The organism is Mycobacterium sp. E2327 (genome assembly GCF_001672675.1).
Taxonomy (GTDB): domain Bacteria; phylum Actinomycetota; class Actinomycetes; order Mycobacteriales; family Mycobacteriaceae; genus Mycobacterium.
Map to the genome: position 1 here is coordinate 1 of NZ_LZKE01000149.1, position 43,622 is coordinate 43,622.

The 43,622-nt window shown below is 67.4% G+C and carries 49 protein-coding genes, 1 tRNA gene and 1 pseudogene; 26 read left to right on the forward strand and 25 right to left on the reverse strand.

Annotated elements, in window-relative coordinates; translation table 11 throughout:
* From A5712_RS18160 to A5712_RS30895, 3 genes are all read right to left on the reverse strand, one after another.
* The coding region (locus tag A5712_RS18160; RefSeq protein ID WP_156766621.1) for a PE family protein at positions 1-637 on the reverse strand (637 nt) is incomplete at its 3' end.
* A 936-nt stretch (positions 638-1,573) separates the two neighbouring features.
* Positions 1,574-3,034 carry a trehalose-6-phosphate synthase gene (locus A5712_RS18165; protein WP_068107770.1) on the reverse strand — a complete coding sequence of 487 codons (1,461 nt, stop codon included), beginning with the start codon at positions 3,032-3,034 and terminating at the stop codon, positions 1,574-1,576.
* Positions 3,035-3,199 (reverse strand): hypothetical protein, encoded by a 165-nt coding sequence (locus A5712_RS30895; protein WP_142281923.1) that lies wholly within the window; start codon positions 3,197-3,199, stop codon positions 3,035-3,037. It abuts the gene before it with no gap.
* Positions 3,200-3,452: 253 nt separating this feature from the next.
* On the opposite strand from A5712_RS30895, the gene A5712_RS18170 reads away from it, so the two are divergent.
* Together A5712_RS18170 and A5712_RS18175 are read left to right on the forward strand one after the other, a co-directional pair.
* On the forward strand, positions 3,453-4,370 hold the full coding sequence (locus A5712_RS18170; RefSeq protein ID WP_068107772.1) for an enoyl-CoA hydratase: 918 nt from the start codon (positions 3,453-3,455) through the stop codon (positions 4,368-4,370).
* Between the two features lie 73 nt (positions 4,371-4,443).
* Positions 4,444-5,274, forward strand: coding sequence for an SDR family oxidoreductase (locus tag A5712_RS18175; RefSeq protein ID WP_068107774.1), 831 nt, complete (start codon positions 4,444-4,446; stop codon positions 5,272-5,274).
* On the opposite strand, the gene A5712_RS18180 is transcribed toward A5712_RS18175, so the two are convergent.
* Positions 5,257-6,147 carry an NAD(P)-dependent oxidoreductase gene (locus A5712_RS18180; RefSeq protein ID WP_068107777.1) on the reverse strand — a complete coding sequence of 297 codons (891 nt, stop codon included), beginning with the start codon at positions 6,145-6,147 and terminating at the stop codon, positions 5,257-5,259. The two genes, A5712_RS18175 and A5712_RS18180, sit on opposite strands and share 18 nt — an antisense overlap.
* A gap of 65 nt (positions 6,148-6,212) precedes the next feature.
* Here A5712_RS18180 and A5712_RS18185 point away from each other — a divergent pair, with 65 nt between their 5' ends.
* Positions 6,213-7,004, forward strand: a complete 792-nt coding sequence (locus A5712_RS18185) for an SDR family NAD(P)-dependent oxidoreductase (protein ID WP_068107778.1) — start codon at positions 6,213-6,215, stop codon at positions 7,002-7,004.
* An 18-nt stretch (positions 7,005-7,022) separates the two neighbouring features.
* Here the strand turns inward: A5712_RS18185 and A5712_RS18190 are convergent, their stop codons facing one another.
* From A5712_RS18190 to A5712_RS18200, 3 genes are all read right to left on the reverse strand, one after another.
* On the reverse strand, positions 7,023-8,582 hold the full coding sequence (locus A5712_RS18190) for an LCP family protein (protein WP_082973509.1): 1,560 nt from the start codon (positions 8,580-8,582) through the stop codon (positions 7,023-7,025).
* Positions 8,583-8,869: 287 nt separating this feature from the next.
* Positions 8,870-9,175: an integrase gene (locus A5712_RS18195; RefSeq protein ID WP_231982155.1), complete on the reverse strand. Its 306-nt coding sequence runs from the start codon at positions 9,173-9,175 to the stop codon at positions 8,870-8,872.
* A gap of 86 nt (positions 9,176-9,261) precedes the next feature.
* Positions 9,262-9,480, reverse strand: a complete 219-nt coding sequence (locus A5712_RS18200; RefSeq protein ID WP_369830406.1) for a hypothetical protein — start codon at positions 9,478-9,480, stop codon at positions 9,262-9,264.
* Between the two features lie 123 nt (positions 9,481-9,603).
* On the opposite strand from A5712_RS18200, the gene A5712_RS18205 reads away from it, so the two are divergent.
* From A5712_RS18205 to A5712_RS18210, 4 genes are all read left to right on the forward strand, one after another.
* Entirely contained in the window at positions 9,604-10,350 is a 747-nt protein-coding gene (locus A5712_RS18205; protein WP_068107786.1) for an alpha/beta fold hydrolase, read from the forward strand.
* A gap of 182 nt (positions 10,351-10,532) precedes the next feature.
* Positions 10,533-10,673, forward strand: a complete 141-nt coding sequence (locus A5712_RS31400) for a hypothetical protein (RefSeq protein ID WP_197519429.1) — start codon at positions 10,533-10,535, stop codon at positions 10,671-10,673.
* 28 nt (positions 10,674-10,701) lie between these two features.
* Entirely contained in the window at positions 10,702-10,878 is a 177-nt protein-coding gene (locus A5712_RS30900) for a hypothetical protein (protein WP_156766622.1), read from the forward strand.
* A gap of 61 nt (positions 10,879-10,939) precedes the next feature.
* On the forward strand, positions 10,940-11,812 hold the full coding sequence (locus A5712_RS18210; RefSeq protein WP_197519430.1) for an alpha/beta fold hydrolase: 873 nt from the start codon (positions 10,940-10,942) through the stop codon (positions 11,810-11,812).
* On the opposite strand, the gene A5712_RS18215 is transcribed toward A5712_RS18210, so the two are convergent.
* The 4 genes from A5712_RS18215 to A5712_RS18230 all read right to left on the reverse strand — a co-directional run bounded on the left by A5712_RS18215 (position 11,790) and on the right by A5712_RS18230 (position 16,853).
* Entirely contained in the window at positions 11,790-13,316 is a 1,527-nt protein-coding gene (locus A5712_RS18215) for a bifunctional phosphatase PAP2/diacylglycerol kinase family protein (RefSeq protein WP_068107788.1), read from the reverse strand. The two genes, A5712_RS18210 and A5712_RS18215, sit on opposite strands and share 23 nt — an antisense overlap.
* Positions 13,317-13,384: 68 nt before the next feature.
* Entirely contained in the window at positions 13,385-14,398 is a 1,014-nt protein-coding gene (locus tag A5712_RS18220; protein ID WP_068107790.1) for a VOC family protein, read from the reverse strand.
* A 27-nt stretch (positions 14,399-14,425) separates the two neighbouring features.
* The gene (locus A5712_RS18225) at positions 14,426-15,271 is read right to left on the reverse strand and encodes an alpha/beta fold hydrolase (protein WP_068107792.1); all 846 of its coding nucleotides are present in this window, start codon (positions 15,269-15,271) and stop codon (positions 14,426-14,428) included.
* A gap of 34 nt (positions 15,272-15,305) precedes the next feature.
* Complete coding sequence (locus tag A5712_RS18230; RefSeq protein ID WP_068107794.1) at positions 15,306-16,853, reverse strand: bifunctional 3-(3-hydroxy-phenyl)propionate/3-hydroxycinnamic acid hydroxylase; 1,548 nt, start codon at positions 16,851-16,853, stop codon at positions 15,306-15,308.
* Positions 16,854-16,941: 88 nt separating this feature from the next.
* Here A5712_RS18230 and A5712_RS18235 point away from each other — a divergent pair, with 88 nt between their 5' ends.
* From A5712_RS18235 to dmpG, 4 genes are read left to right on the forward strand one after another with little or no spacing between them, the layout of a single operon-like run.
* Positions 16,942-17,598: a TetR/AcrR family transcriptional regulator gene (locus A5712_RS18235; RefSeq protein WP_068107797.1), complete on the forward strand. Its 657-nt coding sequence runs from the start codon at positions 16,942-16,944 to the stop codon at positions 17,596-17,598.
* Positions 17,599-17,603: 5 nt separating this feature from the next.
* A complete protein-coding gene (locus tag A5712_RS18240) occupies positions 17,604-18,392 on the forward strand; it encodes a 2-keto-4-pentenoate hydratase (RefSeq protein WP_369830407.1) in 789 nt (262 codons plus the stop codon).
* Between the two features lie 11 nt (positions 18,393-18,403).
* Positions 18,404-19,351 (forward strand): acetaldehyde dehydrogenase (acetylating), encoded by a 948-nt coding sequence (locus tag A5712_RS18245; RefSeq protein WP_197519431.1) that lies wholly within the window; start codon positions 18,404-18,406, stop codon positions 19,349-19,351.
* Positions 19,352-19,353: 2 nt separating this feature from the next.
* The gene (gene dmpG / locus A5712_RS18250; RefSeq protein ID WP_068107800.1) at positions 19,354-20,370 is read left to right on the forward strand and encodes a 4-hydroxy-2-oxovalerate aldolase; all 1,017 of its coding nucleotides are present in this window, start codon (positions 19,354-19,356) and stop codon (positions 20,368-20,370) included.
* 27 nt (positions 20,371-20,397) lie between these two features.
* On the opposite strand, the gene A5712_RS18255 is transcribed toward dmpG, so the two are convergent.
* Positions 20,398-21,522, reverse strand: coding sequence for an AI-2E family transporter (locus A5712_RS18255; protein ID WP_068107801.1), 1,125 nt, complete (start codon positions 21,520-21,522; stop codon positions 20,398-20,400).
* A 325-nt stretch (positions 21,523-21,847) separates the two neighbouring features.
* Here A5712_RS18255 and A5712_RS18265 point away from each other — a divergent pair, with 325 nt between their 5' ends.
* The 7 genes from A5712_RS18265 to A5712_RS18295 all read left to right on the forward strand — a co-directional run bounded on the left by A5712_RS18265 (position 21,848) and on the right by A5712_RS18295 (position 27,287).
* Positions 21,848-22,444 (forward strand): HdeD family acid-resistance protein, encoded by a 597-nt coding sequence (locus A5712_RS18265; protein WP_068107806.1) that lies wholly within the window; start codon positions 21,848-21,850, stop codon positions 22,442-22,444.
* Positions 22,445-22,451: 7 nt separating this feature from the next.
* Positions 22,452-22,703: a hypothetical protein gene (locus A5712_RS18270; protein ID WP_068107808.1), complete on the forward strand. Its 252-nt coding sequence runs from the start codon at positions 22,452-22,454 to the stop codon at positions 22,701-22,703.
* Positions 22,704-22,836: 133 nt separating this feature from the next.
* Positions 22,837-23,484: a S1 family peptidase gene (locus A5712_RS18275; protein ID WP_068107810.1), complete on the forward strand. Its 648-nt coding sequence runs from the start codon at positions 22,837-22,839 to the stop codon at positions 23,482-23,484.
* Between the two features lie 130 nt (positions 23,485-23,614).
* Entirely contained in the window at positions 23,615-24,082 is a 468-nt protein-coding gene (locus A5712_RS18280; protein WP_068107812.1) for a lipoprotein LpqH, read from the forward strand.
* Positions 24,083-24,126: 44 nt separating this feature from the next.
* Positions 24,127-24,990 (forward strand): MAP_0585 family protein, encoded by an 864-nt coding sequence (locus A5712_RS31405; RefSeq protein ID WP_068107814.1) that lies wholly within the window; start codon positions 24,127-24,129, stop codon positions 24,988-24,990.
* Between the two features lie 101 nt (positions 24,991-25,091).
* A complete protein-coding gene (locus tag A5712_RS18290; RefSeq protein ID WP_068107816.1) occupies positions 25,092-25,871 on the forward strand; it encodes an enoyl-CoA hydratase in 780 nt (259 codons plus the stop codon).
* A gap of 99 nt (positions 25,872-25,970) precedes the next feature.
* Positions 25,971-27,287, forward strand: a complete 1,317-nt coding sequence (locus A5712_RS18295) for a PE domain-containing protein (RefSeq protein ID WP_068107818.1) — start codon at positions 25,971-25,973, stop codon at positions 27,285-27,287.
* On the opposite strand, the gene A5712_RS18300 is transcribed toward A5712_RS18295, so the two are convergent.
* Complete coding sequence (locus A5712_RS18300; protein WP_082973510.1) at positions 27,284-28,060, reverse strand: DUF4383 domain-containing protein; 777 nt, start codon at positions 28,058-28,060, stop codon at positions 27,284-27,286. The genes A5712_RS18295 and A5712_RS18300 overlap by 4 nt on opposite strands.
* 161 nt (positions 28,061-28,221) lie before the next feature.
* Between A5712_RS18300 and A5712_RS18305 the strand changes: the two genes are divergently transcribed.
* Positions 28,222-28,452: a deoxyribodipyrimidine photolyase gene (locus A5712_RS18305; RefSeq protein WP_068107822.1), complete on the forward strand. Its 231-nt coding sequence runs from the start codon at positions 28,222-28,224 to the stop codon at positions 28,450-28,452.
* Here the strand turns inward: A5712_RS18305 and A5712_RS31410 are convergent, their stop codons facing one another.
* A complete protein-coding gene (locus tag A5712_RS31410) occupies positions 28,453-28,596 on the reverse strand; it encodes a hypothetical protein (RefSeq protein WP_173817342.1) in 144 nt (47 codons plus the stop codon). It abuts the gene before it with no gap.
* Positions 28,597-28,875: 279 nt separating this feature from the next.
* On the opposite strand from A5712_RS31410, the gene A5712_RS18315 reads away from it, so the two are divergent.
* On the forward strand, positions 28,876-29,658 hold the full coding sequence (locus A5712_RS18315) for a cutinase family protein (protein ID WP_082973511.1): 783 nt from the start codon (positions 28,876-28,878) through the stop codon (positions 29,656-29,658).
* A 38-nt stretch (positions 29,659-29,696) separates the two neighbouring features.
* Here A5712_RS18315 and A5712_RS18320 read toward each other — a convergent pair whose 3' ends face one another.
* Positions 29,697-30,038 carry a hemophore-related protein gene (locus tag A5712_RS18320; RefSeq protein ID WP_068107827.1) on the reverse strand — a complete coding sequence of 114 codons (342 nt, stop codon included), beginning with the start codon at positions 30,036-30,038 and terminating at the stop codon, positions 29,697-29,699.
* Between the two features lie 300 nt (positions 30,039-30,338).
* Between A5712_RS18320 and A5712_RS18325 the strand changes: the two genes are divergently transcribed.
* Both A5712_RS18325 and A5712_RS18330 read left to right on the forward strand, forming a co-directional pair.
* A tRNA-Thr gene (locus A5712_RS18325) sits at positions 30,339-30,414 on the forward strand.
* A gap of 44 nt (positions 30,415-30,458) precedes the next feature.
* Positions 30,459-30,866 carry an HNH endonuclease gene (locus tag A5712_RS18330; protein ID WP_068107829.1) on the forward strand — a complete coding sequence of 136 codons (408 nt, stop codon included), beginning with the start codon at positions 30,459-30,461 and terminating at the stop codon, positions 30,864-30,866.
* A gap of 52 nt (positions 30,867-30,918) precedes the next feature.
* On the opposite strand, the gene A5712_RS18335 is transcribed toward A5712_RS18330, so the two are convergent.
* Positions 30,919-31,635, reverse strand: coding sequence for a hypothetical protein (locus tag A5712_RS18335; RefSeq protein WP_068107831.1), 717 nt, complete (start codon positions 31,633-31,635; stop codon positions 30,919-30,921).
* Positions 31,636-31,805: 170 nt separating this feature from the next.
* Here A5712_RS18335 and phoP point away from each other — a divergent pair, with 170 nt between their 5' ends.
* Both phoP and A5712_RS18345 read left to right on the forward strand, forming a co-directional pair.
* Positions 31,806-32,525 carry a two-component system response regulator PhoP gene (gene phoP / locus A5712_RS18340; RefSeq protein ID WP_067155676.1) on the forward strand — a complete coding sequence of 240 codons (720 nt, stop codon included), beginning with the start codon at positions 31,806-31,808 and terminating at the stop codon, positions 32,523-32,525.
* Between the two features lie 17 nt (positions 32,526-32,542).
* Complete coding sequence (locus A5712_RS18345; protein WP_068107832.1) at positions 32,543-33,985, forward strand: cell wall metabolism sensor histidine kinase WalK; 1,443 nt, start codon at positions 32,543-32,545, stop codon at positions 33,983-33,985.
* On the opposite strand, the gene A5712_RS18350 is transcribed toward A5712_RS18345, so the two are convergent.
* Positions 33,973-34,377, reverse strand: a complete 405-nt coding sequence (locus tag A5712_RS18350) for an HIT family protein (RefSeq protein ID WP_068107860.1) — start codon at positions 34,375-34,377, stop codon at positions 33,973-33,975. The genes A5712_RS18345 and A5712_RS18350 overlap by 13 nt on opposite strands.
* 92 nt (positions 34,378-34,469) lie before the next feature.
* On the opposite strand from A5712_RS18350, the gene A5712_RS18355 reads away from it, so the two are divergent.
* Together A5712_RS18355 and A5712_RS18360 are read left to right on the forward strand one after the other, a co-directional pair.
* A complete protein-coding gene (locus tag A5712_RS18355) occupies positions 34,470-35,117 on the forward strand; it encodes a dihydrofolate reductase family protein (protein WP_068107834.1) in 648 nt (215 codons plus the stop codon).
* A gap of 152 nt (positions 35,118-35,269) precedes the next feature.
* Positions 35,270-36,664 (forward strand): hypothetical protein, encoded by a 1,395-nt coding sequence (locus A5712_RS18360; protein WP_156766623.1) that lies wholly within the window; start codon positions 35,270-35,272, stop codon positions 36,662-36,664.
* 89 nt (positions 36,665-36,753) lie between these two features.
* Here the strand turns inward: A5712_RS18360 and A5712_RS18365 are convergent, their stop codons facing one another.
* The 8 genes and pseudogenes from A5712_RS18365 to A5712_RS30905 all read right to left on the reverse strand — a co-directional run.
* Complete coding sequence (locus A5712_RS18365; protein WP_068107838.1) at positions 36,754-37,176, reverse strand: ketosteroid isomerase family protein; 423 nt, start codon at positions 37,174-37,176, stop codon at positions 36,754-36,756.
* A 15-nt stretch (positions 37,177-37,191) separates the two neighbouring features.
* Positions 37,192-39,204, reverse strand: a complete 2,013-nt coding sequence (locus A5712_RS18370; protein WP_068107840.1) for an FAD-dependent oxidoreductase — start codon at positions 39,202-39,204, stop codon at positions 37,192-37,194.
* Positions 39,205-39,219: 15 nt separating this feature from the next.
* Positions 39,220-40,347 carry an NDMA-dependent alcohol dehydrogenase gene (locus tag A5712_RS18375; RefSeq protein ID WP_068107842.1) on the reverse strand — a complete coding sequence of 376 codons (1,128 nt, stop codon included), beginning with the start codon at positions 40,345-40,347 and terminating at the stop codon, positions 39,220-39,222.
* Positions 40,348-40,499: 152 nt separating this feature from the next.
* Positions 40,500-41,054: a hypothetical protein gene (locus A5712_RS18380; protein WP_068107845.1), complete on the reverse strand. Its 555-nt coding sequence runs from the start codon at positions 41,052-41,054 to the stop codon at positions 40,500-40,502.
* Between the two features lie 2 nt (positions 41,055-41,056).
* The gene (locus A5712_RS18385; RefSeq protein ID WP_068107848.1) at positions 41,057-41,266 is read right to left on the reverse strand and encodes a ferredoxin; all 210 of its coding nucleotides are present in this window, start codon (positions 41,264-41,266) and stop codon (positions 41,057-41,059) included.
* A 12-nt stretch (positions 41,267-41,278) separates the two neighbouring features.
* Entirely contained in the window at positions 41,279-42,634 is a 1,356-nt protein-coding gene (locus A5712_RS18390) for a cytochrome P450 (protein WP_068107851.1), read from the reverse strand.
* Positions 42,631-43,455: an SDR family oxidoreductase gene (locus A5712_RS18395; protein WP_068107853.1), complete on the reverse strand. Its 825-nt coding sequence runs from the start codon at positions 43,453-43,455 to the stop codon at positions 42,631-42,633. Before A5712_RS18395 ends, A5712_RS18390 begins: the two co-directional genes overlap by 4 nt.
* A pseudogene (locus A5712_RS30905) lies at positions 43,456-43,622 on the reverse strand (cytochrome P450); the annotation flags it as partial.

The window sequence follows — 43,622 nt, forward strand, 5'->3', positions numbered from 1 at the left end:
TGCCGCCCAAACGCTGTGATACTCGATGCAGCGTAGAGGGAGGAACGTCATGAAGCTCCGTCGTGGCCTGGCCGCCGACGCCGCCCGTCGCGCCCGTCCCGCCCTGCCCGCCTCGGCCGCCGTTGCCGATGAGGCCGGCGTGCCCGCCCGCGCCGCCGGGCGCGCCGGGATTGGTGCCGTTGCCGCCGGCACCGCCATTGCCAAACAGGATTCCGCCGGGCCCGCCGGGCTGCCCCACCCCGTTGATCGTTTGCCCATTGGCGCCGTTGCCGATCAATGGGCGTTTGAACAGCGCTTCGGTGGGTGCGTTGATCACGCCCAGCACGTCCTGCTGGAGGATCTGCAGCGGTGAGACATTGGCAGCCTCGGCCGCCCCGTACGCTCCCGCGGCGGAAGTGAGCGCGTTGACGAACTGGTCGTGAAAGGCCGTCGCCTGGGCGCTGATTGACTGGAATGCCTGGGCGTGTTCGCCGAACACCACCGCGATGCCCGCCGACACCTCGTCCGCGCCCGCAGCCAAAACCTTGGTGGTGGGCGACGCCGCGGCCGCGTTGGCCGCGCTGATCGCGGACCCGATGCCCGCCAGATCTGTCGCCGCCGTTGTCACCATCTGCGGCACCGCGATCACAAACGACATTCCGTACCTCCCGACAGTTCGGCTTTCGCCCGTTTGGTCACCGAGGAAAATCAGAAACGACAGCAGCGTATCGCTGTCATTACAGCAAATTCCACTGATTTAATAAAGATCTTGGCTCGAGGCTGGCTTTACCGAGGTCGCGGGCGCTATGAGTCTCCGTCGGAAGTGCGCACCGTCCTCCCCGATATTCGTGGGACATCCATAACCGGCCGACCATTTTTGCCGGCATGCTGGTGCCGGCTCGAACCCGAACTCGCCGCCTTGGACAACTGTCTTCGCGCAGGCCGAACCAAACAGATGACTGCGGGCGGTGACGGTGACCAATAATTCTCTACCCCGCACCGGGTTATTACCGCTAGGGAATCAATGACTTCCTACTGCCGGACGGTCTGTCGCGGCCATGCCGCTTTCCCGCCTGGCGGTCCGCAATTTCGAAGTACGTAAATCGCCTGATCAGCGGACTAATCGAATGGTCCGCGGTCCCAGCGGAGACTTGCGTACGGCGGTATTAATGCGTCACGCATCGCGCCAGCGCTTCATGTGCAGATTCGCACGACTTCCGGGGCGTGCGAATGGAGAAAAGTCGGCCCTGAGAGTGAACTGCGTACCCGGAGTGGTTATGGGGCCGCGCTCACTTATGACTCGTAATTGATTTCGATTCGAACGCTCCCATCGATAGGCAGGTTCGCATCGTACGACCGGTTTGGTCAGCCAATCAAGACATCTTCGGCGATTTGGCGGGCAGCGGGCGGCGCCGCGGCCGCTTTCGCCGGTCGACAAATAGGGGAGCACCAGAGAGTTTTGTCAGCAAACAAGACCAGTTTTCACTAGCGGTTTTCGTTGAAACTGCCACGCGTTTTACCGGGCGGGCAACCAGCCGCGGCAGCGGCTGGATATGGGGTGAGCTCGGCCGCGTTCAGCCCAGCGCGTCTAGTTTCAGGCGCGGGGATGCGACTCGGCGAGCGCATCGAGGAACGAGCGCGCCCAGCGGTCCACGTCGTGCGCGAGCACCTGCCGTCGCAGCGCGCGCATGCGGCGACGTCCCTCCTCGGGGGACTGGTTGAGCGCCGCTTCGATCACGTCCTTGACGCCGTCGGTGTCGTGCGGGTTCACCAGGTACGCCTGCCTGAGTTCGGCTGCGGCACCGGTGAATTCGGACAGGACCAGCGCGCCGCCGAGATCGCTGCGGCAGGCCACGTACTCCTTGGCCACCAGGTTCATCCCGTCGCGCAGCGGGGTCACCAGCATGACGTCGCTTGCCACGAAGAACGCGATGAGCTCGTCACGGGGGACCGGCCGATGCAGATAGTGCACCACCGGATGACCCACCTCGGCGTATTCGCCGTTGATGTGGCCGACCTCGCGCTCGATGTCGTTGCGCAGGATCTGGTAGCTCTCCACGCGTTCGCGGCTGGGTGTCGCGAGCTGAACCAGCACGGTGTCGTCGCGTTTCGCGCGGCCCTCGGCGAGCAGCTCCGAAAAGGCCTTCAGCCGAACGTCGATGCCCTTGGTGTAGTCGAGCCGGTCGACGCCGAGCAGGATCTTGCGCGGGTTGCCGAGCTCGGCGCGGATCTCTCGCGCTCGGCGGCGCACGTCGCGGTCGCGGGCCGCATGGTCGAGCGCGGTGGAGTCGATCGAGATCGGAAAGGCGCCCACCCGCACGGTGCGCGACGGCAGCTCCACCTCGCCGAATCGCGACCGCACTCCGACGGCGCCGCGGGAGGTGTTGACCCCGATCAGCTGCCGGGACAGGAACAGGAAATTCTGCGCGCCGCCGGGCAGGTGGAAGCCCACCAGGTCGGCCCCGAGCAGACCCTCGACGATCTCGGTGCGCCACGGCAGCTGCATGAACAGCTCCACCGGCGGAAACGGGATGTGCAGGAAGAAACCGATGGTCAGGTCGGGCCGCAGTTCGCGCAGCATCTTGGGAACCAGCTGCAGCTGGTAGTCCTGCACCCACACGGTCGCCCCGCGGGCCGCGGCGCGTGACGTGGCCTCGGCGAAGCGGCGGTTGACGTCGACGTAGCGGTCCCACCATTCGCGGTGGTAGATGGGCTTGACGATGACGTCGTGGTACAGCGGCCACAGCGTGGCGTTGGAGAATCCCTCGTAGTATTCGGCGACGTCGTCGGAGGTCAGCCGCACGGGGTGCAGATGTAGGTCGTCCTGGACGACGGGCTCGTAGTCCAGCTCGTCGTCGTCATCGGCGACTCCCGGCCACCCGACCCACGCGCCGCGCCGGCGCCGCAGCAGCGGCTCGAGGGCCGTGACCAAGCCGCCGGGGCTGCGTTTCCAGGCGGTGGTGCCGTCGGGAAGGCGCTCGAGGTCGACCGGCAGCCGATTGGCCACCACCACGAAATCGGAATTGCCGAATTGCTGGCCCCCGCTGGGAGTCATTTAGGTGTCGTGTTTTGCCGGTCCGATACCCAGCATGGACAGGAAGACGCGGCACTCGTCGGCGTCGTTCGCGTACGCGGCGACCACCCGCCTGGCCTGGCTCGCGGTGCTGTCGGCCAGGGGCTCCACATCGCCGAGTTCGCCAGGATCAGATTTCGTAGGCATAAGACAACTGTAGGCGACGTCGATATTCGCCCGCAGGCGTCTCACGCCGGCGACCGGCCCCCACCCGCTGTCGTTGCTGGTCAGGCCGGATCCCGTCGCGCTGCCGGAAGTGCGTCCGGCGGCGCCGCGCCCCCTGGGGATCCGCATCGCGGGCGGTGGCCGTAATGTGCAGAGAGTCGGCCCGGCAGTTACGGATCGACCCCAACTTGTAACGGAGCCCCATGACCCCGATGACTAAAGGTAGGTGGGCGGAATGACACTCTCCGACCAAGCCGGCACTCAAGCGACCGACGCCGAACAGCTGGTGGCCTATGAAACCCTCGACGACGGGCGCATCGCCCGGATCTGGCTCAACCGGCCCGAGGCCCACAACGCGCAGAGCCGCGGCCTGCTCGTGCAGCTCGACGAGGCGTTCCTGCGCGCCGAGGCCGACGACACCGTGCGGGTGGTGATCCTGGCGGCGCGCGGCAAGAACTTCTCCGCCGGCCACGACCTGGGCTCGGAGTTGGCGATCGCCGAGCGCAGCCAGCTGCCGAGCTTCCGCATCAACGGCGGCACCCGCGATCCCATCGCGGAGAAGATCTATCTGCAGGAGTGGCACTACTTCTTCCAGAACACCTGCCGCTGGCGCGATTTGCGCAAGATCACCATCGCCCAGGTGCAGGGCAACGCGATTTCGGCCGGGCTGATGCTGATCTGGGCCTGCGACTTGATCGTCGCGGCCGACAACGCGAAGTTCAGCGACGTCGTGGCGGTGCGGTTGGGGATGCCGGGTGTCGAGTATTACGCCCACCCTTGGGAATTCGGTCCGCGCAAGGCCAAGGAGCTGCTGTTGACCGGCGACGCGCTGGACGCCGACGAGGCCTACCGGTTGGGCATGGTGTCGAAAGTGTTCCCGGTCGACGAGCTGGCGGAGAAGACGCTGGAGTTCGCCCGGCGCATCGCCGACCGGCCCACGATGGCGGCGCTGCTCGTCAAGGACTCGGTGAACGCGGCCTCCGACGCGATGGGATTCACCGAGGCGCTGCGGCACGCGTTCCACATTCACGAGCTGGGCCACGCGCACTGGGCCGCCCACAACGAGAACAGGTACGCGGTCGGCCTGCCGCCCGACGTCGAGGATTGGCGCGACGCGAAGCCCACGCAGATCGCCCGCCGCGATACGCCCTAGCGTGACCCGTGTGGCGGCTGTGACCGCTCGCCTATGCTAGAACCCGTTTCAGTTTCGGCATGAGAGGCGCGGCGTGCAGCTTTCTTTCGTAAACCGGACGTACCTGGTGACCGGCGGTGGCAGCGGGATCGGCAAGGGGGTCGCCGCCGGGCTGGTGGCGGCCGGTGCCTCCGTCATGATCGTCGGGCGTAACGCCGACCGGCTGGCGGCCGCGGTCCAAGAGATCGAAGTGCTCAAGGCGAGCGGCGCGATCCGTTACGAGCCGGCCGACATCACCAACGAGGAGGAGGCGGCCCGCGCGGTGGACGCCGCGACGGCGTGGCATGGCCGGCTGCACGGGGCGGTGCATTGCGCGGGCGGGTCGGAGACCATCGGGCCGATCACCCAGATCGACTCGGAGGCGTGGCGGCGCACGGTCGATCTCAACGTGAACGGCACCATGTACGTGCTCAAGCACGCCGCACGCGAATTGGTGCGCGGCGGCGGCGGTTCCTTCGTCGGGATCTCTTCGATCGCGGCCAGCAACACCCATCGGTGGTTCGGCGCATACGGCGTCACCAAGTCGGCCGTCGACCACATGATGCAGCTGGCCGCCGACGAACTCGGCCCGTCGTGGGTGCGGGTCAACAGCGTCCGCCCCGGCCTGATCCGCACGGATCTCGTTGTGCCCATTACGGAATCACCGGAACTGAGCGCGGACTACCGGCAGTGCACGCCACTGCCACGGGTGGGTGAGGTCGAGGACGTCGCCAACCTGGTGATGTTCTTGCTCAGCGATGCCGCCAGCTGGATCACCGGGCAGTGCATCAACGTCGACGGCGGCCACATCCTGCGGCGCGGCCCCGACTTCTCCGCGATGCTGGAACCCGCCTTCGGCGCCGAGGGGCTACGCGGGGTGGTCTGAGCTGCCCGCGTCGCGGGCGGCCAGCGCGGCGAGCGCCGACCAGTCCAGGTGCCCGCCGCCCGTCGCGACCAGGGTGAGGAAGCGGTCCCGCAGCAGGCTGGCCACCGGCAGCGGCACCTCCAGGTTCTCGCCGGCGGCGAGCACCAGCCGGACGTCTTTGAGACCGAGGCGGGCCGCGAATCCGGCCGGCTCGAACTCCTGCCGCGCGATCAGCCCGCCGTAGGTCTGATACGCCGGCGCGGCGAACAGCGTCGAGGTGAGGATGTCGACGTACTGCTGGCGGTCGACGCCGGCCTTGGCGACCAGCGCCACGGCCTCGCTGATGCTCTCGATCGCCGACGCGATCAGGAAGTTGCCGCTCAGCTTGACCAGGTTGGCGGTGTGCGGCTGCTCGGACACCACGAACGTCCGCTGCCCGATCGCGTCGAACAGCTCCGACAACGGTTGCAACACCTCCGGGGCGCCCGCAGCGATGACGAAAAGCTTTGCCGCGGAAGCGGCTTCGGGCCGGCCGAACACCGGCGCGGCGGCGTACCGCTGACCGGCCTCGGCGTGCGCGGCCGCCAGTCGCTCCGAGAGGGCGACGCTGATCGTGCTCGACGACACGTGTGTGGCGCCCGGTGCCAGCGACGCGACGATGCCGTCGGGGCCGAGCGCGACGCCCTCGACGGCCGGGTCGTCGGGCAGCATGGTGAACACCACGTCGCCACGGCTGGCTTCGGCGACACTGCGCGCCGCGGTCGCGCCCTGCCGGACGAGGCCTTCCGCCTTCTCGGGGGAGCGGTTGTACACGGTGAGGCGGTGGCCGGCCTTCATCAAATTCGCGGCCATGCCCTGACCCATGTTGCCCAGCCCGATGAATCCAATGTCCATGCATCTAGCCTGCCTGTGACGGCCGCTCTTTACCATGATGGCCGGGCCAACCGACGGGAGAAGCAATGAAGCGACTCGAGGGCAAGAGGATCCTGGTTACCGGCGCCGCGTCCGGGATCGGCCAGGCCACCGCGCTGCGATTGCTCGACGAGGGCGCTGCCGTGGTGGCCTCCGACGTCGCGGAGGACGGCCTGGCCGCCACCCGGGCCAGTGCGGAGCAGGCCGGAACCGCCGGACGGCTCACCACCATGCCGATGGACGTCGGCGACGAGGGCTCGGTGATCGACGGCGTCCGCCTGGCCGCGCAGACGCTCGACGGCCTGGATTCGCTCGTCAACGCGGCCGGCATCCTGCGCGCCGCGCACACCCACGAGACCAGCCTCGAACTGTGGAACCGGATCGTCGGGATCAACCTCACCGGAACGTTTCTGGTGGTCCGCGAGGCGCTTCCGACGCTGCTGGGCAATCCGCGCAGCGCCATCGTGAATTTCAGCTCCACGTCGGCGTCGTTCGCCCATCCCTACATGGCGGCCTACGCCGCGAGCAAGGGCGGCATCCAGGCCTTCACCCATTCGCTGGCGCTCGAATACGCCAAGGACGGCCTGCGCGCGGCGTGCGTGGCGCCCGGAAGCATCAAGTCCGGAATCACCGACGCGACAGGGGGATACATCCCCAAAGACGCGGACTGGTCGCTGTTTCCGCGGCTCATGCCGATCCTGCCGACGACCGTCGAATCCAGCGGCGCCGGCATGGCCGAGCCCAGCGCGATCGCCGGTGTCATCGCCATGCTGGTGTCCGACGACGGCGCCTGGATCACCGGCACCGAGATCCGCATCGATGGCGGAACCCACGCATGATTGGCCGCCTGATGGCCGCTAGTTAACGCACGGCACGCCGCCGGCGGCCATCGGCTTTCCTTGATCGGGCGTCGGATACGTGGTCGTCGTCCCGTTGTAGTAGTACGTGTTCGACTTGCTGGTCGTCGTCGTGGTGGTGGTACTGTCGTCCATCGTGGTCTCGTCCTGAGCCGGCATCGAGAAGTTGGTGTCCACGGTCACCCTGATGTGCCCGGGCTCGACGGCGGCGTTCGGCTGCTTGGGCGCGTCGAGCCCGAGCAGCGTCGCCACGTTGTGCGCGTCGGTTTCCGCGCCAGCGCCGTACTCGATGGTGGTGGCGGTCGGTTCGCCCGAATTGCGGTCGCGCACTTGGCCCGCGGTGTACCCGCGCTTCTTGAGCGCGCGGGACACCTCGCTGGCCATCCCGCTCATGGCGCCCGCGTTGATCACGTCGACGACGGTGGACGGGCTGGGTTTGGCGGCGGTGGTGGCGGGCGTGGTCGTCGGCGGCGGCGCGCCGATCGCCTCGGCCACCTCGGCCTTGATCGCCGCAGGGTCGATGATGTTGACGTCCTGTCCGTCGATGTTGTCGTAGCGCACCACCGGCAGCGTCCGGAATTCGAGGTTGCCGCTGGACGCGAGCGACCCCAGCCGCTGGATCAGTTCCTCGTCCCAACCCCCCGACAGCACAACGTCTTTGCGCGCGACCGCCATCAGGCTCTTGAGCTTGTCGATGTCGGTGAACGTGCCCGACGCCTGCAGTTCCTGCATGACCGACGACAGGAACGCCTGCTGCCGGTGCGTGCGATCCAGGTCTCCATTTTCCAGGCCGTGGCGCTGCCGGACGAACGACAGCGCCTGGGACGCGTCCAGTCGCTGCCGGCCCGCCGGGAAGTCCGCACCCGAATACGAGTCGTCGACAGCGTGATTCAGACACACCTCCACGCCGCCCAGGGTTTGCGCCAAGTCGTAGAAGCCGGCCAAATTGACCTCGGCGAAGTAGTCGATCGGGACGCCGGTCAGGCTGCGCACCGCGCGCAGCGTCGCCGCCCGGCCCGCCTCACGGCCCCGAGTCTCGAGTTCCTTCTGGGTGATGCTCCCCTGGCTGGCGAGCTTGTTGGCGACGTACTGCTTCGTAAGCCCGTATGCCTCTTTGATTTTGATGTGGTTGTATCCCGGCACGCCGTTGAACGGCACCCAGTCGTCGCGCGGGATGGAAAAGGCGACGGCTTTGTTGTCGGCCCCGACATGGATGAGTATGAGGGTGTTGGTGTTGTAGCCGCCGTTATCGGAATCGCCTGCGTGCAAATGCTTTAGGATCGACCAGGGCAGGTCGTTGCCATCCTGGTCTTTGCGCGAGTCCAGCCCGATGAGCAAGATGTTCATGTTGTCGCCGCTGGACCGTGGGTCCTCCGGCGACAGGGCGTCCGAGACGGTGATGCCGCCGAGCGCGCCGTGAGCCACGTAATATCCCGTGCCCGTCATCAGCACGGCCGCCACCGACACCAGCGTCATCAAGCTGCGCGTCAGCGCCTTGCGAAGGCGCGACGGTTGCCGAACGGCGCGGTGGCGACGATGTGCGCCACCAGACTGTGCCATCAAAAACCTCGCCCCGTGACCAGCGCACCACCCGCCACCGCAGTCGTGGTTTGCGGTGATGTCGCTTGCAGCATGCTGTCAAGTATGCGTTAGCTTGCTATGAACCCTCCAATTAAGCGGGTCGATGTAAGCTGGCTCACCCGCCGGGGATACCCGGATTTTAAGCCGTCAATCGGGCTCTGACCTGCGCCTTTCCCACCGTCGCCGAGCCTGCCCAATGCGATCGTGCCGAGATCGAGCCCGACTTGTTACACCGCCGGCATCAAATGTTGGCCGGCCAAGACCATTCAGCAATAGGGGTATTCGATGTGCCATCTGCCGTTCACGTAATCGGCGCGATATTGGCCGCCGAGTTGCGGATTGGCGTCCCGAATGACACCGGAGCCGCCGACGTTCGGCGCGAAGCCGGGCGGATCCCAGGTGATCGACTGGGGGTTGGGCGGCAGGCTTGGCGTGCAATTGATTTGCTTCTGGATGTAGCCGTCTTTGATCTTCTGCTCGGCCGTGGCCTGGTCACCGGCGTCGGGTGCAGGATCCGCCGGGCAGAAGACGCTTGTGCCGCAAATGCTTTGGCGTGCGCCGACGAGCGTCACCGCACCGGCGGGTGCGCTCCACATCAGCAGTGCCGTTATCAGCATTCCCGTTGCCGCGGTGCTGCCACGTCGCCACATCTGGCCCCCTAGCCCGCCTTGACCAAATCTTCGCCCGAGCTGTAAAAGAGGCGAACATTTGAGCCCGCGATGATTTCGGCGAGGTATACGCCGACCGGTTCGACTTCGTAGTAATAGTGAATATTGCCCTGCGGATCCACCGCCGTCGCGCAAAACAGGCCCGGCGCACCGCACCTTTGCTTGACCGGTATCGCCAGGATGCCGATCACCAGCGCGACGAGCAGCACGACCGCGACCGGCCCTCTGTTGGCTGCGTGCCTGGTCGGCACAGGATGCATCAAAGGAGTGTAAGCGTCTTCCCGGCGGCCGGCCCTCCCGCCGGACGGTCGTGTCGTGCCACGATATGCGCCATGACCGTGGTTCTGGTGCATGGCAATCCCGAGACCGCCGCCATCTGGGGCCCGCTGGTCGAGGCCCTCGGGCGCCAGGATGTGGTGCTGCTGTCGCCACCGGGCTTCGGGGCGCCCTTGCCCGACGATTTCCCTGCCACCTACCTGGCCTACCGCGACTGGCTCGAGGCCGAGCTCGAGCGCATCGAGGGACCGATCGACCTCGTCGGGCACGACTGGGGCGGCGGCCACGTGGTGAACGCCGTGATGCACCGGCCCGAACTCGTGCGCAGCTGGGTCAGCGACGTCGTCGGGCTCTTCGACGCCGACTACGTGTGGCACGACTTCGCGCAGACGTGGCAGACGCCAGGTGAGGGCGAAGAGCTGGTGGACACGCTGCTCGGCGGCACGGTCGAGGACCGCGCGGAGCGGATGGCCGCCTTTGGCATCCCCTTGGACATCGCGATCTCGATCGCCCCGGAGCAGGGGCCGGAGATGGGTCGGGCCATCCTGGCGCTGTACCGCTCGGCGCGCCAGCCCGCGATGGCCGAGGCCGGTCGGGAGCTGGAGAAGGCGGCGGCCCGCCCCGGGCTTTCGCTGCTGGCCACCGAGGACCCCTTCATCGGGGCGGCCGACAACCGGCGCCGCGCCGCCGACCGGGCGGGGGCGCGCACCGAGGTGCTCGACGGGCTCGGGCACTGGTGGATGGTGGAGGACCCGGCGGCGGGCGCGGCGGCTCTGACGCGCTTCTGGAAAACGCTCGGCTAGGCCACTTTTCGGGGCGCGTCGAGTGTGAAAGACGGGCTTTCGGTGTGAGGTGAGGGCGGGTTTTTCGACGATTCTCAGCCTTCACTACACACCCAAAGCCCTCAGCACACACTCAGCGCGGGAGCCGGACCTTCGGCTTGCGGGCCGTTTTGGTATCCGCGCCCGGCGGGTACGCACCGATGATGATCGACACCGAACCCGGTACCCCGGACGAGACGCCCGAGCGGCTGACGCCGGTGGAACCGCCCGAACGCCTCACTCCGGCAGACCCGCCGGAGCGCCTGACGCCGGCGGACCCGCCCGAGCGCCAGGTGCCGGCGTGACAGACCCGACCACGGATGGAGATGACGCATGCGCGCCGAAGAAGGCGACGAAACGGTCAAGGACTACGCCGCCGAGGGCGAGCAAACCCTCGGGCGGATCAAGGATTCGCAACGGGCGGGTAGTCGTCTCGGTCGACTTTTCCTGCGGATAACCAAGTTCGTCGGGGTCAACCGGGCTTCCTCCGGCGGCCGGCGCGCCGGCTGACTCAGCAACTCTTGGGCGACGGAGACGCCCGGAGATCTCGAGAGGGTCTTACTATCTCCTGATGACCACCGCGCCCGAGACGTTCTCGACCCAGGGCCCCGGCGGCGTCCGCATCGTCGCCGACCGCCTGGGCGACCCCCAGGCGCGTGCCGTGGTGTTCTTGCACGGCGGCGGGCAGACGCGTCGTTCCTGGGCCAAGGCGGCCTCGGCCGTCGCCCAGCGCGGCTTTCAGGCCGTCACCATCGACCTGCGCGGCCACGGCGAATCCGACTGGTCGAGCGAGGGCGACTACCGCGTGGTCAGCTTCGCCGCCGACGTCCAAGAGGTGTTGCGTACCCTGCCGCCGCAGCCTGTGCTGGTGGGCGCGTCGCTGGGCGGCTTCACCACGATGCTGCTGGAGGGGGAGCTCGCGCCGGGCACCGCCAGCGCCGTCGTCCTCGTCGACATCGTGCCCAACATGGAGCAATCTGGCGCGAACCGCATCCACAACTTCATGGCCGAGCGCGTGGAATCGGGATTCGCCTCGCTCGACGAGGTCGCGGACGCGATCGCCGAATACAACCCGCACCGTCCCAGGCCCACCGATCTGGACGGCCTGACCACCAACCTGCGCCGGCGCGGTGATCGTTGGTATTGGCATTGGGACCCGCAATTCATCAGCGGCACGGCCCCGTATCCTCCGTTCGAAGTCACCGACGCCGACCGCATGCACACGGCGGTCGAGGCGATCGTGCGCAACGGCGTACCCATGCTGTTGGTGCGGGGTCAGGTCAGCGACCTGGTCAGCCAGGAGCGCGCCGACGAGTTCCTCGCGCGCTTCCCCCAAGTCGAGTTCACCGATGTGCGCGGCGCGGGGCACATGGTCGCCGGCGACCGCAACGACATCTTCGCCGAGGCGGTCCTCGATTTCCTCACCCGCCACGTGGGCGGCTGACACCGAAACCGCGAAGCGATGGCGGTGGGCTGAACACCTGAAGAACGCGGTAGCGGGCGCGGAACCTGGCGTCGTCGAAGTACCCGACCAGTTCCCCGTCCAGCGCGACGGCGGTCGGCCCGTCGACGGCGGTGAAGCTGAACTCCGGGACGTGCTGCTCGTGATAGAGCCGGCTGCGTTGCAGCCGCCCGAGCGCGAGCGCCGTCATTATCCGCAACCTGCCGAACCGGCGGCCGGCCTCCAGGATCCGCACGTCGATCAGGCCGGTGTCCATCCGGTTGCGTTGCGCCGGCGCGAAGCCGGACGGCACGTACGTCGAGTTGCCCAGAAAGAACAGCGAAGCCTGAATGTCCTTGTTGTCGTGGCTGATTCGCACCGGGGCATCGTGGCGCAGGCTGTGAAACATCGCGTAGGCCGCCGCGAGAGGCTTGCCGACCTTGCGTTCGTAGCGTTCTCGCGTCCGCACGAATCTCGGGTAGGCGCCGATGCTCGCGGTGTTGATGACCGGGCGGGAGTCGTTGAAGGACACCAGGTCGACCCGGGTGGTGCTGCCCTGCCGGATCGCCCGAATCGTCTTGGCTTCGTGATCACAACCGATGTCCTTGGCGAAATGGTTGAACGTGCCGGCCGGGAACACCGCGAGCGGACGGCCGAGATCGGCCGCTACTCCCGCGGCGCACGCTACCGTGCCGTCGCCACCCCCGATTCCAAGCACCTCGGCTCGCTCGGCCGCCCCGCGAAGCAGCTCCACCAAGTCGTCGTCGCGTGTCAATTCGATGATTTCGGCTTTGGGCAGTTCGCTGCGGACCTCGCCGATGACGCGCCGCCCGGTACCGCTACCCGACGACGGGTTGACGACCAGCACCAGGCCGGCGCCGTCGGGCCGCGACGGCACATCGATGTGCAGCGGGTCGGCGGGCGGGAGGTTGTGCTCGACGATCGGGGGGACGAGGCGGCCACCGATCACGGCTATCGACGCGCCGATGCCGAAGCCCGCCATGACGTCGCTGGGATAGTGCGCGCCGGTCGCGACGCGCGACAAGCCGACGAGCCCGGCAAGTGGCGCCAGGGCCAGCCCGAGCATGGGGCTTTGCAGGCCGGCGCCGACCGCGAAGGCGGCCGCGCTGGCGGCGTGACCGGAGGGCATGGAATGCGACTTCGGGTATCTCCGTAGGCGTCGCACCGCGGGAACCAGCCCGCGATAAGGGCGCTGTCGCCGCCAGACGCGCTTCGCCAGCTGATTGGTCACCAGGCTCGTCACCGCAAGGCTTGCCACGCCTCGGCCGGCGGCGTGCCGGGCCGACCGATCGCCCGACATCCCCATGGCCGCCGCGATGACCATCCACAGCTTGGAGTGGTCTGCGGCGCGACTCAGCGCCGGCATCGCCTTGTCCAACAGGGGATTTCGCGTGTTTGCGATGGCCGCGAATATCTCACCGTCCAGCGTATCGAGGCCTCGCGTGATCTCGCGGACTCCGCGCGATGTGTGCGGCCGCCCGGTCATAACGCGTCATCGTCTCGGTCAGCGAACCCGCTGCGTAGGGTCCAAAGTCATCGATGTGGCCGCGGCCGCTAGTCGTCGCCGATCCCGGGTTCGCTCAGCGCCGCGACGGTGTCTTCGCGGTACCGCAGCGAGCGTGCGGCCACCGCGAACTGGTTGAGCTTGTCGATGACGGTTTGCCCTTCCGGCTTGTGGCCCCAGATGCTGATGCCCTGGTGGGTGGTGGGTTTCCAGGTCGATTCGTCGACGACGATCGGGTTCCACCCGACCTCCCATTCGAATCCCGACGGGGTCATCGCGTAGTAGGACAGCTCCTTGTCGTTGGTGTGCTGTCCGACCGACATGGGAATGGCGAAGCCCAGCTCCTTGACCCGCTGATAGGAGGCGACCATATCGTCGAGCGTGGCGACCTGTACGTTGACGTGCTGGACCCGGGAGCGAATCGGGTTGACCGGCAACTGCTTAGCCGAGGCGATCGCCACGGTGTGGTGGCGTTCGTTGACCCGCAGGAACCGGACCTTCAGCTTGAGGCCGTTGATCGTCTCGTCGATGTAGTCCGACAGGCGCGCGTCGAACACGTGGTTGTAGTAGCCGCGGACCAGCTGCGGCTTCTTGCTCGTCAGGGCGACGTGGCCCATTCCGCCTGCGCCGGTGACGAACCCGCTGCCCGGTATGTCCAGCGGCAGCGGCGCGGTGCGCGCGGTGGTGTAGATCTCCTGGGCCAGCCCGTTCGGGCCACGGAACCGGAGGAAACGCTCGACGCCGCGCAGCTTCGCCTCTTCGTCGGTGCCCTCGATTGCCGGCACGCCGTGGTCGACGACGCGGCGGTTGATCTCGTCGAACGTCGCGTGGTCGTCGAGTTGCCAGCCGAGCGCGACGACGTCCTCGGCGGGGCCGCGCCGCACCAGCGCGCGGCATTCGTTGTCGTCGAGGCGGAATCGGACGGTGTCGGGCGCCATATCGTCGAGGTGCATGCCGATCGCGTCGCGGCCGAACCGTTTCCAGTCGTCGATCTTGTCGCTTTCGACGACGACGTAACCCAAGTGCACACTGCCGAACACCGAGGGCTTAACTGTGGTTGTCATGTTGATCCTTGAATTCTCGTGCGGTGATTAGTTTTTCAGGAATTCGGCGGTGGCCGCGTTGAACAGGTCGGCCCGTTCCCACTGGACCCAGTGACCGGTGTTGGCGGTCATCAGCACGTCGGCGTTGGGCATCCGCTCGGCCAGCATCGCTGCGCCGCTCGGCTTGTTCACCTTGTCGTCTCGTCCCCAGACGACCAGGGTCGGCGTTGCCAGGCCCTGGAGCCTGCGGTCGCGGGTGAAGTCCATCCGCCACAGCGTGGCCAGACCCGCCGGCCGCTGCAGGGGCGGATTCGCGACGACCTCGGGATCGATCGAAGCCCGGTACCGGGATTCGATGAGCGATTCCGGCACGCTGTCGCCGTCGTACACCAGGTACGAGCGGATGAACGTGCGCAGCTTTTCCAGGCTCGGGCCTTCGCCGCCGTAGTAGGAGAGCAGGCTCCGCAGCCCGGGGCTGGGCAGCCCCCGGCTGATTCCCACGCCACCGGGACCCATCAGCACCAGCTTGTCGACGCGATTGGGGGCGTCCAGGGCGAGCCGCAGCGCGCACGCCCCGCCGTAGGAGTTGCCGACCAGGTGCGCCCGGTCGATGCCGAGCGCGTCGAGCATGCCCTTGATGTGAACGGCGAGGTACCCGAACGGGTCTCGCCGGTCGACCCCCTTGGCGGACCGGCCGTAGCCGGGCATGTCCGGGACGATGACCCGGAAGTGCTCGGCGAGCGGCTCGATGTTGCGGGAGTAGTTCGACACGCCCGAGGCGCCCGGCCCCCCGCCGTGCAGCAGGACCACTGGGGTCCCGCTGCCGGCTTCGGCCAGGAAGATCTCCTTTCCGTCGACGAGGACGGTGCGTTCGGTGATGGTTTCGGTTGCCATTTCGGTTGTCCTTTCGGTTGCCATAGTCAAGCCCTTACGATTTGAAGCCGGTGGGCGGCGGGGGCAGGGGTTGCCCCTCGGCGGCGCCTGCGTAGACGAAGCCGTCGGGCCGCACGGCCACCACGGAAGTGCCCTTTTTGTGTAGCCAGCTGGTCAGGGTGCCGTCGCTGTCGACGATGGTGTCGGCGCGCGGAACGCTTCCCGGCGGGGTGACCTGCAGGACCGGCACGCCCGCTGCTCGCCAGTCCGGCCATTCGGCCGCGCGCCCGGTCTGGAGCACGGTCCAGCGGCCGCCGATCACGTCATCGAGGCGCACGCTGTCACCCTTTTCGTCGCGCACGTGCGGCTGGGGGACCAGCCAGCCGACGGCCCGGTTGCCGTTGCGGGCCAGCAGGCCTTCCCGGTAGTGCGCGTCGGGAATCCAGCGGTGGTTGCGCAGCCAGGTGAGGAAGCCCGGCACCTTGCTGGCGGTGCGGAAGATGTGATTGCGGGCCGCCGCACGCAACCGGTTGCGCTGGATGATCAGCTTGCCGGTCTTGACCGCGCGGTTGGTCACCTCTTTGACGTGAGGCATCCGCTCGGCCTGGTAGGTGTCCAGCACGGATTCCGGCAGCGACCCGTTCAGCACGGCGCCGAGCTTCCAGCACAGGTTCGCCACGTCGCGCACGCCGGCGCACATGCCCTGGCCGATCCATGGGGGCATCGCGTGGGCGGCGTCGCCGGCCAGGAAGACCCGTCCCACGCGCCAGCGGTCGGCGAAGCGGACGTGGTGGCTGTAGCAGGCGAAGCCGAGGATCTGCACGTTCTCCGGCGATATCCCCTGGCCCCGCAGCACGTTCCAGATGGCCTCCTCATGCAGGAGGTCCTTCTCGTCCTCCTCGTCGCGCACCGGGAACTCCCAGCGGTGGTGTCCCAGCGGGGTGGGGCAGTCGACGGTCGGCCGTTCGGGGTTGCAGTGGAACCGCAGCCGGTCGTGGCCCGGCCATTCCGTGAGCACCTTGGTGTCGATGACGATCCAGCGCTCGCCGTAGGTGCGGCCGCCGAACCCGACACCCAGCTGCGCGCGCGTCGCGCTGGATCCGCCGTCGGCGGCGATCACGTAGGAGGCCCGGATCCGGCGGAACTCGTCGGCGTCGAGGTCGGCGAGCATCAGCTCGACGTGGTCGTCCTTCTGGACCAGCCGCAGGCATTCGTGCTTGAGCAGGATGGACACGTTGGGGAAGCGATCGACGCCTTCGCGGAGCACCTTTTCCAGCGCCGGCTGGTAGATGAACTGCTGCGGCGGGTGGCCGTTGCCGCGCGAGACCGGTAGCAGCTTGACGAACGGCACGCCGTTGGCGTCGACGAAGTTGGCCCCACGGCCGGGCTGCATGTCCGCGTTGAGCCGGTCGGCCAGCCCGATCTGCTGCCAGATCCGAACGACCTCCTCGTCGGTCGAGATGGCGCGCGCTCGCGCATAGATGTCGGGGTCGCGTTCCACGACGACGACGTTGAGGCCCAATTGGCCCAACAGGTTGGCCGCGGTGCAGCCGACCGGGCCGTAGCCGACGATCGCCACGTCATAGGTTTTCTGATCTGTCATTTCCGGCCCCTTCGCCAGGCTTGTTAATGTAGCGATCCATACAGTAAGCTCTTGTAGCGTGAGCGTCAACACCCAAAAAGGAGGGAACGTGACGGCAGAACCCGAAAAGACGGGCGCAACCGGACCTCGCGGCCGCAGGCGCACCCGGGCCAACGGGGAACAGTCGCGCGAGCGGATTCTGGATGCGGCGACCGAGGTCGCCACCGAACGCGGCTACGAAGGAACCACCATCTCCCTGGTCAGCAAGAAGAGCGGCCTGCCGCCGACGTCCATTTACTGGCACTTCGCCGACAAGGACGACCTGATCGCCGCCGTCATCGAGCGAAGTTTCGCCCGCTGGCTGGCCGCGGCGGACCTGCCGGGCGGCGAAATGGCCGCGGAGCGGGTGAACGAGCTCGGGATGCAGGTGGCCAAGGCGCTGCTGGATGCCCCTGACTTCCTCCGGCTGGGCCTGATGCTGGCGCTGGAGCGCCGCCCGGTCGAGCCGCGCGCCAGGGCGATGTTCCTCGAGGTCCGCGACCGCGCGTTTCACCGGTTCGAGGCGGTCGTGCGCGACCTTGCACCCGAGCTCGACGACGAAGGCGTGCGCCTGCTCACCACCTATGCGATCGCCGGCGCCGACGGCCTGTTCATCGCCAAGGAGGTCGGCGGCGACTCGGTCGACTTGCTCAAGCTGTTCGACCTGCATGTGCGCCTGGTCTTCCAGGCGGCGACGAAACTAATGGGAGTCGGAGAACCGACATGATCGATGTGACCGCACGTGACCCGCAGCTCGACGACGCCGCGCGGCGGCTGTATGCGGCACAGGTGGGCAGCAGTCCCATTCCGCCGCTGACCGAGACCTATCCGACTCTTGGTGTGGCGCAAGCCTATTCGGTACAGCGACGTAACTTGGCTCGCCACCTGGCTGATGGCGCGCTGCTGCGCGGCCACAAGATCGGGCTGACCTCCGCGCCGATGCAAAGCCTGCTGGGTGTCAGCGAGCCCGACTTCGGTTACGTCCTCGACAGCATGGTGCTCGCCGACGGGACCTCGGTGCCGAGGGCTGCGTTCTGTGCGCCGCGGGTGGAACCCGAAGTGGCGTTTCTCCTGCGGGCGCCGCTGCGCGGTCCGGGGGTGACCGTCGCCGAGGTGATGGCGGCAACCGAAGCGGTGGCCGCGGCGCTGGAGATCGTAGACAGCCGCATCGCCGACTGGCGGATCACGCTGGCGGACACCATTGCCGACAACGCCAGCTCGGGTGCGGTGGTGCTCGGCGAGTGGGTACCGATCTCCGACGCGCCGCCGCTGTCCGGCACCACCGCGGCGCTCTACCTGAACGACGTGCTGGTCGAAAAGGGGCAGGGCACCGCCGTCATGGGCGATCCGGCCGCCGCCGTCGCGTGGCTGGCGAACGCCCTGGCTGAATACGGAACGGCCATCGAGGCCGGGCAATTCGTGATGTCCGGCTCCTACACCGGGGCCGCGTTCGTCGGGGCGGGCGACCGCGCCGCGGCCACGATCACCGCCCTGGGCGCCGTCAGCGTCACGTTTGAGTAGAGGAGAAATCCATGGCCAGTCAACAATTTCCGGTGGCGATCATCGGGTCCGGCAACATCGGCACCGATCTGATGCTCAAGATCCTGCGCAGTGGCGGACCGCTGACGATGGCGGCGTTGATCGGAATCGACCCGACCTCCGACGGGCTGGCGCGGGCGAAGCGGGCCGGCGTGCCGACGTCCGCGCAGGGCGTCGACGGGCTGCTGGCGATGCCGGGCTTCGACCAGATCCGGTTGGTGTTCGACGCCACGTCCGCCGAGGCCCACGTCAAGCACTGGGAGGCCCTGCGCCACACCGGTGTACGTGTGCTCGACCTGACTCCCGCCGCCATCGGTCCGTTCTGTGTGCCGGTGGTCAACCTGGAGGACCACATCGACGAGCCCAACCTGAACATGGTGACATGTGGCGGGCAGGCCACAGTTCCGATTGTGGCCGCGGTCAACCAGGTGGCGCCGGTGTCCTACGCCGAGATCGTGTCGGCGATCTCGTCGAAGTCCGCCGGCCCGGGCACCCGGGCCAACATCGACGAGTTCACCGAGACCACGGCCACCGCGCTGAAAGTCGTCGGCGGCGCGCAGCGCGGCAAAGCGGTGATCGTTCTCAACCCGGCCGATCCGCCGGTGATCATGCGCAACACGGTGTACTGCCTGGTGGAAGGCGACTGCGACCAAACCGCCGTCGAGGCGTCCATCACGGCGATGATCGAGCGGGTCCAGGACTACGTTCCCGGTTATCGGCTCAAGCAGCCGGTGCAGTTCGAGACCTTCGGTCCCGACAACCCGCTACATATTCCCGAGACCGGGAAGTTCATCGGGACGAGGGTCACCACGCTGCTTCAGGTGACGGGCGCCGCGGATTACCTTCCCGCGTACGCCGGCAACCTCGACATCATGACCTCCGCGGCGCTGGCGACCGCCAAAAGCATTGCCGCACACGAGATGACGAACGTAGGAGTGTAACCATGGCCGAGCAGCTCTATATCAGCGACGTCACGCTGCGGGACGGGATGCACGCGGTTCGCCACCAATACACGCTGCGGCAGGTCGCCGACATCGCCGCGGCGTTGGACGCGGCGGGCGTCAATTCGATCGAGGTCGCCCATGGCGACGGGCTGGGCGGCTCAAGCTGCGTTTACGGCTTCGGCGGCCACACCGACCTGGAGTGGATCGAGGCGGTCGCCGGCGTTGTCCGCCGGGCAAAGATCGCGACCCTGATCCTGCCGGGTATCGGCACGATCCGGGACCTGGCCGCGGCGCATCGGGCCGGGGCCGGCGTGGTGCGGGTCGCCACCCACTGCACCGAGGCCGACATCTCCGCTCACCACATCGCGGCGGCCCGCGAGATGGGCATGGACACCGTCGGATTCCTGATGATGAGCCACCTGACCACTCCCCAGAGGCTGGCCGAGCAGGCCAAGTTGATGGAGGGCTTCGGGGCCGGCTGCGTCTACGTCGTCGACTCCGGCGGCGCCATGACCATGCGCGACGTCGCCGAGCGGGTCGACGCGGTGCGCCAAAACCTTTGTTCGGAAACCGAAATAGGCATCCACGCCCACCACAACCTGTCGTTGGGCGTGGCCAACTCGATGGTCGCCGTCGAGCACGGGTGTCGTCGCGTCGACGCGTCCCTGGCCGGCATGGGTGCCGGCGCGGGCAACGCCCCACTGGAGGTTTTCATCGCGGCCGCCACCCGCATGGGCTGGGAGCACGGCTGCGACCTCAATGCCCTGGAGGATGCCGCCGACGACCTCGTCCGCCCTCTGCAGGAACGTCCGGTGCGCGTCGATCGCGAGACGCTGACGCTCGGCTACGCCGGGGTGTACTCCAGCTTCCTGCGCCATGCGGAGGCGGCGGCGGAGCGGTTCGGTGTCGACGCGCGGACGCTGCTCGTCGAGGCCGGGCGTCGCGGGATGGTCGGCGGCCAGGAAGACATGCTCGTCGACATCGCCCTGGACCTGTCGGGCGCGGCGCCGCGCTGACCGTTTCCCGAGGGCATTCGGCGCGGCTCACGCCTCGTCGAGCACGGGGAACAGCAGTTGTTGCATGAGTAGTTGCACGGCCGCCGCGAGCGGGATCGCCACCAGCGCCCCGACCACGCCCAGCCACGCCGCGCCGAGGAGCACGGCGACCACAGTGACGCCGGCCGGCACTCGCACCGCCCGGCCGATGATTTTGGGCGTCAACAGATAATCCTCGCCCAGCCGGAAGCCCATGTAGAAGAGAACGGTCACGATGGCGACGGGGATCGAGACGCTCAGCGCGACCGCGGCGACGATGAATCCACCAACTGTCGAGCCGTAGGGGAAGAGGTCCAAGACGGCCACGACTACGCCAAGCAGGACCGCGTAGGGGACGTCGAGAACGAGACACCACACAAAGGTGGCGGCCCCCGCAATCACCGAAGTCAGCACGTTCCCAAACAGATACGCACCGAACTTGGCCACCACCTCGTCGCCGATCAGAATGGCGCGCGGCCGCCGAGAGTTAGGCATGAGGCGGTAGAAGCCGGCGCGGATGCGGCGCATGTCGGCGAGGAAGTAAACGGTGAGCATTGCCACGATGCCGACGTGCGACATGACGCCGAACACCTCCGACCCGGTCCGGACGATCCCCGCGACGGTGAACCGGCCGGACCCGTTGACCAGGTCGGTGATTCGCTGTTGCAGGTGGACGCGTTCGTTGATCCTGCCGATGAGGGACGAACGGTCCTGGGCGTGCTGCAGGTAAAGGGGCAATTGGTCGACGAGCTGACGCGCCTCTTGCACCAGCGGGGGAATGGTCGCGGCCAATGTCCCGGCGATGAGGGCAAACACGGCCGTCAGCACGATTGTGACCGCCGCCCAGCGCGGCACCCTGCGGTTGACGAGCCAAGACACGGCGGTCTCGAGTCCCAGCGCGAAAAACATCGCCACGCCGATCAACACCAGCACCGACGACATCGACCCGAGGACGAGCACCGCGCCATACGTCACGGCCACGCCGGCTGACGCGGTCAGCCCCACAACGAACGGGGAGCGCCGGTTGAACGGCTGCCCGCGCCGGCCGAGATGATGTGCGTCGGAACGCAGTTGCGCGGCGCGCTGTTCGGCGTCGACGATCGGTCCTTCGTCGTCGTCGTGTGGGCGACCCACCAACCGGTGATGGCCCCGATCGGCAAGATCTTGTTGTGGCTCCGGGTTGTCAACCACGTGCACGCCCCGTTCATCGGCCCGAGCCGGGCAGCTCCTGGCCCGACGTCTTTACAGCGTGACGGGCGCGGGGCTCATCCGGTCGCAATGACACGCGCCCACCGGGCGTTCGGAGCGCTCCTGTCGCCGTTCGGCCGAAGCGGTTGCCAGACAGACGCTTCCGACCTCGGCGATTCAACGCGGATCAGGGACTTTGTGCCCTAGGTGCGCGGCCCGCAAAGCCGCACGATTTTTGATGCGGATACCACCAGGCGTTAAGGAGCGTGCCATGACCGCAGTGCAGACACCGGAAATATTTCGTGATTTGTGGAAGACGGTCCTGGCGTCCGGGGTGATGGCCCTGGCGCTGGGCGTGGTGGTGCTGATCTGGCCCGGAAAATCGATCCTCGTCGCGGCGGTGTTGTTCGGCGCGTATCTGGTGGTCTCGGGCATTGCGCAGGTCGCTTTCGCGCTGACGTTCGATGTGCCGGCCGCCAGCCGGGTGCTGTACTTCATCTCCGGAGCGCTCTCGGTCGTCCTGGGCGTGCTCGCTTTCCGGCATTTCGGCGGTGGCTACGCGGTTCTGCTGCTGGCGATCTGGATCGGCGTCGGCTTCATCTTCCAAGGCGTCACGGAGGCGGTGCTGGCGATAAGCCATCCGGAGCTGCCGGAGCGGCCATGGCACACCTTCCTTGGGATCCTCACAACCATCGCCGGCATGGTCATAATCACCTGGCCTTTCGACAGCATCGTCATGCTTGCGCTCGTCACCGGGGCGTGGCTCGTGGTCATCGGAATCTGTCAAATCGTCTGGGCATTGCGGGCCCGCAGGACCGCCGACCACGCGGTGCAAAGAATGGGGCGTCTGGCCGGTGCCGCCAGCTGAGGTCGGCATGCCCGATTTGATCGCACCCATTCGCGAAATCATCGAAAAGCACCGCGCGGTGCGGGATGTCGACGATTCGGGGGTGTCCTGCAGTTGCGGAGCGGAAGGGTTATCCGATCACTCGGGGCATGTTGCCGAGCGGATCCTCGATCGGTTGCGGCTCAAACCCGAAGCCATCGATGATGCCAAGAAGAAGATCCGCTATGCGACGGCGTGGCTGGATTGGGAGCTGACCATAGCCGAGGGCGCACAATGCTGATCAGTCTCTGTCGTTGTCCCTAACGAATCCATACCCCCCGAGCACCCGCGCTTGAGGGCGTCGCACGCCACTTCATAGCGCGGGCCGGTGGTCCCGCTGTTAACATGCTGCCCTACACGAGAAGAGAGGCGGCGTGACCGTGCGGTGGTTGCGGGGGTTGGGGCTGGTTGGTGCCGTCGTCATTGCCGCGACGGGTTTGGCGAACCCGGTCTGGGCAAATCCGGGTGTGGAGCCGGGCATCAAGGTCGAAGATGAAAGCAGCAGGTGCACAGCGGGTTTCGCGGCTCAAGGCAACGACGGTAGCTATTACCTGATGACCAGCGGGCACTGCGATGCGCACGACGGCTCGGCGTGGACCTACGGCGATAACGTGCCGCTGGGCCGGATCACCGCCAGCGAGCACGAAGCCGACACGAGGGACGCCGCGATCATCCGGCTTAATCCGAGCGTCGGCACGCCGGTGGGCCACGTCGGTGGCCGGTATGTGGTCCGGGATGTGCTGAGCGCGAACCAGATTCAGATCGGCATGCCGTTCTGCAAGGTCGGCGCGGTCACCGGTGAGACGTGCGGCGAGGTCAAGGGCATCGAGGGGGACGTCGTCGAAGCCAGCGTGTACAGCCTCAACGGGGACAGCGGCAGCCCCGGCTTCGTGAAGAACCCGGACGGCACCGTCAGCGCCGTCGGCCTGTTGATGTCGTCGCCCGACGACGACGATTACACGACGTACTTCGCGCTCGTGGACCCCCTGCTCGGCAGGTGGGGCCTGCACGTCCTGCCCTGAGGCCGCGGCCTGAGAACTGGCGTTTGCAAATAGCAGGAACGGGTATCCGCGGGACCGGCGTTTGTCAGCGTCCGTCTAGCGGAGCCTGTCAACGAAAAGGTACGAACCAGCGGCACGAAGGAGATCAGTAGTGAAGCGTGGGATCGTGGTCGGGGTAGCGGGCGTGGCCGTCGCGGTCGCGGCGTGTGCCGGCTGTTCGAGCAACAAGTCCAGCACGGGAGCGTCATCGAGTTCCGCGCCGGCGGCGGCCGGACCTCAGGTCGTCGTCGACGGGCAAAACCAGAACGTCAGCGGCCAAGTCACGTGCAACTCGGCCAACGGCGTCACCACCATCGGCATCGGCGACCCGACGGCCGGGGTCGGGGCGGTCGTCAGCAACGACAATCCGCCGATCGTCCATTCGGTCGGACTGGGCAGCGTCAACGGGATCGCGCTCGGTTTTTCCGACGCCGCCCCCAACCAAGCGAGCAACGCAGGGGCCGCCGTCAACGGCAAGTCTTACGCCATCAAGGGCACCGCGACCGGCACCGATATGAGCAATCCGCAGCAGCCGAAGACCGTGACCAAGCCATTCGAACTGGACGTGACCTGCCCGTAGCGCAGGCGATCTACACCCACCTAGGGGGACGCACTGAAATGTCTATGAAACGTATCGTCAGCGCGGCGGCGGTCGCGGCGGGGCTCAGCATCTCCGCCCTGAACCCCGGGTTCGCCAGCTCGGCGCCGCTGGACCCGCCACCGCCGTGCCCGAACTGCCACGGCGGCGGTGGTGGTGGCGGCGGAGCGACGCAGGCCCCGCAGAACCCGCCGCAGACCCATGAGCCGAGCACCCAAAGCCAGCCGCCGGCCACCCAAAGCCAGCCGCCGGCGACGCACTCGACGCAACCGCCGGCCACCCAGAGCACGCAGCCGCCGGCCACCCAATCCAGCGAGCCGCCGGCGACCGAAAGCACGCACCCGTCGTGGACCCGAGGCAGCGAGCCGCCGAGGACGGAAACCACCCAGCCGGGCGGGCAGACGACGGCGCCGAGCGCACAAACCACCGCGCCCGCGAGTGGGCAAACCACCCCGCCGTCCGGCCGGGAGGCTCGCCCGGCGCTCAACCCGCCGAGCACGCAGCCGCCCCATCCGGCCTACGTCCCGCGCCGCGATCTGGTCACGGCGAGCGCGGAAATCGGCGGCCCGGCGGGCGATGTCCAATTCAGCGTCGTGGGCCGCGGCGCGCCGCCTCCGCCGCCGGAGCGCGGGTGGGGCTGGAACGACGGCCCGGCCCCGCACCACGCCCCGCCCGGCTGGTATGGCCCACCGCCCCCCGGCGGATGGGACGGCCCGCCGCCTCCCGGCGGGTGGAACCGCCCGTGGGACGGTCCGCCGCGCGACGTGGTCTACGCCCGGTCCGACTTCGGCCCGTTCGAGTACAACACCTTCACCGTCTTCCCGGTCTTCAACTGGTACTACGGCGGTTGGGGTTACTGGTTCTTCGGCGTCTGGGTTCCGCTGTACTGACGCCTCGCGGGCCCGCAGGAACAGCCGAGAAGCCGCCCCGGTTCGCGCCGGGGCGGCTTTTTGTTGCTGACCTTTCCCCGCGACTCGTGTACGCGTAGAGCATGCACACGACGGACAGCCAATTCGTCAGGCTCGGCCGCGACGGCGGCTCGGTCACCATCGAGTTGATCAACTCCAAGCCGCTGAACATCATCGGCACCGGCGCCATCGACGAACTGACCCAGGCGTTCGGCGCCGTCAGCCAGGACGGCGACGTGCGGGTCGTCGTCTTGCGCGGAGCCGGTGAGAAGGCCTTCATCGGCGGGGCCGACATCAACGAGATGGTCACCCTCGACCGGTCCAGCGCCGAAGTGTTCATCCGCCGGCTCGCGGGGCTGTGCGAGGCCATCCGCGACTGCCCCGTCCCCGTCATCGCGAGGCTCGCGGGCTGGTGTCTCGGCGGCGGGTTGGAGGTCGCGGCATCGTGCGATCTGCGGGTCGCGGAGTCGGGTGCAAAATTCGGCATGCCGGAGGTGGCGGTCGGCATCCCGTCGGTCATCCATGCGGCGTTGATCCCACGGCTGATCGGGGCCTCGCATGCGACCTGGCTACTGCTCACAGGTGAAACGATCGACGCCGACACGGCCGCCGCCTGGGGCCTGGTGCACGAGGTCGTCGCGCCCGGCGCCCTCGACGCCCGCATCGCCGAGCTCGGCGCCAAGCTGAGCGGGTTCGGCCCGCAGGCGGTCCGGCAACAAAAGCGCCTCCTCAACAGCTGGTTCGACATGACCGTGCAGAGGGCCGTCGAGGACAGCGTCGAGCAGTTCGGTCTGGCGTTCCTGACCGGCGAGCCGCAACAGCACATGCGGGCGTTCCTCGCGCGCAAGGACGCTCGGCGGTAAGCCTTTCGCGCGCCGGCGATTGGTCGAAATCGGCCACACCTTCGCCCCTCGCGCTTCATGATGGCTAGTACTCAAAACCAAACCGGGGGGTTTAGGCGAATGTCATCTGTGCTCGTTCTGCCAGAAATTTTGGAGACGGTCGCGGCCGACGTGGCGCGCATCGGTTCGGACGTGACCGCCGGCAATCTGGCCGCGGCCTTTCCGACGACCGAGCTGGCGGCGGCGGGCGGCGACGAGGTGTCGGCGGCCATCGCGGCGCTGTTTGGCGCGCACGCCCAGGACTATCAGGCGGCGGCGGCGCGGGCGACGACGTACTACGAGCAGTTCGTGCAGACGTTGACCGCGGCGTCGTCGTCGTACACGGCCACCGAGGCGGTCAACGCCGCCAGCCTTTCCAGCGAGCTGCAGGCGTTCCTCAACGCTCCGCTCAACACGATCACCGGGGCCTGGGCCAACAGCCCGTTCGGAAGCGCGATCGACCAGGCGCTGTTCGGCACCGGCGGCAACCAGCAGTCGATCGTCATCGACTTCGTGCGGCACGGGCAGTCAGTTGGCAACGCCGCCAACCTGATTGACACGGCCGTACCCGGATTGCCCCTCACGCCGCTGGGCGTCCAACAGGCGACGGCCATCGGCACCGCGCTCGGGGCGCAAGGTAACTTCGCGGGGGTTTTCGAATCGCAGCTGACCAGGGTCCAGCAGACCGCGTTCTTCGCCGGCATGAACAATGTGCCAATATTGGCCGGACTCAACGAGATCAGCGCCGGAGTCTTCGACGGCGCACCGGACATCAGCCCCCAGGGCCTGCTGTATTTGGTTGCGCCGCTGGCATGGACGCTCGGATTCCCCATCGTGCCGATGCTCGGCCCTGGCTCCGCCCACATCAACGGGATCGTCTTCGACCAGGGGTTCACCCACGCGATGCAGACGATGTATGGCACCGCGATGACGAACCCCGTCGTGAACCCGGGCAACGGCCAAATCACCGACGTCGCGTTCTCCAGCGAGTTCGCGATCGAAGTCGGCACGCTGATGAACGTCAACAATCCCGATCCCTTGCTGATGCTCACCCACCCGTTGCCCAACACCGGCGTGGTCGTGGTGCAGGGCAGTCCCCAGGGCGGTTGGTCGCTGGTCAGTTGGGACGGCGTGCCGGTGGGGCCGGCCACCTTGCCGACCAAGCTGTTCGTCGACGTGCGCGACCTGATCACGGCGCCGCAATTCGCGGCCTGGAACAGCTTGACGGCCCTTGGCACCGGCGATCCGGCGACGATCGTGGGCGCGGTGCAAAACGGTGTCGACGAGGTCGCCGCGGCGACGGTTCACTTCCCGGTCGCGGTGGGCCGCGACCTGATCCACGCCGTGACCAACACCAGTGTGGGTGGGCTGACGGCCGAGCTGAGCGGATTGCTCTAGCGACCGCGGCGGCGTAGCCAGACGGCGATGACGACGGCGGCTGCCAGGGCCGCCACGGCGACGGCGGCGCGGCGTGATCGCACCGCGTCCGTCTCGACGCCGTGGTAGGCCGAGCGCTCGTCGGAAGCTTCGCTCCTCGACCGCTCGAGAGGTTCGGGAACGCTGACCGGCGTGGCGGCTGGCTCCGGCATGCCCGCGGGAGCACCCGACTCCTGCACCGGTGCCGGCGCGGGGACCGGCGCCGTGGCCGCCCCGGGAGGCGAGGGCTCCCGCCGATCCCGCCCCCGGCGCCGTCGCGGCGCCCAGACCTCGTCTCCCAACTCGTCGGGAATCAGCCACATCAGCAGCGCGAGGTTGACCACCGCCAGAATCCCGTGCAGCAAGATGTCGGCGGCGTGGAAGCCCATCGGCGTCGGGACCCTGCGCGCCGTGGCGACACTGGTGAAGAACAACAACATCGTGTAGCTCACCGCGCTGACCGCGGTGACCGTCACCGCCGCGCGGCGATGCACGACGGCCGCAATGGCCACCACCCCCAACGCCAGCAGCAGGCCGCTGTGCAGCGGTGTCGACGTCAGTCCGAGAACGGGGGCGCCGGTGGGTCCGGCGTGCGGATGCATTGCCGCGGACACCAAACCGGCGATGCCGAACGCGCTCACCAGCACGCCCTCGATCAGCAGGAACCAACGCCCGCTGTGGAAGCGCCCCGGGTCCATGGGGACCCTGCGCAAACCCGACGTCATGCCGGGAACGTGACCCGCGGTAACCGGCATCGCGTGACCTCCAGACCGAAAAAACCTTTGGGCACCGGCTACCCGCTACCGGCCGGACTACTCCAGCTCTCCCTGCTCCTGGCATGGTTGCCCGCCCGGCTGGGTATCTATCCGGTCAGATCGGCGCACGTCCGGACTGTGTCGTTCATCGAGGAGGCATCATGTTGCACAGCGTTGTCCTTGCCGCGGCACAACAACCCGAGGCCGCGGGCATCATCCTCAGGGGGATCAAAGGCATCTTCGTCGCGATCGGCAGCATCATCGCCGCCATCGTGTGCGCCGTGATCGCCGGCATGAAGGGCCGCAGCGCCCTCGGTTGGGGCCTGCTCGGGCTGTTCTTCTCGATCCTGACGTTGATCGTCGTCATCGTCATCCCGTCGAAGAAGTCGTGATTACCAACCCCACTCGTCGTCGTCCAGGACATCCACCGTGAGGTCGTTGTCGGCGGCCCCTTGCGTGCCGTAGAGAAAGGTGATCAGGGTTCGGTCGTCGTCGAGGGGCTCGGTCGCGACGATGGTGGCGTGCCCGATCCTCATGCGGATCCTGTCTCCGGGCTTCAACTCGTCAACACGCCTAAGGGCCACGCTCAACCAGTGACGCCGAGAAGATTGCTCATGTTAGTTGTCGATGATTCGCCGGGCCGCCACCTCGGCGCAACTCCGACACGACCAGGGGCCCGCCGAGCTCATACATAGCGGCGGTCCCGGCCTGTTGGGGGCGGTATTTTGCTGACAAGGGGGGGTATTTCGCTGCTCGGTATGGCAGCATTTAACCAAGCCACGGGTCGGGGGATGCCGCGACACTGTGGGGTGCAAATGAAAGTCAGGAAACCAATACAAGCTGAGTGGGCGCGTCGCCTGCTGATCCTCGTCGGCGCCCGCCAGATCGTTCGTTTCGTTGGGGCTGGCGCTGTCGCGACCTGCGCGGCGCTGCTGGGGACACCCGTCCCGTCCGCGTCCGCCGAACCATGCCCCGACATTGAGGTCGTGTTCGCCCGCGGTACCTATGAGCCACCCGGCGTTGGCGCGGTGGGACAGGCATTTGTCGACTCCCTGCGCGCGCAAGCCGGCAATCGGTCGATCGGCGTATACGGGGTCGACTACCCCGCGAGCGGCGATTTTCCTCCCGCCGGCGATTTGCAAGCCGCCTTACCGTTCCTCAGCACCGTCATGAACGGGATCTACAACGCGAGGGACCATGTTGAGTACATGGCGGCGAACTGCCCGAACACCAGGATGGTGATCGGCGGCTACTCCCAAGGCGCAGTCATCGCGGGTTTCCTCACCTCGGCTTCCGTACCGAAGGAAGTACCTGCTGAGTACATGCCGTACGTACCCAAGCCGATGCCGCCGCAGATCGCTAACCACGTCGCCGCCGTCGCACTGTTCGGAAAGCCCTCGGACCAGTTCCTGAGCAGCTACGGCGCGCCGCCCATCAGGATCGGCCCGCTGTACGCGCCCAAGACCATCGAGTTGTGCGTTCCCGGCGACGACATCTGCTCTGGTGTCCCCAACCCGCAGCCGGGACTCGCACACCTCATGTACAGCACGAACGGGATGACCAACGACGCCGCAGCGTTTGCGGTGAGTCATCTCTAACAGCGCTGCTTGGGAATTGGAGTGCTCGTATCCCGCCGTTAGCCGGCTGGATAGTTTTTGCAGGTGTTGGCCATCGTCACTAGAAATCCGGCGTACTGGTTGACCTGAGCCGCCTGCTGCTGGATCAGCTGCCGGCGCTGCTCAGCCCCTCCGTCGAGAAATGCATGTAGCCAGGTCTGCCTCTCCGGGGAAGCGGCATACTCCGCGCCACCATCGGGCGAAGCCGCGTTCAGCGCCGCCGCCGCCTGCGGATAAGTGCAGGTCGTGTTGATGAGGGGAGTCAGATCTGGGTCTGCAGACGCGACCCCGGACCCGGTGGTCCATGCCAACGCCGAAGCGCAAACCGCAACAACCAGTCTTGCCGGCGAGTGTTTGGCCATTTCATGCGCCTTCCTACCGATGCACCATTAACCCGCTGCCCGACCACGAGCCGTCCTTCTTCGCGACGCTAGCAGCCTCGTCATTGCGCTAAAAGCTCCCGAAATCTGATCTCGAGGAATGAGGCCGTTGTCAGGATTGAGCCGACGACCGCTCGCCTAGCAAGGCGCGCCTTCGGCGAGTTTCCTCCCGACATGACGACACGACCGCGCCGGCTCGCACCTCCGCCTGCTCGAGTCGGCTCGCAACTCCGACGGCATCACCGCGTCGTAGAATCTTCATGGCTCATCGAGCCGGCCCCGGCCGCGTTAGCTCAGTTGGTAGAGCGTCGCTCTTGTAAAGCGGATGTCGAGAGTTCGAGTCTCTCACGCGGCTCCATTGCGGCTCCGTTCCTGTCGGCACTGACCGATAGCGTCTGTCTTATGCCGGTGACCTGCCTCGGGTGCGGAGTCATTTTCAAAGGCCGTCGGCTAAAGGTGTTCTGCACCAATGCATGCCAACAGTCACACCGCCGACGCTTGCTCTTGGAGGCCTGGCTCGACACCGGAGTCTGTGGTCGCAGGTCCTATCAAGGCCACTACGTCCGGGACTACCTCTATGAGCAGCAGGGGGGTTGTTGTGCGATCTGCGGCATCGCAGACAAGTGGAACGGCGTGACCCTGGCGCTGATCGTCGACCACATCAACGGAGACGCAAGCAACAATCGTCGTGAGAATCTGCGGCTCATTTGTCCCAACTGTGACAGCCAGCTGCCGACGTACAAAGCAAGGAATCGCGGCAACGGTCGCTCCTACCGGCGACTGCGGTACGCCGACGGCCGGTCCTATTGATGCTGTCCCTGAGCTGAGGAGGCCGGGTAAATCAGGGTGCCAGCCTAACGGGTCACTCGTCGCTCTCGATGATCCGCGTTGAGCGCACCGGCCGCGACGAGGGACGCCGCCGGCCGGGCAGCGGGATCCGGTCCGCGATGTTGCTCAACGGGTTGACCACCATGGTCAGGCCGACGACGGCGTCCTGCAAGGTGGCGATGGCCGGCTCCAGCGCCTCCATCCCCGGGGTCAGCCGCGCCAGGGTGTCGGCGACGTCGGCGAGCTGTTCCAGCGGACCGTTCCTGGCGGTGAGCTTGTCGACGAGGCCGCCCTCGGCAAGCAGCCGGTCCGCCAGACCGTCCTCGGATAGCACCCGCTCGACCAACCCGTTTTCGTCGAGCAACTGATCGGCCAGCCCGCCGGGTTGCAGCGCGCGCTGCAGCGCGCCGCCCTCCGCGGTCAGCCGGTCGAGCACGCCGCCCTCCGAGGTCAGCATGTCGACCACGCCGCCAGGTCGCAGTAAGCGGTCCAACGGGCCGTCGGGCGCCACGGCGCGTCCCAGCGGCGCGTCGTCGTCCAGCAGCCGGGCCAGCCGGTTGGCGCGCACGATCGCCTCGTCGATCCCGAACATCGAAGCCATCGCGTAGGTCCCGGAGTCCCCGGCGTCGCCCAGCGCACGCTTCGCCACCCCCACCGCCGCGGTGGCGACGTTCAAGCCCGCGTCGGCCGCGGCCAGCCCGACCCGCGCGGGGGCCGTCGCGAGCGACACGATTCCCTTGGCGAAGTTCATGCCTTCAGAGTCTATTCACGACACCCCTGCGCGAACCCAGCCGTTCCAAGCTCATACCATGATTCTTTGCAGGCTGTTAGCAGACGACTGGCATCGAGCTTTCAGGAATCACACAATAATTGGAAAGGCTTCTCCAAATAAAGGTTCAAGCAAAGGACAGAAGTGACCTCATGACAGCGCCCAGCCAAAGCGGATCCAAACCGGAAGCTCGCGTCCTCGTGATCGACGACGAGGCCAACATCGTCGAACTGCTCTCCGTCAGCCTGAAGTTCCAGGGGTTCGAGGTCTACACGGCCACCAACGGCGCCCAGGCACTGGATCGCGCCCGTGACGCCCGCCCCGACGCGGTGATCCTCGACGTGATGATGCCGGGCATGGACGGCTTCGGGGTGCTGCGGCGGCTGCGGGCGGACGGCATCGACGCCCCGGCGCTGTTCTTGACTGCCCGCGACTCCCTGCAGGACAAGATCGCGGGCCTGACGCTCGGCGGCGACGACTACGTGACGAAGCCGTTCAGCCTCGAGGAGGTCGTCGCTCGGCTGCGGGTCATTCTCCGGCGCGCCGGCAAGGGCGGGGCCGAACCACGCAACGCCCGGCTGAGTTTCGCCGACATCGAACTCGACGAGGAGACCCACGAGGTGTGGAAGGCCGGCGAACCGGTGTCGCTCTCGCCCACCGAATTCACCCTGCTGCGCTACTTCGTGATCAACGCGGGCACGGTGCTGAGCAAGCCGAAGATCCTCGACCACGTGTGGCGCTACGACTTCGGCGGCGACGTGAACGTCGTCGAGTCCTACGTGTCGTATCTGCGTCGCAAGATCGACACTGGGGAGAAGCGGCTGCTGCACACCCTGCGGGGCGTGGGCTACGTACTACGGGAGCCGCGCTGAGGGCGAATAGAACGAGGATGCCGAACAAGGTGCGACGCGGATTGCCGCTCAGGGTGGGCCTGGTGGCCGCCACCCTGCTCCTGGTGGCCTGCGGTCTGGCAGTCTCCGGTCTGGCCGTCACCTCGATCCTGCGGCACAGCCTGATCAGCCGCATCGACCAAACGCTGCTCGACGCGTCGCGCAGCTGGGCGCAGGCTCCGCGGCGCCAGTCGCCGCCGCCCTACGAGGGCCCCGATCCCGGCCGCCCGCCCTCCAAGTTCTACGTGCGCGGCATCGGCACCGACGGCACCCCGTTCACCGCCATCAACGACCGCAACGCCGAACCGGCGCTGCCGCCCAACAACGATGTCGGACCCAATCCGACGACGCTGCCCTCGGTCAACGGCTCGGACATCCAGTGGCGTGCGGTGTCGGTGCGCGGGCCGCACGGCCTGACAACGGTCGCGGTCGACCTGTCCGACGTGCAGCACACGCTCAGCTCGTTGGTCTGGCTGCAGATCGGCATCGGCGTGGCGGTGCTCGCCGTCGTCGGGATCGCCAGCTTCGCGGTGGTGCACCGCAGCCTGCGGCCACTGACCGAGGTCGAACACACCGCCGCCGACATCGCCGCCGGCCAGCTGGATCGCCGCGTCCCCGAACGCGATCCCCGAACCGAGGTGGGGCGACTTTCGTTGGCGCTCAACGGAATGCTCACCCAGATCCAGCAAGCCGTGGCCTCCTCGGAGTCGTCCGCCGAGAAGGCCCGCGGTTCCGAGGAACGGATGCGGCGGTTCATCACCGACGCCAGCCACGAGCTGCGCACCCCGCTGACCACCATCCGCGGCTTCGCGGAACTGTATCGCCAGGGCGCCGCGCGCGACGTGTCGATGCTGTTGTCGCGCATCGAAAGCGAGGCCAGCCGGATGGGCCTGCTGGTGGACGACCTGCTGCTGCTGGCCCGGCTGGACGTCCAGCGTCCGCTGGAACACAACCGCGTCGACCTGCTCGCGTTGGCCAGCGACGCCGTGCACGACGCGCAGGCGATCGACCCCAAGCGCGCCATCACCATGGAGGTCCTGGACGGGCCCGGCACCCCGGAGGTGCTCGGCGACGAACCCCGGATTCGCCAGGTGCTCAGCAACCTCGTCGTTAACGCCCTGCAGCACACCCCGCCCAGCGCCGACGTCACCATTCGGGTCGGCACCGCGGGCAACGACGCGGTGCTCGAAGTGGCCGACAAGGGACCGGGAATGAGTGAGCAGGACGCGTCGCGTGTGTTCGAGCGGTTCTACCGCACCGACTCGTCGCGGGCGCGGGCCAGCGGCGGCACGGGCCTGGGGCTGTCCATCGTCGACTCGTTGGTGCGCGCGCACGGCGGTGACGTAACCGTGACGACCTCACCCGGCGAGGGGTGCTGCTTCCGCGTCACGCTGCCCCGGGTCAGCGACGTCCCCGCGCCGGAGCCGGTTCACGCCAGCTGAGCCAGCGCCGCCTTGATCTTGGCCTGGGCCGCATCGAGGGATTCCGCTGAGGGGTTGCGGTCCACGTTGGCGAAACCGAAGTCCTTCAGGCTGCGGGTCGGGAAGACGTGGACGTGCAGATGGGGCACCTCCAGCCCGGCGATGATCAGGCCGGCACGCTCCACCCGGAACGCCTTGCACACGGCCTTGCCGATCAGCTGGCTCACCGCCATGACGCGGGCGAACACCGCGCCGTCGACGTCCTGCCATTGATCGATCTCGGCGCGGGGCACCACCAGCGTGTGGCCCTGCGTCATCGGCTCGATCGTCAGGAACGCGACGATGTCGTCGTCCTCGTAGACGAAGCGGCCGGGAAGTTCACGGTTGATGATCTTGGTGAAGATCGACGCCATGGCCCCCAGCATAGGTTCGGCCTTCGACCGATGAGTTTGGCGGGTGTGGACGGTCAATCCTGCGACGACAATCGATGCAGAGGAGTCCCGCCATGTCAGAGGTGCGCGTGCACAATTTTTCGGTTTCCCTCGACGGTTTCGGCACCGGCATGGGGCAAAGCGCGGACGCGCCGTTCGGGCACGCCGGCGGCCGGTTGCACGAGTGGTTCTTCGGGACGCGCACCTTCCGCGCGATGCACGGCGAGTCCGGTGGGACGACGGGCATCGACGACGCCCTGGCCCGCACCTGGGAGCCCGGCATTGGCGCCGAAATCATGGGACGCAACAAGTTCGGCCCACAGCGCGGCCCGTGGGTCAGCGGCGACGAATGGAAAGGCTGGTGGGGAGCCGACCCGCCGTTTCACACCCCGGTCTTCGTGCTTACTCACCACCCCCGGCCACCGATCGAGATGGACGGCGGCACCACCTTCCACTTCATCGACGCCACCCCGGCGGAAGCCCTCGAGATCGTCCGAAAAGCGGCCGGAGGCGGTGACATTCGCCTCGGTGGGGGTCCGTCGAGCATTCGGCAATTCCTCGCCGAGGATCTGGTCGACCGCATGCACGTCGCGGTGGTGCCCATCGTCTTGGGGCGCGGGGAACCGCTGTGGCAAGGAGTGGAAGACCTCGAGCAACGGTTCGTGGTGGAGTCGGTGACCAGCCCGAGCGGTGTCACGCACCTGAGCTTTAGCCGCCGCTAGGCAATTGCGTCTGACACGCCGTCTCGAAGCCGAATCGTTAGCGCACCGTTGCGATTTCGTTCCGCGGCCTCGGGAAAATCACTGTACGCAATTCACGGGAGGAGACCTCTGTGCGGTTTCCCGTGGCATTGCTGGCCGCTTGCGCCGTCGCCATGGCCCCGGCCCTCGTCTCGGGCGCCGCGCCACCCGTGCGGGCGGCCGCCGCGTTCGGGCCGTTGGCGCCGCCCAACCCGTTCATGGCGCCGCTGGGCTTGGCGTCGCTGCACAACGACTCCGAATCCTCCGACGCGGGACCGCTTCCCGGCCCCGGCGCTCACCTGGTCCCGATCTTCGGCTACCCGCTACTGGCGGCATGCCCGACGATCATGCAGGGCACCGACGGGCTGGTGTTGGCGCTGTGCACCACCGACATTGGCCAGACCCCGACGGTCGTCCTGATCGATCCGGGTGGCTGGGTCCCGGTCTTCGTCCCGTTGGCCAAGCTGCACGTCGCCAAGGGCGGCCTGCTCGGCGGCGTGTACGCCTACCTGGACAACAACAACCAGGTGGTGATGATCGACGGCACCAACCACCTGCTGCGCATCGCCCACGTCAAGGACGGGGCGCTGGGCTGCTGGAAGCTGGTCGTCACCGAGTCCACCGACCTGTCCGGCGCGATACCCGCCGGCGACAACTCGGTGGGCCTGGTCCCCGACTACGCGGGCAACGTCTGGTTCGCCACCGGCAACGGCGTCGTAGGCGTATCGAAGCCGGGCGGTGGCGTCGCCACCGTGCAGCTGCCCGCCGGCGAGCAGGTGGCGAACAGCATCTCGTCAGCGCCCAGCGGGCGCGTCGCGGTAGCCACCACCTTCGCCGTCTACGAGCTGAACCTCGACCTCGCGGGCAACCCGCAAATCCTCTGGCGCGCAGCCTATGACCGCGGCCCCGCCCGCAAGCCTGGGCAGCTCAGCTGGGGGACGGGCTCCACCCCGGTGTACTTCGGCCCGACTACCGGCGCCGACTACCTGACCATCGTCGACAACGCCAGCCCCCAGGTGCACGCGCTCGTGTACCAGTCCGGCACCGGCCAATTGATCTGCCAACAACCGGTTTTGACGCAGGGCGGCCCCGGTAGCGAGAACGCGCCGATCGGCGTCGGCAACTCGGTGTTCGTGTCCAGCACCTACGGCTACCCGTACCCCGCGGTCCCGGCGGGCGCACCTCCCGCGGTGCCGCCGACGGCGCCGTTTGTCGGCGGGATGACGCGGGTCGACGTGGACAACCCCGGCTGTCACACCGTGTGGGAGAACAAGGTTCGCAGCGCGGCGCTGCCACATCTGTCCATCGCCGACGGCCTGCTCTACACCATCACGCGGATCGGCTGCGACCAGACCACGCCGCTCGACCTGTTCGCCTACGGCGTGGTCGACGCCGGCAACGGGGCGCTGTTGTGGCGGCAGCCGAAGTCGCTGACCATCCTCAGCGATCCGCTGCAGACGCCGACCATGGTGCTGATGGATGGTAAGGCCATGCAGGGCAACCTCACCGGGCTCGGCCGGATAGGCTGACTGTTCGTGCCGCCGAGACTGTGGGCCCTAAGTACGAAAAATGCGTTGAACTCGTCCATAGGCCCCACAGTCGGCGGCTCGGGCGCGCCTCACTCCTCCTTGCCGAACTTCATCATGTCGAGGTTCCAGTAGCCGCGCATGTTGGTGATCAGGCCCGCGTCGTTGACCTTATAGGTGAACACCCCGCGCACCGTGCTGGTGAACCCGCCCTCGAACTTGCTGTGCAGCACTAGGATATGGGCGATCTCGTCGGGCGAACTCGACGGAAACGTTTCCTCGCAAATGATGGTCAGCTGGTTGGCCGCGATGTTGTTGTCGTAGAAGGCCGCGACGCCCTCCTTGCCCTTGACACCGTCGCCGTCGGGGTTGGTGACGGACTTGCCGATCGGGTCCTCGACGACGACGTCGTCGGCCATCAGCGCGAGCCAGCCCTCCCGGTCGTGGGCTTGCACGCAGCGCCACGAGGATTGCGACGCGGCCAGAGCCGGTGAGGCCTGAGCGGTTTCGGTCATGGTGTTCTCCTGTCTCTAGATTGCGCACGCGGCGCGTGCGCCTTCCTCGGTGGCTTTGCGGATGAGGCCGAGGCCGGTGCAGTCGCCGGCGGCATGCACCTCGGTGCCCGTCATGGCAGCGACCAGGGTGTCGAACAGGCCGGTGTCGGGCTGGACCGTTCCGGCGATGACGACGCTGTCGGCGGCCAGGTGCCGGGTGGCGCCGCCGGCCGGCGTGAAAACCACGGCCTGGGTCGTGATCCTTTCGACGGCCGCGCGGACGTGCACGGTGACGCCGAGCCGGTCGAGGCGGTCCATGTGCTCGGTCTTGCGTTTGTTGCCCACCTCGGGCGCGATGTCCTTGCCCGCCTCAAGGATTGATACGAACCGGCCACGGGCGGCGAGGAACTCGGCGAGTTCGAGGGCGACCAGGTCACCGCCGATGATGGCGACCCGCCGGCCCAACGGCATCCACGCGCGACTTGCCAGCCGGAACGCTGCGGGGTGCACCAGCCGCTGTCGCCGGCCGGCGAACAGCCGGCCATCGAGCAATTCGCGCAACCCGGGACCGGTGTGCACGTGCGGCAGGTCGGCGCCGGGAATGGCCGGCACGGCGACGTGCCCGCCGGTGGCCACCACGACCGCGTCGGGGGCCGCTGCGGCCACCTCGTCGGCCGAAACATTGCGGCCCAGAAGAACTTTCACCGTGCTGGCCTTGATCTCCTCGCGCAGGTATTGCAGGAATGGCTGGTTCTCCGGATGCAGGACCGATGCCCACCGCAAGGCCCCGCCGAGTTGGCCGCCGCGCTCGAACAGCGTGACGCGGTGGCCGCGCTCGGCGGCCACGCGGGCGGCCTCCAGTCCGGCCGGACCGCCGCCGATCACCACCACGCGCTTGGCGCGGTTGGCGCGCGGCGCGGCCAGCTCCCGCTCCTTGCCGGTGCGAGGATTGACAGCGCAGTCGACCGAGAAGCGTTGTTCCATTGCGTCGATGCAGTTTTCGCACGAGATGCACTTGCGGACCCGGTGCGCACGGCCGGATCGCAGCTTGCCCGGCAGGTCCGGGTCGGCCAGCAGCGGGCGGCCCATCGCGACGAAATCGGCACGCCCGTCGGCCAGGATCCGTTCGGCTCGCACCGGGTCGTGGATGCGCCCCACGGCGATCACCGGCACGTCGACCACCTGCTTAACCGCCGCCGCGGCGCCGACGTTGAGTGCGTCGCCGTCGTCGGCACCGTTGACCATCCCGGTGACGAGCCGGTCGATCACGCCGCCACTGACGTGGAAGGCGCTCACGCCGGCGGTGACGAGTTCGGTTGCCAGCCGCGCGGTTTCGTAGATCGGCCGCCCGCCCGCGACCCGCTCGTAGCCGGAGATGCGTAACGTGATCGGCAGGGCGTCACCAATCTCGGAGCCGATCGCGGCCAGCGCCTCCAGCACCACCCGCACCCGCCCGTGGGACGAGTCGCCCCGATAGTCGTCGGTGCGCCGATTGCGTTGCGGGGCAAGGAAGGAACCCAGCAACATGTAGCCGTGCGCGGCGTGTAGCTCGATACCGTCGTAGCCGGCCTCGACGGCACGGCGCGCCGCGGCCTTGAACAGATCGAACACCTCGCAGAGCTGGCGCTTGCTGATCTCGGCCGACGGCCGCCCGGTGAGGTAGGACGGGATCACCGAGGGCCCCACCGAGGTGACGCCGAACATCTCCGGGCCGAGCCCGTCGGGCCCGGCGTGCACGATCTGGGGCTGGATCTTGGCGCCGTGTTCGTGCACCACTTCGACCAGCGCCCGGTGCGCCTCGACCGCGTCGTCGGTCGCCAGGTGCAGGCCGCCCGGTGTCTCGGGATGGTGATGGTCGACGCCGGTGGCGCCCAACGTGATCAGGCCGACCCCGCCCTTGGCGCGCGCGGCGAAGTAGTCGCGGGTGCGCTGTGACGGCAGCCCGTCCGGGGTGCCGTACATCGTCTCCATCGGAGACATGACGACCCGGTTGCGTACCGTCATGGCGCCGATTCGTCCCGGCGCCAAGAGGTGGGGAAAGCTGGTCACCGAGGACCGGTCGGATTACCGGTCGGCGTCGGTGTACCGGATGACGCCGCGAATGTTCTTGCCGTCCAGCATGTCCTGGTAGCCGTCGTTGATCTGTTCGAGCTTGTACTGGCGGGTGATCATGTCGTCCAGGTTGAGCTTGCCGGCCTTGTACATCGACAGCAGCTGCGGGATGTCGTACTGCGGGTTGCCGCCGCCGAAGATGGTGCCCTGCAGGTTCTTCTGCATCAGGGTGAGCATCGCCAAGTTCAGGGTCACGTTGGTGTCCAGCAGGCTGCCGATCGCGGTCAGCACGCAGGTGCCGCCCTTTTGGGTGATGTTCAGGTAGGCGTCGACGTCGGCGCCGTGCAGCTCGCCGACCGTCACCACCACCTTGTGGGCCATCAGGCCATAGGTCACCTCGGCCATGCCCGCCAGCGCGGCGTTGATGTCGGGGTAGACGTGCGTGGCGCCGAACTTCAGGGCCTGATCGCGCTTCCACTCCACCGGGTCGATCGCGAAGATGTAGCGCGCGCCCGCGTTGACAGCGCCCTGCAGCGCCGCCATGCCCACGCCGCCGACGCCGACGATGGCGACGTCCTGGCCCGGCCGGATGTCGGCGGTGCGGACCGCCGAACCGTAGCCGGTGGTGACGCCGCAGCCGACCAGGGCGGCCACCTCAAACGGGACCGACGGGTCGATCTTCACCACCGAGCTGCGGTGCACGACCATGTACGGCGAGAAGGTGCCCAGCAGCGTCATGGGAAAGACGTTCTGCCCGCGGGCCTGAATGCGGAAGGTGCCGTCGGATACCGCGGCGCCGCCGAGCAGCCCCGCCCCGAGGTCACACAGGTTGCGCAAGCCGGCCTGACACGTCGGGCAGGACCCGCAGGACGGGATGAACGACAGCACCACGTGGTCGCCCGGGGCGATGTCCTCCACGCCGGGCCCCACCTCGGTGACGATGCCCGCGCCCTCGTGGCCGCCCAGCACCGGGAAGCCCGCCATCGGGATGCCGCCGGTAACTAGATGGTGATCCGAATGGCACATCCCGGCCGCTTCCATCTGGATCTTGACCTCGTGCGCCTGCGGGTCACCGATCTCGATTTCCTCGACGGACCACGGCTGGTTGAATTCCCAGATCAGCGCGCCTTTTGTTTTCATGAAGGACCTCCATCAGCATGCCCTGACCCGAGTGTCGGTGAAAGGGGCCGGCCGGTGCCGGACGGCAATTTAGAACGTGTTCTCATTCGCAGACCATTATGACCTGCATCACCGGGCTGTCGACAAGGGGGGACCACCAACCGGTCGGGAGATCACCAGATGGGAACCGGAGCCTGTCCGAGCGGGTAGTAGCCGGGAAGCTTCTCGCCGGCCAGGCTGCGCTCGATCCGCTTCTGCATGCCCGCGGACAGGTCACCGGACTCGATCAAGGTCGCGAACATCTTCGCGACGTGACCGAAGTCGAAGAAGTCGCGCTGCCACTCGATGAGCTGGTCGCCGTTGAGGCGGAACCAACTGCCCCCGATCCCGTAGATCTCGTCCTGGGTGCCGTCGGTCTTGTTGACGATCTGCTTCCAGAAGCCGACGATCTCGCCCTGCTTCTCGTCGATGAGCACCTTCTGGTACTCGTAGACCCAGTTCTCCAGGCCCTCCATCTCCAGGCCGAGCGCGATGTCGCGGATCTCGTCGACGCCGACGCACATCACGTCCTCCTTGGGACCGATGTTCCAGCCGTAGGTGGCGTCCTTGGCGTAGAAGTCCGCCAGCGGCTTCCAGTCGCCGGCCTTTTCGCAGTCCTTATTGGCCTGCAGCCAGCGGTCGACCCATGCCTCGAGTTCCGCGCGTGAGTGTGACGGCTCCGACGTCATTGTCAGTCTTCTTTCTCTTTGATGAACAGTGCTTGCGTTGGGCACATAGCGACCGCGCGCTCGACTTCGTCGCGGGCGTCTTCGGGCGGTTCGGGGTCGAGGATCTCGACCTTGCCCCGCTTGGGCACCCGGAAGTAGTCCGGGGCCTCCAATTCACACATGGCGTGGCCCTGACACAAATCCAGATCCGCTTCGATCCTGAATCCGCCCATGGGACTGACTCCTTACGCGCTGCGCTTGCGGTAGCGGGCCTTGGCCGGCCGGGCGAGCTGGACGACCATCTTGGAGTGGTCGTTGTGGTAGCTGTCGGCGGGCTGCGCCATCTCGAACTCATACTCGCGCAACAGGACCGAGAAGATCGCCTTGATCTGCATCTGGGCGAACGCGGCGCCGACGCAGCGGTGCCGGCCCGCGCCGAACGGAATCCAGGTCCAGCGGTTGACGATGTCGGCCTGCTCGGGCTTGTTGTAGCGGTCGGGCTTGAAGGCGTCCGGATCGGGAAAGTCCTCGGGAATCCGGTTCGAGATCGCCGGGGAGGCCGCGACGTAGTCGCCGTCGTGAATCGGGAAGCCTTCGACCTCGAACTCCCCCTTGGCGACCCGCATCAGGATGATCAGCGGCGGGTGCAATCGGAGGGTTTCCTTCACCACGTTGTCCAGCTTCGGAATCGAGCGCAGCGCATGGAAACTCACCTCTTGACCGTCGGCGTACAGCTCGTCGAGCTCGGCCAGGACCTCGGCGTACACTTCGGGATGGCGGATCAGCTCGATCAGGGTCCATGCGGAGGTTCCCGAGCTGGTGTGGTGCCCGGCGAACATCAGCGAGATGAACATCCCGGTGACCTCGTCGGCCGAGAAGCGCAGGTTGCCCTCCTCGTCCTTGATCGAGACCAGCACGTCGAGCATGTCGCGGTCGGCCTTGTCCTTGGGCGGGTTCGCGATTCGCTGATTCATGATTTCCTGCACCAGCGCAACGAGTTTCACGCGTGCCTCGTCGCGGAGCTTGAAACTCTCGATCGGCAGGTAGGGGTCGACGTAGCACAGCGGGTCGGTGCCGCGCTCGAGCATGTGGTAGTACTCCGCGAACCGGTGGTCGAGCTGCTCGCGGAACTTCAGCCCGATCAGGCAGGCCGTCGAGGTGTAGATGGTCAGCTCGGCGAAGAAGTCGAGCAGCTCGATCTCGCCCTCGTCGCCCCAGTTCGCGATCATCTTCTTGACTTCGCCCTCGATGGTGGCGGCGTGGCCCTTCATCTGCTCGCCGCGCAGCGCCGAGTTGTGCAGCATCTCCTTGCGCCGCTCGGGGCTGGCGTCGAACACCACGCCCTTGCCGAAGATCGGCGTCATGAACGGATAGGCCTCGGCCTGGTCCAGGTCCTCGTCGGCGGAGCGGAAGAAGAATTCGTTGGCGCTGGCGCCGGACAGCAAGATGACGTGCTTGCCGGCCAACTGGAACCAGCCGACGTCGCCGCACTCGTCGCGCACCCGCTGCATCAACCCGATTGGGTCGGTGCGAAATTCCTCCAGATGACCGTGCTCTTCTTCGCCGCCGGAAACCCGCGGCACGATGGCGGTGGTCGTCATGACGGCATCCCCTCTTCGCCGAGTGCGAGTTTCTGGCGATGTTTGTTGTCGGCCAACGGGGCTTCGGGCTGGAGCTCCATGTTTGCGATGAAGCCACCGCGCGGCGTCTCGGCGACGAACGTGATGGCCCGCGCCAGGTCCGCCGCGCGCAGGAAGTAGTCGTGGCGCGCTTGGCCCCACTTGGCCCAGTCCTCCAGGGCGGGGCCGATCTTCTCGGCCGGCAAGCTCCAGCCCATCGCCGTCTTCGTCGGGCCGGGGTGGACGATCGAGGCCCGCACGCCGGTGCCCTCGAGCTCCATCTGGAAGTTGGTGACCATCGCCAGCAGCGCGGCCTTGGCCGCGCCGTAGGCCCCCATGTGCGGCCGCTGGCGCAGGGCAACGTCGGAGCCGACGAAGATGAGGTCGCCGCGTTGACGTTCGAGCATGCCCGGCAGGACGGCGGCGGCCAGCCGGTTGGCGCCGACGAGGTGGATCTGCAGCTGCGATTCGAACTCGTCGGTGGTGATCTCGGCGAGCTTGCCGAAGTAGGTGTCGCCCGCGCCGGTCACCAGCACCTCGATGTCGCCGAGCGCGTCGACCGACTGCGCGACAAAGGATTTCACCGAGTTGGGGTCGGTGACGTCGAGGTGGAATCCGACCGCCTCGCCGCCCTCGGCGTTGATCTTGCCGACGATGTCGTTGAGCTTTTCCACCCGGCGCGCGCCCAGGGCGACGGGGAAGCCGTGTGCCGCGAGTTCGATGGCGGTGGCCTCTCCGATCCCGGAGGATGCGCCGGCTACGATCGTGGGTCGGCGTTCGGGCAACGGGTCAAAGCGGGGCATTCAGCGGACCTCCACGGTGATCGGTAGGTGAGCGAATCCGCGGACGTTGCTGGAGTGGACGCGGACGGCGTTGGCCTCGTCAACCTCATATCCGCGGATCCGCTTGAACAACTCGGTCAGCGCAACCCGGGCTTCCATCCGGGCGAGGTGGGCGCCCAGGCAAAAGT

What these genes read in the sequence shown, in the direction of transcription:
- A5712_RS18165 (WP_068107770.1), bottom strand. Translation starts at nt 3,034, where the DNA reads ATGACTCCCAGCGGGGGCCAGCAATTCGGCAATTCCGATTTCGTGGTG.
- A5712_RS30895 (WP_142281923.1), bottom strand. Translation starts at nt 3,199, where the DNA reads ATGCCTACGAAATCTGATCCTGGCGAACTCGGCGATGTGGAGCCCCTG.
- A5712_RS18170 (WP_068107772.1), top strand. Translation starts at nt 3,453, where the DNA reads ATGACACTCTCCGACCAAGCCGGCACTCAAGCGACCGACGCCGAACAG.
- A5712_RS18180 (WP_068107777.1), bottom strand. Translation starts at nt 6,147, where the DNA reads ATGGACATTGGATTCATCGGGCTGGGCAACATGGGTCAGGGCATGGCC.
- A5712_RS18185 (WP_068107778.1), top strand. Translation starts at nt 6,213, where the DNA reads ATGAAGCGACTCGAGGGCAAGAGGATCCTGGTTACCGGCGCCGCGTCC.
- A5712_RS18190 (WP_082973509.1), bottom strand. Translation starts at nt 8,582, where the DNA reads ATGGCACAGTCTGGTGGCGCACATCGTCGCCACCGCGCCGTTCGGCAA.
- A5712_RS18205 (WP_068107786.1), top strand. Translation starts at nt 9,604, where the DNA reads ATGACCGTGGTTCTGGTGCATGGCAATCCCGAGACCGCCGCCATCTGG.
- A5712_RS31400 (WP_197519429.1), top strand. Translation starts at nt 10,533, where the DNA reads ATGATCGACACCGAACCCGGTACCCCGGACGAGACGCCCGAGCGGCTG.
- A5712_RS30900 (WP_156766622.1), top strand. Translation starts at nt 10,702, where the DNA reads ATGCGCGCCGAAGAAGGCGACGAAACGGTCAAGGACTACGCCGCCGAG.
- A5712_RS18210 (WP_197519430.1), top strand. Translation starts at nt 10,940, where the DNA reads ATGACCACCGCGCCCGAGACGTTCTCGACCCAGGGCCCCGGCGGCGTC.
- A5712_RS18215 (WP_068107788.1), bottom strand. Translation starts at nt 13,316, where the DNA reads ATGACCGGGCGGCCGCACACATCGCGCGGAGTCCGCGAGATCACGCGA.
- A5712_RS18220 (WP_068107790.1), bottom strand. Translation starts at nt 14,398, where the DNA reads ATGACAACCACAGTTAAGCCCTCGGTGTTCGGCAGTGTGCACTTGGGT.
- A5712_RS18225 (WP_068107792.1), bottom strand. Translation starts at nt 15,271, where the DNA reads ATGGCAACCGAAACCATCACCGAACGCACCGTCCTCGTCGACGGAAAG.
- A5712_RS18230 (WP_068107794.1), bottom strand. Translation starts at nt 16,853, where the DNA reads ATGACAGATCAGAAAACCTATGACGTGGCGATCGTCGGCTACGGCCCG.
- A5712_RS18245 (WP_197519431.1), top strand. Translation starts at nt 18,404, where the DNA reads ATGGCCAGTCAACAATTTCCGGTGGCGATCATCGGGTCCGGCAACATC.
- dmpG (WP_068107800.1), top strand. Translation starts at nt 19,354, where the DNA reads ATGGCCGAGCAGCTCTATATCAGCGACGTCACGCTGCGGGACGGGATG.
- A5712_RS18265 (WP_068107806.1), top strand. Translation starts at nt 21,848, where the DNA reads ATGACCGCAGTGCAGACACCGGAAATATTTCGTGATTTGTGGAAGACG.
- A5712_RS18270 (WP_068107808.1), top strand. Translation starts at nt 22,452, where the DNA reads ATGCCCGATTTGATCGCACCCATTCGCGAAATCATCGAAAAGCACCGC.
- A5712_RS31405 (WP_068107814.1), top strand. Translation starts at nt 24,127, where the DNA reads ATGAAACGTATCGTCAGCGCGGCGGCGGTCGCGGCGGGGCTCAGCATC.
- A5712_RS18290 (WP_068107816.1), top strand. Translation starts at nt 25,092, where the DNA reads ATGCACACGACGGACAGCCAATTCGTCAGGCTCGGCCGCGACGGCGGC.
- A5712_RS18295 (WP_068107818.1), top strand. Translation starts at nt 25,971, where the DNA reads ATGTCATCTGTGCTCGTTCTGCCAGAAATTTTGGAGACGGTCGCGGCC.
- A5712_RS18300 (WP_082973510.1), bottom strand. Translation starts at nt 28,060, where the DNA reads ATGCCGGTTACCGCGGGTCACGTTCCCGGCATGACGTCGGGTTTGCGC.
- A5712_RS18305 (WP_068107822.1), top strand. Translation starts at nt 28,222, where the DNA reads ATGTTGCACAGCGTTGTCCTTGCCGCGGCACAACAACCCGAGGCCGCG.
- A5712_RS31410 (WP_173817342.1), bottom strand. Translation starts at nt 28,596, where the DNA reads ATGAGGATCGGGCACGCCACCATCGTCGCGACCGAGCCCCTCGACGAC.
- A5712_RS18315 (WP_082973511.1), top strand. Translation starts at nt 28,876, where the DNA reads ATGAAAGTCAGGAAACCAATACAAGCTGAGTGGGCGCGTCGCCTGCTG.
- A5712_RS18320 (WP_068107827.1), bottom strand. Translation starts at nt 30,038, where the DNA reads ATGGCCAAACACTCGCCGGCAAGACTGGTTGTTGCGGTTTGCGCTTCG.
- A5712_RS18330 (WP_068107829.1), top strand. Translation starts at nt 30,459, where the DNA reads ATGCCGGTGACCTGCCTCGGGTGCGGAGTCATTTTCAAAGGCCGTCGG.
- A5712_RS18335 (WP_068107831.1), bottom strand. Translation starts at nt 31,635, where the DNA reads ATGAACTTCGCCAAGGGAATCGTGTCGCTCGCGACGGCCCCCGCGCGG.
- phoP (WP_067155676.1), top strand. Translation starts at nt 31,806, where the DNA reads ATGACAGCGCCCAGCCAAAGCGGATCCAAACCGGAAGCTCGCGTCCTC.
- A5712_RS18345 (WP_068107832.1), top strand. Translation starts at nt 32,543, where the DNA reads ATGCCGAACAAGGTGCGACGCGGATTGCCGCTCAGGGTGGGCCTGGTG.
- A5712_RS18350 (WP_068107860.1), bottom strand. Translation starts at nt 34,377, where the DNA reads ATGGCGTCGATCTTCACCAAGATCATCAACCGTGAACTTCCCGGCCGC.
- A5712_RS18355 (WP_068107834.1), top strand. Translation starts at nt 34,470, where the DNA reads ATGTCAGAGGTGCGCGTGCACAATTTTTCGGTTTCCCTCGACGGTTTC.
- A5712_RS18360 (WP_156766623.1), top strand. Translation starts at nt 35,270, where the DNA reads ATGGCCCCGGCCCTCGTCTCGGGCGCCGCGCCACCCGTGCGGGCGGCC.
- A5712_RS18365 (WP_068107838.1), bottom strand. Translation starts at nt 37,176, where the DNA reads ATGACCGAAACCGCTCAGGCCTCACCGGCTCTGGCCGCGTCGCAATCC.
- A5712_RS18375 (WP_068107842.1), bottom strand. Translation starts at nt 40,347, where the DNA reads ATGAAAACAAAAGGCGCGCTGATCTGGGAATTCAACCAGCCGTGGTCC.
- A5712_RS18380 (WP_068107845.1), bottom strand. Translation starts at nt 41,054, where the DNA reads ATGACGTCGGAGCCGTCACACTCACGCGCGGAACTCGAGGCATGGGTC.
- A5712_RS18385 (WP_068107848.1), bottom strand. Translation starts at nt 41,266, where the DNA reads ATGGGCGGATTCAGGATCGAAGCGGATCTGGATTTGTGTCAGGGCCAC.
- A5712_RS18390 (WP_068107851.1), bottom strand. Translation starts at nt 42,634, where the DNA reads ATGACGACCACCGCCATCGTGCCGCGGGTTTCCGGCGGCGAAGAAGAG.
- A5712_RS18395 (WP_068107853.1), bottom strand. Translation starts at nt 43,455, where the DNA reads ATGCCCCGCTTTGACCCGTTGCCCGAACGCCGACCCACGATCGTAGCC.